Source organism: Sphingopyxis sp. GW821-FHT02C12 (genome assembly GCF_059421785.1).
The window spans coordinates 2,372,103-2,429,294 of record NZ_JBWKVQ010000001.1 but is presented as its reverse complement, the minus strand read 5'-3'; the positions used below and the strand labels follow the sequence as shown (position 1 = coordinate 2,429,294).

The following is a 57,192-nucleotide window of genomic DNA, read 5'->3' as shown; positions in this document are numbered from 1 at the left end:
CAGCGGCGAGGTGCGCGGCACCTGCCAGATTTTCGGACAGGTCGGCCAGCGCTGGCCCTTCTACTCCTATCGCATCGGCACCGACAGCAAGCATAGCGAGCAGCTCGGCCGCACCTTTCATGCACAGGTGCTGATGCTCAGCAACGACCTTAACGGCGCGAGCGAGGTCGGCGGACTGTTCCTCCACCCCGCGGCGCGCGCTGGCGGGCTCGGGCTGCTGCTCGCACGCTCGCGCTATCTGTTCATCGCGCGGCACCGCGCGCGCTTTGGCGACCGCATCCTCGCCGAGTTGCGCGGGGTGATCGACGAGGCGGGCGGATCGCCCTTCTGGGACGGGGTCGCGGGCAAATTCTTCGGGATGAGTTTTCAGGAAGCCGACCAGTTCAACGCGGTCCATGGCAACCAGTTCATCGCCGACCTGATGCCCAAGCATCCGGTCTATATCGCGATGCTGAACGACCATGCCCGCAGCGTCATCGGGGTGCCGCACCCCAGCGGCCGCGCGGCGATGCGGATGCTGGAAAATGAGAATTTCGCCTATGAAAATTACGTCGACATCTTCGACGGCGGCCCGACGATGACCGCGCGCACCGACCAGGTCGCGAGCATCAAGGACGCGCGGCACGGCACGGTGACGGCGGTTGCCGAAGGCGGCGCCGATGCGCTGGTCGCGACCGGGCGGCTCGCCGATTTCCGCTGCTGTTTCGGCAAGGTCGGCGATGGCGACACGCTCGACGGCGCGGCGGCGAAGCTGTTGGGTGTGAGCGAGGGCGACGACATCAGCTGGATCGGGCGTTGATGCTTACCGAAATCAATTTCGACGGGATCATCGGCCCGACGCATAATTATGCGGGGCTGAGCCGCGGCAATATCGCGTCGGCGTCGAACGCCGGCGACGTGTCGCAGCCGCGCGCCGCGGCGCTGCAGGGCATCGACAAGATGCGCCACAATCTGGCGCTCGGCTTGCCGCAAGGCTTCTTCACCCCGCTCGACCGTCCCGATGCGCCATGGCTGGAGGTGCTGGGGACGACGCTCGAGAGTGCCGAGCCGCATCTGCGCGCGCAGGCCTGGTCGGCGTCGTCGATGTGGGCAGCGAACGCCGCGACGGTCTCCCCCGCGCCCGACAGCGACGACGGCAAATGCCATCTGACCGTCGCCAACCTCGTCACCATGCCGCACCGCAGCCACGAGTGGCAGGGCACGCTGAAGCAGCTCAGGGTGGCTTTCGCCGACCCCGCCTTTGCGGTGCACGGCCCCGTCCCCGCCCCCTTCGGCGACGAGGGCGCGGCGAACCATATGCGGCTGTGCGACGGCCACGGCTCTGCCGGGGTCGAGATCTTCGTCTATGGCGTCGGTGGCGGGCGCTATCCGGCGCGCCAGCACCTCGACGCGTCGAAGGCGATCGCGCGGCACCACCGGCTCGATCCCGAACGCACCCTCTTCATCCGCCAGTCGGACACCGCGATCCAGGGCGGCGCCTTCCACAACGACGTCGTCGCGGTGGCGAACGAGCGGGTGCTATTCACCCACGAGACCGCCTTCCACGACCGCGAGGCGGCGCACGCCGAAATCCGGGCCGCCTTCCCCGCGGTCGAGATCGTCGAGGTGCCTGCCGAGGCGGTGAGCCTGCCCGACGCGATCAAATCCTATCTGTTCAACGCCCAGCTCGTTTCACTGCCCGACGGCGGCGGCATGGGGCTCGTCCTGCCGACCGAGGCGCAGGACACCGCATCGGTGTGGAACTGGCTCGAAGCGCATGTCGCGGGCAACGGACCCATCCGCAAGCTGCTGCCGGTCAACGTCCGCCAGTCGATGGCCAATGGCGGTGGCCCCGCGTGCCTGCGGCTGCGCGTCGTCGCCGACCCGGCGACGGTCGATCCGCGCTTCATGGCCGATGCCGGCAAACTCGACCGGATTTCCGAGATCGTGGCCCGGCATTGGCCGGAGGCGATTGCAGCGGCCGATCTCGCTTCGGCGGGTCTGATCGCGGACGTACGCCGTGCGCGCGCGGCGTTGCTGGAGGCGCTGGAGCTGAGCGAGCTGGCCTGAGCTGGCCGGACGGCCGGACAACCCGGGCCGGCACCTGACCCTCGCGGCGCCGTGACGGCATAGGACTCCCGCTTATGCCGGTCCCTTTGAGCGTCTGCTTATGGGCATGATCCGGTCGCGGCCCTAGCCTTTGAGCGGCGGGTCTGCCGTCGTCGAATTGCGCCGCGCGGTGCTCCGCCGTTCCTGTGCGTCGCTGTCGCATACGCGCTCCGGGCCGACAGCGATTCGACCCTTTTGGCCGCCGGTCGGGAGAGATGTCGTGCGTAGATCGCTGATCGTTCTTGGTGGCGCCACGGCGCTGGCGTTTGCCCCCTCCGCTCACGCGAGCGACAAGGGATGGAATGATGCCGGATCGCTCGCGCGCGACGCGCTCGTCGTCGCGGCCTTTGGGGTGCCGGCGGCGCAGGGCGACTGGGACGGCGTCCTGCAAGCCGGGGGAAGCGTCGGCGTGGCCGGGGGCCTGTCCTATGGGCTGAAGGAGGCTTTTCCCGAACGCCGCCCCGACGGCAGCGACAACAAGAGCTTCCCGTCCGGACATACCTCGATTTCCTTCGCCGCGGCGGCGACACTGCAGAATCGCTACGGCTGGAAGGTCGGCGTTCCCGCGCAGCTGGTCGCGGCCTTCGTCGGATTGAGCCGCGTCGAGGCGGAGAAGCATCATGTGCACGACGTACTCGTCGGCGCCGCCATCGGCGAAGCCGCGGGTTTCCTGATCACCCGCAAGGCGAACGACCGCGTCCAGATATTGCCCTGGGGCGGCACCAAAAGCGGCGGTATCGCGATGACGATGCGCTTCTGAAGACCCGCGCCGTCGCGACGCGCTTGCATTCCACCGTCAAAGTCCGACTATGGCGACAATTCGCCGGGGGGCTTTTCGATGCAAGACGATCTGATCGACCGCATCTACGAATGTTCGGTGGTGCCCGAGGCGTGGCCCGCCGTGCTTGACGATGTCGCGGCGCTTGCCGGGTCGACCGGCGGGTTGCTGTTTTCGGCGCGCAAGGCGCTGAACTGGACGGCGTCGGCGCGCGTCGCCGATGCGTTCGACGCCTATGTCCACGACGGCTGGTTCGGCAAATGCAGCCGCCGCGTCTGCCTGATGAGCCAGGAGGCGCCGTCCTTCTTCGTCGAATATGATTTCTGGAGCGAAGAGGAGCTGAGCGCCGATCCGGTATATCGCGACTTTTTTCGCCCGCGCGGGCTCGGCTGGTCGGCGGGGACCGGGCTGCAGCTGCCGACCGGCGACAATATCGTGTTCAGCGTCGAGCGCGCGTTCGACGGCGGACCGATCGAGCCCGAGAATGTCGCGCGGCTGAACGGGCTCCGCCCGCATATCGCGCGCAGCGCGCTGGTCAGCGCGCGATTGCAGCTGAAGCGCGCCGAGGGGGCGACCGAGGCGCTGGCGGCGCTGCGCCTGCCCGCGCTGCTGCTCCACGCGAACGGCGACGTCGCCGAGGCGAGCCCGCTGGCCGAGGACCTCGGCGGCCATCTGGTCTGGGGCGCGATGGGGCGGTTGCGGCTGGCCGACAAACAGGCCGACACGATGCTGGCCGAGGCGCTCGCGGCGCTGGACAGCGATGCCGGCGACCGGGTGCGATCCTTTCCGATTCGCGATTTCGCGGGCGATCCCGAACTGGTCGCGCATGTCGTCCCGGTACGGCGCAGCGCGCACGATGTGTTCGGCGATTCCTATGCGTTGCTGCTGCTGATCCCGGTCGCGTCGGAACGCGCGCCGTCGGCGACGCTGATGAAGTCGCTGTTCGACCTGACCCCGTCCGAGGCCCGCGTCGCGAGGGGCATCGCGGGAGGCGAGACCCCCGAGGCGATCGCCGCCGACGGCGACGTCGCGATCAGCACCGTGCGCACCCAGCTGCGCCGGGTCCTCGAAAAGACCGGCTGTGCGCGGCAGGCCGACCTGGCGTCGCTGCTGGCGCGGATCGGGGCGACGGCGCCGGGCTGAATATTTCGCTCCATCCTCCATATGGAGGATGCGGGGCGGCTCCGGGGTAGCGATAAGGTGCGCAACTGCCGGCCCTTCTGCGACCCTGGGTTGTCAGTCAGCGGCACCCTTGCAGCGATGCGGGGGTGCCGCTTTGCGTTTCGGCGATGCGTTTTGGGACAATCTTTCCCCGCCCTTCCCTCGCTTGTCGGATTAACTTACAGTTTACCATAAGTCCGTCGCGCCGAATCCCCGATTTGCGCCACTGGCACGGCTCTTGCTGGATAGATGGTGATGCTGAAAAAAATCGGACGCCTGTTCGTCATCAAAACCAAGCTCGAGGCTTGCCTCATCATCTACGCGCTCGGGGTCGGGGCGATGGCGCGCGGGATGATCTATCTCCACGAATATCCGGGGTTCGGCGGCAAATTGCTGCTCGCCGCGTGCAGCGGGTCGGTGTTCCTCGCCGGCGCCAAGATTTTCGATTGCCTGCGTTACGAGCGCGCCGAGAAGGCGGCCGCCCCCGCCCACCAGCCGGGCTGAGGTGCGCGCGGACTTTCGCGCGTCACCAAAAGCTGCCAAGGCTGGGGCCATGAGCAGGATCAGCGGCGCCCCCACCCTCAGCATGGAACATGTGTACGGCCTGACGCTGCGCGTCGCGCGCTGGCGCGTCGGCGCGGGCGAGACGCCCTTGCTGTTCCTCAACGGGATCGGCGCCGATATCGCCGCGGCGGCACCGCTGCTGGCGCAGCTTCACGACCGCGAGGTCTGGACGCTCGACATGCCGGGTGTCGGCGGGTCGCCCGACGCGCTGCTGCCTTATGGCGCCCCGACGATGGCCGCGGTCCTGATCGAGATCGCCGATCGCTTCGGTCACAAGACGATCGACATCGCCGGCTTCAGCTGGGGTGGTGCCATGGCGCAGCAGGTCGCGGTGCAATTCCCCGGTCGCATCCGGCGGATGGTACTGATGGCGACGACCCCGGCCGTGTCGGCGCCGGGCATCGGCTGGGCGGCGCTGCTCGACGACGACATGCTGGCGAGCGGGCTCAAGCTGCCGACCGCGACCCCGCTCGGCCTCGCCTATCAGAGCATGGCGATGGCGGGCTGGACGAGCGCGGCGATGCTGCCGACGCTAAAGAGCATCCCGACATTGGTGCTGATGGGCGAGCAGGACGGGGTCGTACCGGCGTGCCACGGCCAGTTGATCGCCGAACTGATCGACGGCGCGCTGCTCGAAGTGGTGCAGGGGTCGCACATGTTCCCCTTTACCCATGCGGCGAAGATCGCCGGACGGATCAGCGACTTTCTGGACGCGCCGGCGGGGCAACAAGCCGCCGCTTGAGGAAATCGGCGATCGCCGCGGCGGTTTCGTCGGGCGCTTCCTCCATCGGCAGATGGCCGATGCCATCGAGCAACACGACCTCCGAACCCGGCAAACGTTCGTGGAAACTCTGCGCCGCGCTCGGATTGATCAGCCGGTCCTCCTTGCCGAACAGGATCAGCGTCGGCGCCTTGATGTCGCCGATCCGGTCCGCCATCGCAGGCTCGCGGTCGAGGGTCGCGCGCAGCGACGTCGCCTCGCGGTTGCCGGGGAAACGCAGCAACTCCCAATAGCGGTCGATCATCGCATCATCGACGATGGCCTGCTTCGACACCGACCCGCGCAGCGATTCCTCGACCAGCGAACGCGGGGTGATCTGGGTCGCGAGCCAGCGTCCCGAACGATATTGCAGGATGCGGAAACCGATGTTCGACGGCGGGCGCTTCTCCCCCGCGCGCAGCGGCATACCGGCGGCGTCGAGCAGCAGCAGCGCGTCGACATGCTCGGGATGACCCAGCGCATAGCGCCAGGCGACCCAACCGCCCATCGAATTGCCGCCGAGGATGAAATGGTCGAGTTCGAGCTTGGCCGCGACGACGTCGACCGCCGCCATCATGCCGCTTGCGCCATAATCCTTGTCGGGGGTGCCGCCGGTCAGGCCGTGTCCGGGCAGGTCGAGGGTGACGATGCGGTAATCGGCGCCGAGGCGCTTCACCAGCGGCTCCCACGTCTGGAGGCTGGCGTTCGATCCGTGGAGCAGGACGATGACCGGACCGTCGCGCTTTCCCTGATCGCGGTAATGGATGGCCTGACCCGCCGGACCGGCGGCGAAGGTCGCGTTGGGACCGCCATATTTGGCGATCATCTCGGCGCGGTCGGTGTCGGGGGTGCGCAGCGCGAGGAAGGCGATGACGATCACGAGCAGCAGCCCGAGCGGAATCAGCACCCGCTTGCGCCGCATCATGTGCCGCCGCGGCGGCGGTGCTTCATAGTCGTCGTCGTCGATCATCGCGGTCCCCCACCCTGACCCACGACGACCCTAGACCCTGTTTCAGGCATATGGAAGCGCGTGACGGAGCCGATTTTGACGCGAGGCGAGGCGCGAGGAGGGAGCGATGGTTTTCCATCGTGACCGAGGAGCAACGACGTCCTCGCGTAAAAATCGGCCCGCCGCCGGAGGCGGTCGTCCAGCGAGCCGCGCTGGGCGCGTCGCGTCGCTGGCACGGGCCCACCGGCCCGCCCTGCGCAACGCTCCTCCCCAGCACAGCTCGCTGGACGATCACGTCGCTCCCATATGCCTGAAACAGGGTCTGGCGCACCGGGGGCCGCCGTCAATGCGCCACGCGGGCGCACCAATCGGCGGCCGGTCCCGATCAGTTGACGCGGGTTACCGCGCCCTTGTGTGCGCCGACGCTCTTGTTGCGCGGGCGGAAGCGGCGCTTGCGCTGGCCTTCGGCGCCCTCGCCCGCCGCACCGTCGCGGCGCGGGCCACGATCGCCGCCGGGCTTGGCGCCGCCGCGACCGCGCATCGCATCCTGGCGCTGGCGGCCCGGATCACGGCCCTGGCTGCCGGTGTCGCGCGGACCCGCGACGGGCTTGGGCAGGTTGCGCACCAGCTCGTTGAAATTCTCGGGCAGCGGCATCGGCTCGGATTTGCTCCGCGTGACGCGCTCGATATCGCGCATATACGGCCGCTCATCGGGGGCGATGAAGCTGATCGCCTTGCCTTCGGCACCGGCGCGCGCGGTGCGGCCGATGCGGTGGACATATTGTTCGGGCACGTTCGGGATCTCGAAGTTGATCACATGGCTGACGCCCGACACGTCGATGCCGCGCGCGGCAATGTCGGTCGCGACGAGCAGCTTGATGTCGCCCGAGCGGAAGGCCTGCAGCGCATGGGTGCGCTGCGACTGGCTCTTGTTGCCATGGATCGCCATCGCCTTGATGCCCGCGCCCGCCAGATGACGCACGACGCGGTCGGCGCCATGCTTGGTGCGGGTGAAGATCAACGCGCGGTCGATATCCTCGCTGGCGACGACCGCGTGGAGCAGCGCCTGCTTTTCCTTCTGTTCGACGAAGGTCGCATATTGGCTGATCTTTTCGACCGTGGTCGCCGCCGGGGTCACCGACACCGTCACCGGATCCTCGAGGAACTGTTCGGCGAGGTGCGCGATTTCCTTGGGCATCGTTGCCGAGAAGAAGAGGTTCTGGCGGCGCGAGGGCAGCAGCTTGGCGACGCGGCGCAGCGAGTGGATGAAGCCCATGTCCATCATCTGGTCGGCTTCGTCGAGCACGAAGATTTCGACATCGTCGAGGCGCAGCGCGCGCTGGTCGATCAGGTCGAGCAGGCGGCCCGGGGTGGCGACGAGGATGTCGACGCCGCCCGACAGGTCACGGATCTGCTTGTTGATCGGCACACCGCCGAACACGGTCGAGACGGTCAGCTTGGTGAAGCGGCCATAGTCACGGCAGCTCTGCGCGATCTGCGCCGCGAGTTCGCGCGTCGGCGCGAGCACGAGCATCCGGCAGCCGCGCGGGGTCGGGCGGTGCGGATAGGTCAAAAGATGGTGGATCGAGGGCAGCGAGAAACCGGCGGTCTTGCCGGTGCCGGTCTGCGCGATGCCGCACAGATCGCGGCCCTTCATCAGCGGCGGGATCGCCTGGACCTGGATCGGGGTGGGAACGGTATAATCCTTGGCGGCAAGCGCACGGTTGATGTCGGCGTGCAGGCCAAAGTCGTTAAAAGTCGTCATAAAATACTCACTATGGGCGACGCGCAGGCGCATCCGTTCGCATCGAACGGACGGCGCACGGGCCGCGGGTTCGAAACGACCCGCGTGAAAGGGTGCCTCTGGGGACAAAGCGCTGGTCCGGCTCGTCCCGCGCCTGAAAACGGGCGGGAAAATCACGCTGCCGGGTGTTGCGGCGGGATATCCCGCCATGCTGCGCTGCACAACATATGGCATGGGTTGCGCGGTTTTGCAAGATAATTGCGTTTCCGTTGTGCAGTGTTCGGGGTCGGCGAGAAAAGAGATTCGCGCAGAGGCGCAGAGAACGCAGAGATTTTGTTCGCGCGGAGACGCGGAGGGGCGGAGAGACGAAGAGGGAAAATTGGCGGCTTTGCCGCCTTTTGCTCTTCTTCCTCTGCGATCTCTGCGCCTCTGCGCGAATATTCTTCTTCGCGCCTCCGCGTGAACCCTATTCCTGCCCTTGTTCTAAACCGCCCCCTTTGGCAGGTTCACCGTCAAAGCTTTGGGGGAAACCGGTTGGCTGAAAAGATCATCGTCATCGACGAAGGCACGACCTCGACCCGCACGATGTTGTTCGCCGCCGACGGCACCCCGCTGGGCAGCGCGCAGCGCGAGTTTCGCCAGCATTATCCCGGACCCGGCCTCGTCGAACATGACGCCGCCGAAATCTGGGAGGCGACGCTCGCCTGTACGCGGGCGATGATCAAGAAAGCGGGCGGCGCCGACCGCATCGCCGCGATCGGCATCACCAACCAGCGCGAAACCATCGTTTTCTGGGACCGCACGACCGGCGAGCCGCTGGCGCCCGCGATCGTGTGGCAGGACCGGCGCACCGCGGCCGATTGCGCGGCGCTGAAGGACGCCGGGCATGAAGCCACCGTACAGGCAAAGACCGGACTGCTGCTCGATCCCTATTTTTCGGGCAGCAAGATCGGCTGGGCGCTCAAAAACTGGCCGCAATTGAAGGACGCCGGCGACCGGCTCGCGGTGGGGACGATCGAATCCTATCTGGTCTTTCGGCTGACCGGCGGGGTGCATGTCAGCGATGCGAGCAACGCGTCGCGCACGCTGTTGATGGACATCAACGGCAGCGGCGGCTGGGACGCGGACTTGTGCGACCTGCTCGGTGTGCCGATGAACCTGCTCCCCGAGATCACCGGATGCACGGCAAGCGTCGGCACCACCGATCCGGCGCTGTTCGGCGGCGCGATTCCGATCTGCGGCATGGCGGGCGACCAACAGGCGGCGACGATCGGCCAGGCATGCCTGTCGCCGGGGCAGACCAAGGCGACCTTCGGCACCGGCGCCTTCATCCTGTCGGCGAGCGGTACGACGCGCCCGCAATCGAACAACCGCCTGCTCGCAACCGTGCTGGTGCAGGAAGGCGATAGACGCAGCTATGCGCTCGAAGGCTCGGTGTTCGTCGCCGGCAGCCTGATCAAATGGCTACGCGACGGACTCGGCCTGCTCGCCAATGCGGGGGAGAGCGAGGGGCTGGCGCGATCGGTCGCCGACAATGGCGGGGTCTATCTGGTCCCTGCCCTCACCGGGCTTGGCGCGCCGCACTGGCGCCCCGACGCGCTCGCCGCGATATCGGGGCTGAACTTTGCAAGCACCAAGGCGCATGTCGCGCGCGCCGCGCTGGAGGCGCAGGCGTATCAGGCGCATGATTTGAAATCGGCCTTCGCCGCCGACGGGGTCGACTGGGCCGACCTCCGCATCGACGGCGGCATGGCGGCGAACGACTGGATGGCGCAGGACCTGGCCGACATGCTCGACCTGACCGTCGAGCGCCCCGATTTCGTCGAGAGCACCGCGCTGGGCGCGGCGATGCTCGCGGCGACCGGCGCGGGGCTTTATCCTGACCTGGCGAGCGCCGCCAAGGCGATGCGCGGCACCGCGACGCGCTTCACCCCGGCACTCGCCGCCGACAAACGCAAAACGCGCCTTGCCGGGTGGCAAAGCGCGCTTGCAAAGGTTCTATCTTAACGTCGCCCCCGCGAAGGCGGGGGCCGCTGTCGATGCAGCGCAAGGTTACCAGCGGCCCCCGCCTTCGCGGGGGCGACGCCTGATCAGCGCTTGAGGGTAAGACCGCCGAAGCGCTTGTTGAACTTGGCGACCTGGCCCGCAGCGTCGAGCATGCGGCCGCTGCCGCCGGTCCACGCCGGGTGCGCGGTGGGGTCGATTTCGAGCGTCATCGTGTCGCCCTCTTTGCCCCAGGTCGAGCGCGTCTGATATTCGGTGCCATCGGTCATCTTGACCGTGATCATGTGGTACGCGGGATGAATGTCTTTTTTCATATCGGGCTCCTGCGCCGCTGGTTACCGACCAGCGGCTGAGTCTGTGCATCCGGGGACGCGAAGCGGCGTCCCCTAACGGCGAACGGGCGATTTGGCAAGGGTGGTCAGTCGGCGGGCGGATCGGCGATCATCGCGGTGAACTGGCATTCGGTCGCAAGGCTGTCGCCAAGCATCGCCCGCCCCTCGAACTTGCAGATGTTGCGCTTCGCCTGAAGGATCGTGACATGAAGGTCGAGCAGGCAACCGGGTTCGACCGGTTTCCGGAACTTCACGCCGTCGATCCCCATGAAATAGACGAGCTTGCCGGTACCGGCGAGGCCGAGCGATTCGATCGCCAGCACGCCGCCGGCCTGCGCCAGCGCCTCGACGATGAGGACGCCGGGCATGATCGGCCGACCGGGAAAATGCCCCTGGAAAAAGGGCTCGTTCATCGTCACCGCCTTGACCGCGTGGATGGAGGTGTCGGGCACCATCGAAACCACCCGGTCGACGAGCAGCATCGGATAACGATGCGGCAGCAGCGCCAGGATCCGGCGGATATCCGCCGGTCCCTTTGCGCCGTCCGTCTTTTCCCCGTCCGCCACGATCTTAGCGGGTGGTCGGCGCAGTGCCGGCCGGGGCCGGCGCGGCCGCACCCGGCTGGGCGGCGCGGGCGGCGTCCATCAGCTGCTGGTTGCGCTGCTGGACAAGCTGGCCCGGCTGGTAACCGGCCGGCACCGCGGTCGAGACGGCGGGCAGGATGCGGTTGAGTTCGGTCACCACCGCTTCGGTGATGTCGACATTGTTTTCGCGCGCGATCACGGCGTCGGGGTTGAGCAGCAGATCGACCTTCTTGGCGGTCATCGCGGCCTTGATCGCCTCGTTCATGCGAACGCTGATCTGGTCCTCGACATAAGCGATGGCGAGGTCGACCGGGGCGCCGATCTGGCTGAGTTCGGTCTGCGCGGCCTGGCGCTTGTCCTGCACCGCCTTGGCGGCGGCCTGCAGCGCGGCCTGGTTCGGCGTCGGCTTTTTCGACTCTTCGCTATATTTGGCGACGAGGACGTTGACTTCGGCCTGCAGCGTCTGGGCGCGCGTGTTCTGATTGTCGATCACGGCCTTGTAGGTCGTTTCGATCTGCCCGCTGGCGGTGGTGAAGGCGGTCGAACGCGCGGCGGCGACGCGGACGTCGGCGACGGCAACGCCCTTGGCCTGTGCGAATGCCGGCGCGGCGATCATGGGCGAAACCGACAGCGTGGCGATCGCCAGTGCCGATGCGACAAGGATTTTCTTCATTAGAATTGGGTTCCTACGTTGAATGAGAAGCGTTTGGTGTCATCACCCTCTTCTTTGCGAAGGGCGTAAGCGAAGTCGATCCGGAAGGGACCGAAAGGAGAGTTCCAGTTGACGCCCGCACCGACCGAGACGCGCGGCATCCAGCTGTCGCCGAAGAAGCGCTCTTCGAACGGCGCAAGGTTGGAGGTCGTACCGGTCGGGCAGAAGACATAGGCGGTGCCGACGGCCCCGCCCTCCGGATTGACATTCGACCCGAAGGTCGGCGGCGCACCGGTCGTGCCGTTGCGACAGAGGTTCTTGGCGAGGCCGTCAGCCGGATCGATGAACGTCGCCAGCGTCGTCAAGGTCGGGCGCTTCACGCCGAACACCGAACCGACGTCGAGGAAGACCGACGGCCGCAGCCCCAGTTCCTTGGCGCCCGTGCCGAGCGGAATATCGACCTCAAGCCGGCCCTGATAATAAGCGCGGCCACCCAGCGCATCGTCGATCTGTCCACGGTTGGTGGTGTCGGTGACCACCTTGGGGTTGGCCGGATCGGTATTGTCGACCGAATAGCGAATGACGCGGGGGCCGACGCCGCGGATGTCGAAACCGCGCATCTGCGGTTCGCCGAGGAAGAAGCGGTCGGTCAGGCGGACCTTGTCGCTGGTCGCGGTCGGCGCGCTGCCGAACGGATAGATATACCCGCCTTCGGCCGAGACATTGAGGATGAAGCGGCTGCCAAGGTTGAAATGCTTCGACGCGTTGGCGCGGGTGCGGACATATTTGACGCTGCCGCCGAGGCCCGCGAAATCCTGGCTGATCGACAGCGACTGGCCGCGCGTCGGGCGAATGCGGTTGTCGCGGTCGTCATAGGCCAGCGTGAAGCCGAGCAGCGAGGTCGTGCGCTTGCCGATCGCGTCGCACAGATACCGGCCCGCAACCAGCGGATCGCACTCGTCGCCGAAATAATAGAGGGTCTTGTCGAGCGTCACATCGTCGAAGTTGAGGCTGTAGCGGCCGAACGCCGACAGATATTCGGTCAGCGGCACACCGACGGTGACCTGCGCGCCGGTCGTGACCTGCTGGAAGGTCGTGCGGCGGTCGTTGTTGATGAAGTTGAACGAGTTCAGGTCGCGGCGATAGACGCTGCCGCCGATCGAGATGTTGCGGTCGAACAGATAGGGTTCGGTGAAGCCCAGTTCGATCGATTTCGAATAGCTCGAATAGTTGACCGACGCCTGCAACTGCTGGCCAAGGCCGCGGAAGTTGCGCTGGCGGATCGAAGCCTGGAGCAGGAAATTCTCGATCGACGAGAAACCCGCCGACAGCGACAATTCGCCGGTCGGCTTTTCCTCGACATTGGTTTCCAGGATGATGCGGTCGGGGGCGCTGCCCTCCTTGCGCTCGATCTCCAGATTTTCCTGGAAATACCCCAGGCTGTTGATGCGGTTTTCGGTGCGCTTGACGCCGAAGCTGTTGAAGGCATCGCCCTCGTTCAGGCGGAATTCGCGGCGAACCACCTTGTCCTGGGTCAGCGTGTTGCCGTTGACGTCGATGCGTTCCACGTAGGTACGCGGGCTTTCGGCGACGTTGAAGCTGATCGCCATCGTCCGCGTTTCGGGATCGCGGCGGAAATCAGGATTGATGTCGGCAAAGGCGTAGCCGAACAGGCCCGCGGTCTCGCTCAGGCTTTCGACCGTGTCCTCGACCAGCTTGGCGTCGTACCAGTCGCCTTCCTTCATCGGCAGCAGCGTCTTCAGCGTTTCCGGACGGAAATCGCGCAATTCGCTTTCGACGTTCACCGGGCCGAATTTATAGCGCTCGCCCTCTTCCACCACATAGGTGATGATGAAGTCCTGCTTGTTGCTCGTCAGCTCGGCGACCGCCGAAATGACGCGGAAATCGGCATAGCCGTTCGACAGATAGAACAGGCGCAGCTTCTGCTGATCATAAGCCAGACGATCGGGGTCATAGCTGGTATTGGACGACAAAATGGTCAGCAGGCCCGATTCCTTAGTCGCCATCTCGCTCTTGAGATCGCCGTCGCTGAATTTCTCGTTGCCGATGATGTTGATCTGGCGGACCTTCGATTTCGGTCCTTCGTTGATTTCGAACACCACATCGACGCGGTTCTGGTCGAGCGACACCATCTTGGGCTCGACGGTCGCGGCGAAGCGGCCCTGGCGCTTGTAGAGTTCGATGATCCGCGCGACGTCGGCGCGGACCTTGGAGCGGGTGAAGATCTGGCGCGGCGAGAGCTTGATCTCGGGCCGGATCTTGTCTTCCTTGAGGCGCTTGTTGCCCTCGAGGATCACGCGGTTGATCACCGGGTTCTCGGCGACCTGGATCGTCAGCGCGCCATTGTCGTCGCTGATCTGGAAATCCTTGAACAATTCGGTCGAGGCCAGGTCTTTCAGCGCCTGGTCGAGCATCGCGCGGTCATAGGTCTGGCCGACGCGCAGGCGCAGGTACGACAGGATCGTCTGCGCCTCCAGCCGCTGGTTGCCGGTGACGGTGATCGAACGGACCGTCGTGGCGGCCGGAACCGCCTCGGTCGAAGGGGCGGGAACGGTCGACGCCGGGACGGTCGGAGGCGGCACCGGTTGCGCGAACGCTGGCCCCGCCAGCATCGTGCCGGCAAGGAGGAGCGTCGTCAGCTGCGTCCGCGCCGAAAATTTGTGTGAAGCCACGCTGTTCATCCCGCAAAAATAACTCAAAAGCGACGAACCCGCTTGCCCACGGGTCGGCGCGCACTCCTGCACCAGTCCGCCTATCCAATCAAGCGCGCGATCCCGTCCCACAGGCCGAATGAGGCCAAATCATTGAAAGTCACGACCAGCATGAGCGTGACGATGGCCGCGAAGCCGAATCGGAACGCCCATTCCTGTGCCGCCGCCGGTGCCGGGCGCCGCCGGATCGCTTCATACGCATAGAAAAGCAGATGTCCGCCATCGAGCATGGGCAATGGCAACAGGTTGATGAACCCCAGATTGATGGACACCAGCGCGATCAGGAAGATGAACGAGTCCGGACCGAGCGTCGCGGCCTCGCCCGACACCTTCGCGATGCCGAGCGGACCGCTCATATCCTTGATCGAGCGGTTGCCGGTGAGGAACTGGATGAGGACGTCGCCGGTCTGGCTGATGATCTGGCCGGTCTGGCGCACCGCCACGACCGGCGCTTCGCTCAGCGGGACGGTCTGAAAAACGCGTTCGCCCCGCTGCTCGATGCCAATGATCGCCATCTTCACATCGTTGCCGAACGAGTCCTTCGCCTTGTACAGCCGCGGCGTCAGACGCAGCGTCCGCTCGGTCCCCGCGCGGTCGAGCCGGACGTCGATCGCCTCGCCCGGCCGGTGCGCGACCGCCATCGTGATATCCATGAAGACCTCGATCGGGCGCCCGTCGATCGACAGGATGCGGTCGCCCGTGCGTATACCCGCGGCTTCGGCGGGCGACCCCGCGACGATGCCGCCGGCGATCGGCGGCGTCGTGGGCGTGCCGACGAACGCCGCGAAGCCGGCGAGGATCAGGATCGCGAACAGGAAATTGGTGACGGGTCCGGCGAGGACGATCAGCGCGCGTTTCCACACCGGCTGGGCGGGAAAGGTGTGCGCGCGTTCGGTGTCGGACAGCTTCTGCCAGTCGGCGTCGGGCTGGCTGACCGCATCGCGATCCCCCGCGAACTGGACATAGCCGCCGAGCGGCAGCCAGCCGATCTTCCAATCGGTCCCACGCTTGTCGGTCCAGCCGAGGATTTTGCGCCCGAAACCGATCGAGAAGGTATCGGACTTCACCCCGCACCAGCGACCGACGATATAATGGCCATATTCGTGAACGAAGACGAGCGGGCCGAGCACCGCGAGGAACGCAACGATATAAAGCCAATATGGCACGTTAGACATGTTCGAACTGATCCACAAAATGCTGCGCGGCGGCGCGGGATGCGGCGTCGACGCTGAATATGTCCTGAAGCGCGGTCGGCGCGGCGGGCGCGGAGGCATCGAGCACGCGCCGCACCGTGTCGACGATCGCCGGGAAGGAGATGCGACCGGCGAGGAAAGCGGCGACCGCCACCTCGTTCGCGGCGTTGAGCTGTGCCGGGCGCGCGCCGCCCTCGGCGATCGCGGCGCGGCACAGCGCGGTCGCGGGGAAACGCGTCTCGTCGGGCGCCTCGAAATCGAGCCGGGCAATGGTCGCAAGATCGAGCGGCGCGCAGGGCGTCGCCATGCGGTCGGGCCAGGCGAGTGCGCTGCTGATCGGGATCCGCATGTCGGGCGAGCCGAGCTGCGCCAGCGTCGAACAGTCGATATATTCGACGAGGCTGTGGATCACCGACTGCGGATGAACGAGGATTTCGATGCGGTCGAGCCCGACCGGGAACAGATGATGCGCCTCGATCAGTTCGAGGCCCTTGTTCATCATCGTCGCCGAATCGACGCTGATCTTGGCGCCCATCGACCAATTGGGATGCGCGACCGCCTGCGCCGGAGTGACGCGCGCCATGTCGGCGGCGCTCATCGTGCGGAACGGCCCGCCGCTCGCGGTCAGGATGATCCGGCGTACCTGGTCGATGCGGCCGCCGGCGAGGCACTGGAAGATCGCATTATGCTCGCTATCGACCGGCAGGATCGGCGCGCCCGACGCGCGCGCGGCGGCGGTCATCAGTTCGCCCGCCGACACCAGGGATTCCTTGTTGGCGAGCGCGACCGGGGTGCCCGCTGCGAGCGCCGCCATCGTCGGGGCGAGTCCCGCGCAGCCGACGATCGCCGCCATCACGAGGTCGGTGGGCGCGGTCGCCGCCGCGACCAGCGCCTCGGCCCCGGCGGCGACTTCGACCCCCGTGCCGGCGAGCGCATCGCGCAGGTCGGTGTAACGTGCCTCGTCGGCGATCACCGCCAGTTCGGGGCGAAACTCCCTCGCGAGCTTCGCCAGCTCGGCGACGTCGCTGTTTGCGGTCAGTACGCCGATGGTCCACGCCTCGCCGTCGCGGCGCACCAGATCGAGGGTCGATTGCCCGACCGATCCCGTCGCGCCGAACAGCGAGAGGCGGCGTGTCATATCAGTGCGCCGTTCGCACGATGATATCGCCGGCAAAGGCCAGCGCGCCAAGGATCAACGCGACCGGCAACAGCCCGTCGACACGGTCGAAGACGCCGCCATGGCCGGGAATCAGCTTGCCCGAATCCTTGACCCCGGCGCGGCGCTTCATCCAGCTCTGGCCGAGGTCGCCGAGTTGCGCGATCAGGCCCATGACGAGGCCGATCCACAGCGGCACCCCGATGATGCCCGCGCGGTCACCGAGCGTTGCGCCCGCGACGAGCGCCGCAATCATACCGCCGAACAGCCCCGACCAGGTCTTCGACGGGCTGATTTTGGGCGCGAGCCGCGCGCCGCCAAAGGCGCGCCCGGCGAAATAGGCGCCGATGTCGGTCGCCCAGACCATCGCGAAAACCCACAGCGCGGCGGTCATGCCGAGCGTGTCGCGGATAAACCATAGCCCGCCGACCGCCCCGATCGTCAGCACGGGGCCGAGGACCATCAAGCCGGTCTTGGCACCAGTGCCCAGCGTCATCGCGCGCACCAGTGCGAACCATTCGACCAACAGCAGCGCTGCCCCGACGAGCAGCAGCAGCGCAAAGGCAATCCCGCCGAACCACAGCGCCGCGCCCGCGATGGCGACCAGGATGACCGCCGACCCCGCGCGTACCATCAGGTCCGATTTCCCTGCCGCCATGCCCTATAATCCCCCGTAACGGCGTTCGCGCCGCGCAAAATGGTCGAGCGCCGCCTGAAGGTCGGCGGGCTTGAAATCCGGCCACAGCCGATCGGTGAAATAGAGTTCGGCATAGGCCGCCTGCCAGAGCAGGAAGTTCGACAGCCGCACCTCGCCCGAGGTGCGGATGAGCAGGTCGAGCGGCGGCATGTCGGCGGTGTCGAGATGCGCCTCGATCGCTTCCGCGGTGATCGCACCGTCGGCGGCTGCGGCGGTCGCGGCCCGCACCAGTTCGTCCTGCGCGCCATAGTTGAGCGCGACCGCAAGCGTCGTGCGCTTGTTGCCCGCGGTGCGGTCGAGCGCATTTTCGATCAGCGCGACGACGTCGGGCGCCAGCGCCCGCCAGTCGCCGATGACCTTGAGCTTCACATCGTTGGCGGCGAATTCGTCGAGGTCGCTGATGATGAAGCGCTTCATCAGCCCCATCAGGTCGGACACCTCGTCCTCGGGGCGCTTCCAGTTTTCCGACGAGAAGGCGTAGAGGGTCAGCGCCTCCAGCCCCATGTCGCCCGCCGCGCGCACGATCGTGCGCACCGCCTCGACCCCCGCACGGTGCCCCGCGACGCGCGGCAGCAGCCGCTTCTTCGCCCAGCGACCATTGCCGTCCATGATGATGGCGACATGGCGCGCGCCGTGGTTCTGAATCGTCACAAAAACCTCAGAACCCGTTTGTGTCGAGCGAAGTCGAGACACGTGAAGTCTGGCGCAAGCGCAGCGTGTCTCGACTTCGCTCGACACGAACGGCAGAGGGGCGCGGCCTCGAAAGCACTAGCCCAGGATTTCCTTTTCCTTGGCACTCGCGGCGGCGTCGAGTTCGGCGATCGTCGCGTCGGTCAGCTTCTGCACCTCGGCTTCGTGGCGCTTGCGCTCGTCCTCGCTGATTTCCTTCTTGTTCTCGTCGGCCTTCAGATTGTCCATGCCGTCGCGGCGGACGTTGCGCACCGCGACGCGGGCCTTTTCGGCATATTGGCCGGCGAGTTTCGACAATTCCTTGCGGCGCTCCTGCGTCATCTCGGGGATCGGCAGGCGCAGCGTCTGGCCGTCGACGATCGGGTTGAGGCCGAGACCCGCCGAACGGATCGCCTTGTCGACCGGGCCGACGTTCGACTTGTCCCACACCTGTACCGACAGCATGCGGGCTTCGGGCGCGCTGACCGAGGCGACCTGGTTGAGCGGCATGTGGCTGCCATAGACTTCGACCGTCACCGGATCGAGCAGCGCGGTGTGCGCACGCCCGGTGCGCAGGCCCGCAAGGTCGCTCTTCAGCGATTCGACCGCGCCGTGCATGCGGCGCTCGAGATCGGCCTTGTCATATTTCGCCATCGTAATTTCCTCTCTTATGCGTGGCCGGCCGCGTCGCTGACGACGGTCGAGACACCCTCGCCCGCCAGCACCCGCGCCAGATTGCCCGGCTCGCGGATGTTGAACACCACGATCGGGATATGATTGTCACGGCACAGCGCCACCGCGCTGGCATCCATCACCTTCAGATTGTCGGCGAGCACCCGGTCGTAACCGAGCGTGTCGTACCGCACCGCGTTCGGATCCTTCTTGGGATCGGCGTTATAGACGCCGTCGACGCTGGTGCCCTTGAGCAGCGCGTCGCACTTCATCTCGGCGGCGCGCAGCGCGGCGCCGCTGTCGGTGGTGAAATAAGGGGCACCGACGCCGGCGGCGAAGATCACGACGCGGCCTTTTTCCATATGGCGTTCGGCGCGGCGGCGGATCACCGGTTCGCACACCTTGTCCATTTCGATCGCCGACTGGACCCGCGTTTCGACGCCGAGTTGCTCGAGCGCGTTCTGCATCGCGAGCGCATTCATCACGGTGGCGAGCATGCCCATATAGTCGGCCTGGGCGCGATCCATGCCCTTGGCGGCGCCCGCCATGCCGCGAAAGATGTTGCCGCCGCCGATGACGAGGCAGATTTCGAGCCCGCGCTCCTTCGCCGCCTTGACCTCGGCGGCCATGCCCGCGACCGTTTCGGGGTCGATGCCGAAGGGGGTCGGTCCCATCAGTGCCTCGCCCGACAGTTTGAGCAAAATGCGTTTCAGGCCGGGCAATGCCATGTCTGGGTGAACCTCTTGTCAGTTATCAATATGCGAATGGCGCGCACCCTAGTCAGAGTGCGCGCCATTGCCAAGCGGACTGCCACGCCGCGGCGCAGCAACCCCACGTTTCTTTTAGACGCCGGCGACCGCCGCGACTTCCGCCGCGAAATCGCTTTCTTCCTTCTCGATGCCTTCGCCGAGCTGGAAGCGCGTGAAGCCCTTGAGCGTGATCGTCGCCCCGACGTCCTTGCCGGCGGCGGCGACTACTTCGGCGACCGGGGTCTTGCCGTCCATCACGAACAGCTGCGACAGCAGCGCATTTTCCTTGCGGAACTTGGCAATGCCGCCGTCGACCATCTTGGCGACGATGTCAGCGGGCTTGCCCGACTGGGCAGCCTTTTCCTCGGCGATCGCGCGTTCGCGGGCGACGAGTTCGGCGTCGAGATCGTCGCCGTTCAGCGCCAGCGGATTGGCGGCGGCGACGTGCATCGCCAGCTGCTTGCCGAGCGGTTCGAGAACGTCGGCACCGGCGGTCGATTCGAGCGCGACCAGCACGCCGATCTTGCCCATGCCGGGCGCGGCGGCGTTGTGGACATAGGCGGTGACGACGCCCGAGTTCACCGACATGATCGCCGAACGGCGCAGCGACTGGTTTTCACCGATCGTCGCGATATTCTGGGTCAGCGCCTCGGTGACGGTGCCGCCGGCCGGATAGGCCGCAGCACCGAGCGCATCGACGTCGGTCAGGTTACCGGCAAGCGCGACCTGGGTCACGTCGCGGACGAAGCCCTGGAACTGCTCGTTCTTGGCGACGAAGTCGGTCTCGCTGTTGACTTCGACCATCGCGCCGCGGGTGCCATCGGTGGCGACGCCGACCAGGCCTTCGGCGGCCACGCGGCCGGCCTTCTTGGCGGCGGCGGCAAGGCCCTTGGTGCGCAGCCAGTCGATCGATGCTTCGATGTCGCCGCCATTTTCGGCCAGCGCTTTCTTGCAATCCATCATGCCGGCGCCGGTACGGTCGCGCAGTTCCTTGACGAGGGAGGCCGTGATCTCAGCCATGGGTGATCCTTTCCTGTGGGGCAAGCCGTCGATCCGGCCTGCATGACGCCCGCGCGCATGACGGGGCGATAAGTCAAAACGATGACCGGGACGGCGTGCGAACCCGAGAGTTCGCCCGCCGTCCCGTCATCCGAGCAAGCGCTTAGGCGTCGCTCTGGCGTTCGGTTTCGGCCGCTGCTTCGGGCGAGACCTGTTCGTCTTCGGTCACCGGAGCGGCAGCATCGGCGGCCGGGGCTTCGTCAGCGACCGGAGCCGTTTCTTCGACGAGCACGGGTTCGGCGACGGGGTTCACTGCGGCGCCAAGGTCTTCGCCGCGATCGGCGCGGGCCTGCTGCCCGCCACGGGTCGCGGCTTGGGCGATCGCATCGCAGTACAGGCGGATGGCGCGTGCGGCGTCATCGTTCGCCGGAACCGGGAAGGCGATGCCGTCGGGCGAGACGTTCGAATCGAGGATCGCGACGACGGGAATGCCAAGGACATTGGCTTCCTTGATCGCCAGCTCTTCCTTGTTCGCGTCGATCACGAACATCACGTCGGGAATGCCGCCCATGTCGCGGATGCCGCCGAGCGACATTTCCAGCTTGTCGCGTTCGCGGGTGCGGTTAAGCACTTCCTTCTTGGTCAGGCCCGAGGTGTCGCCCGAGAGCTGCTCTTCGAGCGTCTTGAGGCGCTTGATCGAGTTCGAGATCGTCTTCCAGTTGGTGAGCATGCCGCCCAGCCAGCGGTGGTTGACGAAATGCTGACCCGAGGCGCGGGCCGCATCGGCGATCGGGCCCTGCGCCTGGCGCTTGGTACCGACGAACAACACCTTGCCACCCGAAGCCGCCGACGAGGCGACGAATTCGAGAGCGCGCGCAAAGAGCGGCACGGTCTGCGACAGGTCGAGAATGTGGATGCCGTTGCGCGCGCCGAAGATATACGGCTTCATGCGCGGGTTCCAACGGTGGGTCTGGTGGCCGAAGTGGGCGCCAGCTTCGATAAGATTCTGCATCGTGACGACAGGGGCCGCCATGGTCTTTCTCCTTCCGGTTGGTCCTCTGGAAAGCAAGAACCGGGTGTCGCAAGCGACGGATCCCGGCACCGGTTTATGTGCGCTTTCCATGTGGAATGGGCGGCCCGTTAGCGGGCTTGCGCGCCGAAAGCAAGGGTCGGCGCGCGCTTTTCGTCGCATCGCGCCATCGCGCCCGCCCCGCGGACGGCCTCGTCCCGGCGACAAAATGACTCCATTCGTCGCAAATACCTTGAGAACAAAACGAGAACATGGAACGAAATGTGCAGCGAAGCCGTCGTTCCGATCATGGTTTCGCACAAAGAAACCGGAAGGACAAGATGATGGTTCAGGTCGCAGCAGCTCTCCTCTTCGCCATTGCCGCCGGGCTCGGCATCACTGTGATCCTTGCGATGCTGAAGAACAACGAATCGGCCATTCTCTCCGCGCTGCTCGGCGAAGGCGCCTTTCCGATCGCGACGGGTCCGGTCACCGGTCCTACAAATGATGCGGTGCCGCTGCGCCGCCGCGCCGAACGCCGCGACGCGCCGCGCCCGGTTCGTGCCGTGCTGACGGCCCGCCCGGTTCTCAGCCGCGCCGCCTGACGCGGGCGTAACTGGCGATACCGAACGGCAGCAGCGCCAGATAAACCGCGCACACCCCGAGCAATGTCAGCCAGGGTGCAGTGACCAGCGCCGCGCCGAACAGGCCCACGCCCGCCAGCGCGAACAGCCGCCACGAGCGGCGCAGGCGAAAGGACGACCAGCCGTAGGTCGGGATTGCCGAGATCATCAGCATCGCAACCCCGAGCGCCCAGGGCATGACCAGATACCATTGGCGGAACAGCTCGTCACCCGTCACCAGCCACAGATAGACCGGCACAAAGGACAGCCCGGCCCCGGCCGGCGCCGGGATACCGGTCATGAAACCCGCCGATTTGTGCGGCTGGAAATCGGCATCCATGCGCGAGTTGAAACGTGCGAGGCGCAGTGCACAGCACACCGCGAGCGCGAGCGCCGCGGTCCAGCCGAATTTCGGCGCATCGGTGAGCGACCACAGGAAGAGGATCATCGCCGGCGCGACGCCGAAGGCGATCACGTCGGACAGCGAATCGAGCTCGGCCCCGAACTTGCTCTGCGCGCGGAGCAACCGGGCGATACGGCCGTCCATGCCGTCGAGCACCCCGGCAAAGATCACCGCGCCGATCGCATATTCGAATTGCCCGCCGATCGCGAACCGCACCCCGGTCAGCCCGAAACAGAGCGCCAGCACGGTGATCGCGTTGGGCGGAAAGGCGCGCAGGCTGATGCCGCCGATGCGACGGCCGGCAGCGTCCGCGGGAATCTCCTCGCCCGCCGCCATATTATTGGCCGATGCCGTCGAGGAGGTCCGCGGTGCCGATCCGCGCAACGACGGTTTCGCCCGCCAGCGTGCGCTGGCCGAGCAGGACCTGCGGCGTCGTGCCCGCGGGCAAATAGACGTCGACGCGGCTGCCGAACCGGATCAATCCGACGCGCTGGCCGGTCGATACATCCTGCCCCATGCTGACGAAGGGCAGGATACGCCGCGCGACGAGACCCGCGATCTGGGTGAAGCCGATACGCACCCCGTCGGCACGTTCGACAACGAAATGCTGGCGTTCATTCTCCTCGCTCGCCTTGTCGAGGTCGGCGTTGAGGAATTTTCCAGGGATATAGACGATCTTGCGCAGCGTCCCCGCGATCGGGGTGCGATTGATGTGGACGTCGAAAACGCTCATGAAGATCGAGACGCGCAGCATCGGCGCGTCGCCGATGCCGTCGGCGCCCGCGATCTCGGGCGGCGGCGCGACTTCGGCGATCTGGGTGACCAGCCCGTCGGCGGGCGCGATCACCACATCGCTGCCGGTCGGGGTGACGCGCACCGGGTCGCGAAAGAAAGCCGCGACCCAGGCGGTGATGCCGAGCATCAGCCAGCCGGCGATTTCCCAGCCGAGCAACCAGAAACACAGGGTGACGATGGCGGCGATCAGGACGAATTTCCGTCCCTCGGGATGGATCGACGGCCAATGCCATTTGATACCGCCACCGGGGCGGTTGGAGGATATGGATGAGGACATGGCGGTCTTTCTAGGGGGCAGGTCTCGCATAGACAATGCATAAGGTCCGCTGATGGTGTCGTCGGGGCGCCAATTCACGGACCACGGGGCAGTTGAACAATCGCGCGGCTTTGCTTAAGGCCCCTGCAACTCGACTCCCCGCAGGAAAAGGCACGCATATGGGCAAGATCAAGGTAGTGAACCCGGTCGTCGAACTCGACGGCGACGAAATGACCCGGATCATCTGGCAATGGATCCGCGAGCGCCTGATCCTTCCCTATCTCGACATCGACCTGCATTATTACGACCTCAGCGTCGAAATGCGCGACGAGACCAACGACAAGATCACCGTCGATGCCGCCAATGCGATCGCCAAATATGGCGTCGGCATCAAATGCGCGACGATCACCCCCGACGAAGCGCGCGTCGAGGAATTCAAGCTGAAGAAGATGTGGAAGTCGCCGAACGGCACGATCCGCAACATCCTGGGCGGCGTCGTCTTCCGCGAACCGATCGTGATGAAGAATGTCCCGCGCCTGGTTCCCGGCTGGACCGACCCGATCGTCGTCGGCCGCCATGCGTTCGGCGACCAGTATAAGGCAACCGACTTCCGCGTCCCCGGCCCCGGCAAGCTGCGCCTGGTGTTCGAAGGCGAGGATGGCACGCTGATCGACGAGGAAGTGTTCCAGTTCCCGTCGGCGGGCGTCGCGATGGGGATGTACAACCTCGACGATTCGATCCGCGACTTTGCACGCGCCAGCCTCAACTATGGCCTCGCGCGCGGCTGGCCGGTGTACCTCTCGACCAAGAACACGATCCTCAAAGCCTATGACGGCCGTTTTAAGGACCTGTTCGAAGAGGTGTTCAACGCCGAGTTCAAGACCCAGTTCGACGCCGCCGGCATCGTCTACGAACATCGCCTGATCGACGACATGGTCGCCTCGGCACTCAAATGGTCGGGCAAGTTCGTGTGGGCGTGCAAGAATTACGACGGCGACGTCCAGTCGGACACCGTCGCGCAGGGCTTCGGATCGCTCGGGCTGATGACCAGCGTGCTGATGACCCCCGACGGCCAGACCGTCGAATCCGAAGCGGCGCACGGCACCGTCACCCGCCATTACCGCATGCACCAGCAGGGCAAGGCGACCTCGACCAACCCGATCGCCTCGATCTTCGCCTGGACCGGCGGGCTCAAGCATCGCGGCAAGCTCGACAACACCCCCGAAGTGGTCCAGTTCGCCGAGACGCTGGAACGCGTCTGCGTCGACACGGTCGAGAGCGGCAAGATGACCAAGGATCTGGCGCTGCTGATCGGTCCCGACCAGAACTGGCTGACCACCGAAGGCTTCTTCGAAGCCGTCGTCGAAAATCTCGAAAAGGCGATGGCCGCCTGAGGCTCGGGCAATCGCCGGCAAAGTTTGGCGATTTGATTGACATAGGCGACTAGCCAAGGGGGGCCGGCCTGCATAAGGTCGGCCCCTATGGTATCGGAGACCGAAACATCGGCCATCGGCAACGCGCTGGTGGTCCTCGGCGCCGCAGGCGTCGTCATCCCCGCCTTCGCGCGGTTCCGGATTTCGCCGGTGATCGGCTTCATCCTCGTCGGGCTGCTGGTGGGTCCGTCGGGCCTCGGCGCGCTCGCCACCGACTATCCCTGGCTCGAACATGTCACCATCGCCTCGACCGAGGATATCGCACTGTTCGGCGAGCTGGGCATCATCCTGCTGCTCTTCTCGATCGGGCTCGAACTGTCGTTCCGGCGACTGTGGCAGCTTCGCAAGCTGGTGTTCGGCATCGGCGCTGCCGAATTGTTCGTCGCGGGCGCGATCCTCGGCACCGCGCTGCTGTTCATCGGCAATCATTCGACCGCCGCCGCCTACGGTCTCGGCATCGCCCTCGCCCTCTCCTCCACCGCGCTGGTGCTGCCGATCGCGGGCACCAAATCGGCGGTCGGCCGCGCCTCCTTTTCGATGCTGTTGTTCGAAGATCTGGCGCTGGTGCCGATCATCTTCATCCTCGCCGCGCTCTCCCCGACCGCATCGGGGGACAGCGCCGAACTGCTGCTCACGACCCTGTGGCAGGGCGCCGCCGTCATCGCGGCGCTGGCGATCGGTGGCTGGTTCCTCCTGCCGCGGATCTTCGCGCAGGCGGCGCGCGCCAAGGACCCCGAACTTTTCCTGGCCGCCAGCCTGCTCGTCGTCATCGTTGCGGCGCTGGCAACCGCGGCGGTCGGCCTGTCACCGATCGTCGGCGCGCTGCTCGCGGGCCTGATGATCGCCGAAACCGAATATCATGAAGAGGTCGAAGCGATCACCGCGCCCTTCAAGGGGCTGGCGCTCGGGGTCTTCCTGATCAGCGTCGGCATGGGGCTCAACCTCAAGACGATCGCCGCGCAATGGCCCGAACTGGTCGCCGCGGTGGTGGGCGTCGTGGTGGTCAAGGCGGTCGTCACCGCTGCGCTGCTGCGCTTTTCGGGCGCCGCGCGACGCGGCACTGCGGCCGAGGTCGGCCTGCTGATGGCCAGCCCCTCCGAAACCACGCTGATCGTGCTCGCCACCGCGTTGCAGGCCCAGCTCATCAGCCGCGACACCGCCGAATTCTGGCAGATCGTCACCGCGATCGGACTGACGATCACGCCGCTGCTGGCGCGTATCGGCCACGACATGGCGCGGCGGATCGAGATGCGCAGCGGCGACGCCCAGGCCGAAGACACGCCCGAAGGCCGCACGGTCGTCGTCGGCTTCGGCCGCGTCGGCCGCACCGTCGCCGAATTGCTGCGCGAACATGACCGGCCCTATGTCGCGGTCGACGCCGACATCGATACCGTCGCAGCGGCGCGGCGCGACGGCTTCATCGTTCGCTTCGCCGACGTCGCGCGCCCCGGAAGCCTCGACAAGCTGGGAATCGAGACCGCCAACGCCATCGTGCTGACCATGGACGATCCGGTGCAGCAACTGCGCATGACGCGCCAGCTGAAACAGAAATATCCCGACCTTCCGGTGATCAGCCGCGCGCGCGACGCCAATCATGCGGCGGCGCTCTACAAGGCAGGCGCCAATGACGCGGTGCCCGAAACGCTCGAAAGCTCGCTGCAACTCGCCGAAGCGGTGCTGATCGACCTCGGCGTCGCGATGGGGCCGGTGATCGCCTCGATCCACGACGTGCGCGCCAAGATGCGGCGCGACATCATGACCAAGGGCGACCTCGACCAGGAACCGCGGATCCGTAAGCTGCGGCCGCGCCCCGCCGCCCGCGCCGACGACACCGCTTAAGGCCGGCTTAGCGCCCGCCCGCGGCCGCGGCGGCCGGGGCATTGAGCGCCGACGCCTCGGCCAGCGTCATTCCCGTCGGCAGGATCGCCAGCGACCATTGCTTGTCGGGCGCCAGATAGAGCCGTGCGAGCCGCTGGACATCGGCGGCGGTGACCGCGCCGATATCCTCTTCCATCGACAGCGCCGCCGCAGCGACGCGCGGGTCGGTTGTCGCGCCCTCCAGCAGGTACATCCAAAAGACGTTGCCGGTCGACGCGCGCGCCACCTGCTCGCGGATCGGGCCGGCGTTGCGCGCCAGTTCGTCCGCGGTCACCGGATTGGCGGCAAGGTCGGCGGCGATGTCCCTGGCGATCGCATAGAAACGGTCGATATCCTTCGGCGCCAGCAGGCTGCCGACGAGCAGATAGCCGCCGCTGTCGAAACCGGTCGGCCAATGGCTGTCGACGACCGGACCATAGCTCGCCCCCTGTTCGGCGCGCAGCCGGTCGAACAGGCGGTCGTTGAAGATCGCCGCGAGCACCTCGAGCGTGCGCGTATCGCGCGGTGCGCCCAGGCCGCCGCTGGTCGGCCAGGCGGTCATCGCCGCCGCCTGCCCCTTGTCGCCGCGATGATAGGCGAGCGCGGGCTCCGCGAGATGCTTAGCGAAGGCGACCTGCTGACCGCCGGGAGGCAGGATCGGCTTGCGCGGCGCGAGCGCACCGAGCGTTTCGGACAGGATCTTGCGGTAGTCGATCGCCGACAGGTCGCCGAAAATCTGGACCTCGATCGGCCCGCTCGCGAGCCGCGGCTCCCAGAAGGCGCGGAAAGCGGCGGGCGTCAGTGCCTCGATTGCCGCCTTATCGGGCGGCGACCAGCGCTTGTCGTCGGCGGCGAGCCAGCCACGCAGATTGCGGTCGAGCACCGCGTTGGGCGTCGCGTCGTTAAGGTCGTATCCGGTCAGGAAACCGATGCGCAGCCGTTCGACCGGCGCGGCGTCCCAGCGCGGAGTCGCGAGCTTACCGACGATCAGCCGCAGCTGGTCGTCGAGATCGTCGGGCTTGGTTTCCGCCGACAGTTCGAACGCATCGTCGTCGATCGCGAAATTGAGCTGGATCTGGCGGCCGTTGGTCAGCGCGTCGATCTCATTCTGTCCCCACGGACCGATACCGCTGGCGATCAGCGCATAGTCGCCGGTCCACAGCAGGTTCGGCTCGTTCGCCGCGACGCTGCGGTTGCCGGTGCCGAACCGGACGTTGACGCGCACCTTGCCGGGTTCGACCTTGTTGTCCGAGATCAGCGCCGTGACGCCATTGCCGAGTTCGATCCGTTCGGCGCGCAGCCCGAGCAGCCGCTCGGTCTTGACGATCGGAGTCGGCGTACCGAGCGGAGGCAATTGCTTGAAATTGACGTCGGCGGCGGTCAGCCGGTCGTCGCGGATCGCCGCGGGCGCCTTCAATGCGGCGAGCAGCGCGGGCTGGCCGCCGGGGATGGCGGTCGGGGTGGTCAGGACGACACGCGTCGCGGGACCCGAGAAGATCGCCTTGCTGATGTCGAGCATCACCTTCGGAGTTGCCGAGGCGCGGATCGCGGCGAACATGTCGACCTGTCCCTGCGGGCTGGTCACCGTCTCGCCGATGTCGACGGCACGCACCATGTCGTCGGCGAGCCGAGCGCCGGGTTCGTTGCGCGCGTTCTGCAATTCCTTGACGAGGAACGCCTGAATCTCGTTCGCTTCGCGGTCGATGTCGGCCTGCGACGGCGGGTTCTGGGTCGCATCGGCGATGACGCCGCGGACATCGGCGAGCGCCGCCTTCCAGTCGCCGAGCGGCACGATCTGCGCCAGCGTCACATCGGCGCTGCGGCTGACATATTGTTGTTCGGCGGTCGCGACGAGGTAACTGCCGCCCGCGCGCGCGCGGTTTTCGAGCCGCCGGTTGACCAGCGCGATGGCGAGGAACTCGAGGTAGAGCCGCCGGGTGTTCTCGACCGTGTCGATCCGCTTGATCCATGGCCGGACCATCGCAAGGGTCAGCGCCGGGGGCTGGTTCACCTCGACGATCTGCAGCGCCGCGGGCGCTTTGGGGTCGGGTTTGCCGAAATCGGGCTGTTTCGGCATCGGCCCGCCGGCTTTCCAGTCGCCATAATATTTGGCGATCAGCCGTGCGAATTCGGCGGGGTCGCCGTCACCGACCATCACCACCACCGCGCGGTCGGGGCGGTACCAGCGATCGTGGAAGGCCTTGACGGTGCTCGCGCGTGCCGCAGCAAGCGAGTCATAGGTGCCGATCGGCGAGCGGTCGCCGAGCAGTTGGCCGGCGAACAGATGCGCGTTGGTCGCATCGGCGATCCGCTTTTGCGGCCCGTCCGATTCGCGCAGTTCGGACTGCACGACACCGCGCTCGGCGGCGACCGCAGTGTCGGAAATCAGCGGTTCGCGGACCATGCCGGCGAGCAGTTTCATGCTTTCGTCGAGCGTCGCCGGAGTCGCGCTGGGCAGGTCGAGTTGATAGGCGGTCTGCGTCGGCGTCGTCTGGGCATTGGAATCGCTGCCGAAGCTCACCCCGAAGCGCTGCCAAATGCGCTTGGCCTCGCCGTCGGGAATATGTTCGGAGCCGCGGAAGGTCAGATGTTCGAGAAGATGCGCAAACCCGCGCTCCTGCTCGGTTTCGAACATCGAGCCGACGTCCATGCGGACGCGGATCGACACCTGCCCCGGGGGCACGCCATTGTTGCGCACCGCATAGCGCACGCCGTTGGGCAGCGTGCCGAACTGCCACGCGGTGTCGCGCGGGATGTCGCTGCCTTCGTACAGCCAGCTGTCGGGCTGGGCCTGCGCGGTCGGCGCGCCGCCTTGGGCCAATGCGACGGGCGGCGCGCCAAGCAATGCCAGCGCGGCGCAGGCGGACATCAGGGAACGGGCGAAGCGGGCGGAGGCCGGCGCTGACAGATCGGACATTGCCCCACCTTATCGCGTCCGAACATTGCTCGCCACTGAACTGTCGCGATGCTTGCCCTCTTCGTCGCATCGGCTTAGCCCATGGCGATGACCATGGAGGCCGCCTCGCCGTTGATCGCGCTCGTCGAAATGACAAGCGGTATCGATCCCGACGCCAATCTGGCGACGATGGACCGCGCGCTGGCCGCCGCCGCGACGGCGGGCGCGGTCATGGCCTTTTTCCCCGAAATGTCGGTGCTGCTCGACCGCGACCGCGCCCGGTCGGCGGGACATGTAGCGCGCGAGGCCGACAGTCCCTGGTTGCCCGCGCTCCAGGCGATGGCCCGCCGCCACGGGCTGTGGATTCATACCGGATCGATGCCGTTCCTGAGCGACGACGGCAGCCGCCGCGTCAATCGCAGCCATGTCATCGCCGCCGACGGTACGATCGCCGCCGCCTATGACAAGATCCACATGTTCGACGTCGCACTGCCCTCAGGCGAAAGCTGGAGCGAATCGTCGAGCTATGCCGGCGGCGAATCGCTGGTCGTCGTCGAGACGCCGGTGGGCATGCTGGGCCTGAGCATCTGCTACGACCTGCGCTTCCCCGAACTGTACCGCGCGCTGGTCGAGCGCGGCGCGAGCCTGATCGCGATCCCCGCCGCCTTCACCGTCTCGACCGGCGCGGCACATTGGCACGTCCTGCTCCGCGCGCGCGCGATCGAGACCGGGTGCCATGTCGTCGCGGCGGCGCAGGCCGGCACGCATGCGGACGGGCGATCGACCTATGGCCATAGCCTGGCGGTCGGGCCGTGGGGTGAATTGCTCGGCGAAAGCATGGCGACCGGGCGGCCCGCCGCAGACTTCCAGATCGTCGTCGCGCCGATCGATCCCGCGACGACCGACAGCGCCCGCCAGTCGATCCCGCTCGCGCGTTCGCGTGCCAATCGCCGCCCCGCGCTCTGACCCCGCCTAATCCGGCGCGTTTCGCCTGCCGGTACTTCAGACGCACAAAAGGCCCCGAGCGAAACTCGGAGCCCCTTGAAGCTTGAACGACTAGGCCGAATTACGGGCTGGTCGGGGTATCGCTGTTGTTGCCGGCTGCAATCACAACGCCGCCGATGATGGCGAGCAGTGCGAGGAGGGCGATGATCCAGCTGCTGCCTTCAAGTTCGCTCTGGCCGTCGACGGCCGAAACGGCGCTGACGTCGTCAAACGACACCGACGAAATGGCGGGTGCAGCCGAAGCCGCCACCGGTGCTGCAATCATCGAAGTCGCGGCGAGGGAGATCGCTGCTTTCTTGAGGAAGTTCATCGTTTTCTCCATCCACTGGAATTTTGATCTTCTCGAATCGAGCCTGAGAATCACATCCCGAACTCGTTTCCGCCTCGCCCTTCTATGCATCGCTGCCAGATATTGCAAGGCGTTTTGCCGTACTGCAGCATTTCTTATGAATCTGCTAAATAGAGAAAAAGTTGTCCAAAAGGCCCAGCCTACCCGCGACGCACCCGTTCGAAGGGTTCGCTGGTCACGGGATAGCCCAGATGTCCGGGGATGCAGAGGTGCGACTCCCCTTCGCGTTCCTCGATCCATGGCGTCACCAATTCGACCGGATGAGCGGCAGCATGAGCCGAAAATGCGGCGAAATCATCGGCCTGCGCCAGCTTTTCGAGATTGCGGCGAGTCGGGAAGATGATCGACACCTCACCGCGATCGGCCATCGCCAGCGTTTCGCGCGCGCCGGCCCAGAAAATATGGCTGTGTTCGGCCTCCTCGACGGTCAGTTCATGACCGTGCGCGGGCGCCTCGACCGCAAAGAAGCGGGTGTCGAAGGTACGCGCTTCCTTGAAATTGGGGCACCAGCGCGCGAAGGGCACCAGCGCATCGAGCGCGAGTCGGTCGCCGCGTTCGTCGAGGATTTCGGAAAGCAGCCGTTCGGCGAGCAGCGCCTGCCGTACCGCGGGAACATCCGCGTCGGCCAGCGCGGGCCAGCCCACCGCGAGTCCCGTTTCCTCGAGCGTTTCGCGCAAGGCCGCAACGCGACCGGCACCATCGGCGTCGCTGTCGCCATAGCCGTGGCGGCTAGCGACGAGATAGTCGTCGGGGTCGATCCGGCCGCCGGGAAACACCACCGCACCCGCCGCGAAGGCCATATTCGCCGCACGCTTGACCATCAATATTTCGTCGGGGCCGCCGTCATCGGACGGCCGCATGATGACGAGGGTGGCCGCGGGAATCGCGCCGTCGGGCAGTTTGTTTGCATCGCTCATTATCACCGGCGATAATCCTCTCGATCCTTGTTGTCATCCGGCATTGCCCACGCCGGGGGCTGCGTGCAAGATGGCAATCGCCCGGCGCCTTGCGTCGGCGGCGGGAGAAAGGCCGATGGGCATCGTCGAGATACTGGGCGTCGCAGGCAGCCTCAGCCTGCTCGCGGGCTGGCGGCTCTACCTCACCATCCTTGCCACCGGGGTCGCGATGCATTTCGGCTGGCTGCCGCTGCCCGATCACCTCCAGTCGCTGCAGATCCTGGCGAACCCCTGGGTGCTCGGGGTCGCAGCGATCGGCACCATCGCCGAATTCCTCGCCGACAAGATCGCATGGGTCGATTCGATCTGGGACGGCGTCCACAGCTTCATCCGTCCGCTCGGCGGGGCGCTGCTCGCGCTGGCGCTCGTCGACAGTTCGGATCCGGCATGGCAGGTTGTCGCCTTCCTGCTCGGCGGCGGCGGCGCGCTGCTCAGCCACGGCGCCAAGGCGACGACGCGCGCGGTGGTCAACGTCAGCCCCGAACCGTTCAGCAATGTTGCGGTGTCGACCGGGGAGGATGTCGCGACCGGCGGACTGCTCGCGCTCGCCATCGCCTATCCGCCGATCGCGATCGTCATCGCGGTGCTGATGTTCGTCGCGGCGGTGATCGTGATCATCGCGCTGCGCCGCCTGCTCCGCAACATCAAGGCGACGCTGAAGCGAACGCTGGGCGATGAACCGACGGACGAATTACCGCCCGCCTGATCAGGCGGGCAGCAGCGCCTTCAGCGGTGTCTCGACATCGGCAAGCTGCTCAGCCGTCGCCTGCAGGCCTGCGGTGACCAGCATCCGACCCTGGACATAATCCTTCGTCGCGTTGACGCAGTCGAGCGCGATCACCCTGCCCTGACGCAGATAGACGACCGAGAAGCTGCGGCTGGCGATATCGCCGCGCAGCACCGTCTGGTCGTGGCCCGTCGACAGGCCCGCGGTCTGGAGCTTCAAATCATATTGGTTCGACCAGAACCAGGGGATCGCGTGATAGCGCGCCTCGTCGCCGCAGATGCCCTTGGCGACGACATTGGCCTGGTCGTTGGCATTCTGCACCGATTCCAGCCGGATGACCGCACCCTCGGCAAAGTCGTTCTCATGCGCGGCGCAGTCGCCGATCGCGTAGATATCGGGCAGACTGGTCTTGCAGTGATGGTCGACGAGCACGCCGTTGCCGCCCGCCGCGCCCGCCGCGATCAGCGGTTCGACCGCGGGAACGATGCCGATGCCGACGATCACGAGATCGGCGGCGATGACCTCGCCGGAGCCGAGCCGCACGCCCGTCGCGTGGGCATCGCCCTCGATCGCCGCGACCTGCACACCAAGGCGAAGATCGACGCCATGGTCGCGATGTTCCTTTTCATAGAAGCGCGACAGATCCTCACCCGCGACGCGCGCCAGTACCCGGTCGAGCGCTTCGAGCAGGATGACCGGCTTGCCCGCCTTGCGCAGCACCGCCGCGGCTTCGAGCCCGATGTAGCCGCCGCCGATGACGACGATCTGCTTCGCGGTTTCGGACGCCGCCTTCATCGCGTCGGCGTCGGCGCGGGTGCGTACCCCCTGCACGCCCGGCAGGTCGCCGCCGGGGATCGGCAGCATCCGGGGACTGCCGCCGGTCGCCCAGACGAGCTTGCCATAGCCGATCGTCTCGCCGCCGTCGGTGGTGACGCTGTGCGCCACCGGATCGACCGACACGACGCGCTTGTTCAGCAGCATCGCGACCTCGCGTTCGTCCCAATATTTGGCGGGACGGATCTGGATGCGTTCGAATTCCTTTTCGCCGGCGAAATATTCCTTCGACAGCGGCGGGCGTTCATAAGGGAGTTCGGGCTCGTCGCCGATGATCGCGATGCTGCCTTCGAACTTCTGCGTGCGCAGCGCCACCGCGACCTGCGCGCCGCCATGCCCCGCCCCCACGATCACCACGTCGAACCGCATCGCCAAATCTCTCCCGCATAGGTTTATGCGAGAATGTCCCTTGCACGCAGGGCGGGGCGAGGCAAGCGGCGGCGAGGCCAAGGCGGAATAGAAATTCTTGGGGTCCCGGTGCCGCTAGGGCAAGCGGACATAATTCTCGAACCAGGGCGCCATACGGCGGCACGCCTCCTCGATCTCGGCGGTCGACACCGCGAAGCTCAATCGCATGAAGCGCGATCCGTCGACCGGATCGAAATCGACACCCGGCGCCGTCGCGACGGCGGTGTCGACCAGCAATTGCCGGCAGAAAGCAATGCTGTCGTCGGTCAGATGCCCGATGTCGGCATAGATGTAGAAAGCGCCGTCGGGAGGCGCGATGCGCCGCAGCCCCATTGCGGGCAGCCGGTCGAGCAGCAACGCGCGGTTGCGCCGGTAGGTGGCGAGATGCCCCTCGAGTTCGTCGCGCTCGTCGAAGGCGACGAGCCCCGCGTGCTGAGCGAGGCTGGGCGGCGTCAGGAACAGATTGCCCATCCGCGCGCGCGCCGCGTCGATCTGGTCGGTCGGCACCACCAGCCAGCCGAGCCGCCAGCCCGCCATGCTGTAATATTTGGAGAAGCTGTTGACGATGAAGGCGTCCGGCGCCTCGCACAGCATCGACGGCACCGGCCCGACATAGGACAAGCCGTGATAGATTTCGTCGGAGATGATGCGGATATTACGCCGCCGGCACACCTCGGCGATCGCGGCCATTTCCGCTGCCTCGATCACCGTGCCGGTCGGATTGGCGGGACTGGCGACGATCAGTCCCTCGGGCGCCGGATCGAGCGCCTCGACCGCGGCGGCGGTCAGCTGAAAACGCTCTGCCTCGCCGCAGCCGATCTCGACCGGCACCATATGCAGCGCGCGCAGCGTGTTGCGATAGGCGACATAGCCCGGCCGGGCGAGCGCGACGCAGGCGCCGGGCGCGAAGGCGCAGGTCAGCGCGAGGACGAAAGCGGGCGAGGCACCGCAAGTCAGGATCACCTGCTCGGCATCGACCGCGACGCCGTGCGTCTCCTGATAATAGCGCGCAATGCGTGTCTTGAGTGCCGGGCTTTCCCAATAGCCCATGCCGTCCTGCGCCAGCACCTCCTGCGCGCGCGCCACCGCGGCGACGGGCGCGCCGGTCGAGGGCTGGCCGAACTCCATATGGATCACCGGATCGCCCGCCGCCGCCATCTCGTGCGCGAGGCGGCTGATCGAAATGGCGTAGAAGGGATCGACGGTAGCGGTCATGTTGGGCCTGCTATGCGGTTCGGTCGCCGGTTGCTAGCCCCTTGGGACCGTGAACCGGCGGCCTTTGGTGGGCGAGCTTTTCCTCGAGATAGCCCGTGCCCCGGCGAAGGCCGGGGTCCAGGGCGGCCGGAAGCCGCCGTCACACTATCACGCTCTGGGCCCCGGCCTTCGCCGGGGATCAGGCTGGATATTTCCGGCCTTTCCTCATTTCCCCTGCGCCGCCAGAACGCGCAATATATTGCCGCTCCACATCTTTTCGATATCGGCGTCCGAATAGCCCGCGGCCTTCAGCCGTTCGGTCACCTTGGGCAGCGCGGAGATGTCCTCAATGCCCGGCAGTCCGCCACCGCCATCCCAGTCGGCGCCGAAGCAGATATGGTCGACGCCGCCGACTTCGATCGCGCGTAGGACCATCGTCATATAGGCCTCGAAATCGGCCGCCCACATCTGTTCGCTCTTGTCGAGCTCGCGCCAGCGGCGGGTGAGGTCGGCCTGCTCGGCGGGCGACAATTCGCCGACCCTCTCGTAAAGGCCGAACAGTTCGGCGCGCGCGGGCGTCATGTTCATTTCGGACAGGAAGATCGTCGAGAGGCACATCGCCCCGCCCTTCGCCGCGAGCGCCTTCAGCCGCGCCTCGTCGAGGTTGCGCGGGTGGTCATGCGCCGAGCGCAGGCTCGAGTGCGAGAGCAGGATCGGATATTTCGACAGCGCCAATATCTGGTCAAAGGTGGCGTCCGACGAATGACTGGCGTCGATGACGACGCCAAGGCGGTTCATTTCCGCGACCCATTTTTTGCCGAGCGGGCTGAGGCCGTTCCAGCGCGGCTTGTCGGTGGCGCTGTCGGCGAACTGGTTGTTCTTCGAATGCACCGGCCCCGCGAGCCGCACCCCCTTTTTGTAGAATTCATCGAGCAATGTCAGGTCTTCGCCGAGCGGATAGCTGTTCTCCATCGACTTGAAGGCGATCAGCTTGCCCGCCTTGTCGAGCCGGCGCGCATCGACGGCGGTCAGCGCGGGGCTGATCGCGTCGGCGTGTTTGGCGATCGTTGCGTCGATCAGGTCGGATCGCTTGCGCGCAAAGGCGAGCGCATCGGCATAGCCCTTGGCATCGAGCGCCCCCTGGTCGGTGTAGATGGCGAAAAAGCCGCCATCGAGATTGCCGTCCTTCATGCGCGGGATGTCGAGTTGCGACAGGTCGGTCGCGAGGCTGTGGCGGTCGGCGAAGCTCCACTCCGCCCGATCGAAATGGAGCGGGGTGTCGAGATGGGTGTCGAGCACGAGCATCCGGCTGTGCAGCGGCCGCTCATCGGTCGCGCCCTTTTCCTTGGTCGCCGTGCAGCCCGCCAGCGCGGTGGCGGTCATCAACAGAACAAGGCGCTTCACTTCGCCCCCTCCACCGGCTTCAGGTCGAGATCGTGATAATCCCAGCTGAAGTCGGCGATCTTGCTCACCGCCTTCATCGTCACGCCCGTCACCTTGCCGTCAGCGTCGAGCGCGAAGGTGACGTATGCGGGCTCGATCGCGGGGTCGTCATATTCGGTGACGAAGCTGTCATACTGCCAATGCTTGAGCCGCCCGATCATGCGCGGGGTCGAGGTGAAGTCGATCGTCAGCCCCTTGGCCGTATTCGCGACGACGATGTCGCCATACCAGGGATCGCGATACCGCCCCGCGTAGCGTGCCGGGTCGAGCGACGGGCCGACCTTCGCGGGCGTCGCCTGCGTCTGTTTCAAATATTCGACGCCGCCCGCGAGCCGCTCCTTGTACCAATCCTGCCATTTGGTGGTCCAGCCATAGTCGGGCTGGTCGAGATAATGATCGATCAGCTTGAAGGTCAGCCCGAGCAGCATCCCGCTTTCCTCGCTGTTCATCATGATCGCGAAGCCGACATTCTTGTCGGGGATCATCACGACGCGGGTGATCGAGCCGAAGACGCCGCCGCTATGCTGGACGATGCGGTGGCCGCGATAATCCTGCACCTGCCAGCCGAGCGCATAAGCCTGCTGCATCGGCTGCGCGGGTTTGAGCGCCGCGGGCAGTTCGGTGATCGGCATCGGCGTCACCGGCTTCCACATCTCGGCGGCCTGCGCCGCGCTGAACAGCGCTTTGCCGTTCGGCAACGCGCCGTGCGCGAGCTGGATCTTGAGCCACGCCGCCATGTCGTCTGCGCTCATGGCAAGGCCGCCGGCGGGCGCGCCGTTGCGACCGAGTTCGTCGCGCTCGTCGAGCGCCTGCTGGTCGCCCAACCCGCGCAGCGGCCCGTTCAGCCGCGCGTGCGGCCACGACCGGTTCGCGATGCGGAAGCGATCCTCGCTGTCGCTGGTCGCATTCTTCATGCCGCCGGGGCGCAGCACGCGGTCGCGCATGAAGGCTTCCCAGGTCTGCCCGCTGACCTCCTCGATCAGCTGGCCGGCGACGGCATAGAGGATATTGTCATAGGCATAAGCCGAACGGAAACTGGTCTGCGGCTTGAGATAGGCGACGCGCTCAACCGTCTGCTTGCGCGTGAGGTTGGTGCGCGGGACGAACATCAAATCGCCCTGCCCCAGCCCCAGCCCGCTGCGGTGGACGAGCAGGTCGCGGATCGTGATCTCGCGCGTCACCCACGCGTCGTACATGCGGAACCACGGCATATGCTTGATCACCGGGTCGTCCCACGCGATCTTGCCTTCGTCGACGAGGATCGCGAGCGCGGCGGCGGTCATCGCCTTGCCGGTCGATCCGGTCTGGAAAATCGTCTGGCCATCGACCTGCCCGCGCTCGCCGAGTTTGCGCTCGCCCCAGCCGCGCGACAGCGTCGTCTTGCCATCCTCGACGATCGCGATCGACACGCCGGTGGCGCCGATCTCCTTGCGCAGCGCCTCGACGCTTTCGGCGATATCCTTGGGCGGTTCTGCCCAGGCCGGCATCGCGGCGGTGGCGAGCAACGCAAAGGCCAATAAACGGACGTGTTTCATGACACGGTCTCCATGGGGGGAATGGGGGAAGGACGTAGCAGGCGCCAGACGCCGATGGTCAGCAACGGCGCGACAAAGACGGCGAGGAACAGCCATGCGAGGAAGCGGTAGCCGCTGGCGATCAGGTCGACGAGGCCGATGCGCCCCGCGACGAAGATGCAGCCGGCGAGGATCACCGCACCGATGATCGCACGCGCACCGGGGGTCAGCGGCGCACGCCCACGGCTCTCGACCGCGCCCGAGATACGCTCGTTGATCGCATGCACCGCGCCCGCGCCGCTTTCGAACAGCGCGGCGAAGATCATCACCTGGAAAATCACATGGAACCCCGGCACCGTCATCTGCCGCAGCAGGAAATCCGACGGCAAGGTCTCGGCGCCGATCGCGGGATAAAAGGCCATCATCGCGACGAAGAAGAGGATCGCGGGCAGCATCGACAGCGGCCCCGCGATGATCCCGGCCAGCACCGCGTCGCGCTGGCTGGTCAAATGGCGCAGCACCGGCAGGATCACCACCGCGCCGACGATATTGTAACTCGCGTAAGTGAGCCCGCCCGCCATCCAGTTTCCCGACGGCGGCGGCGCGTTGGCAAACCCCTGCCCGATCAGCCCACCGAAACTGGCGAGCGCGATGACGAGGAACAGGCCGTAGACGGTGTAGAGCAGGATCGAGACATATTTGAACATCTGCTCGACGACACCCGTGCCCCATGCGACCACCGCGGTGATCGACACGCCGAGCAGCAGCGACCCCAGCCATTCGGGCCAACCAAAGGTCGCGGCGCCGATCGCCCCCGCCGCCGCGCCGAACACCGCGAGAATCAGGATGACGAAGATCAGATAGGCAATCTCGAACGCGATCCAGCCGGGACCGAGAAGCCCCTGGAAGAAGGCGCGATAGTCATAGGCGCCTAGCTTGCGCGCGAGCGCGAAGGTCACCGCCGCGACGAGGCTCCAGATCAAGGTCGCGAGCAGCATCGCGGCCAGTCCGCCCCACGGCCCAGCGGGCACAAAATATTCGGCGAGCTCGCGCCCGGTGGCATAGCCGCCGCCGATGATCACCGCCTTCAACGCAAAACCCGGGAGCAGGAAGCGCTGGAACCAGCTCGACGTCCCGGCTGGTTCGGCGGCGCTCATGCGAGGCAGCTGTCCACGAGCGCGGCGAAGGCCGCGCCGCCGCGGATGGGATCGGCGACCGGCAGCCCGAGCCGCCGGCTTTCGGCCGCCATCAAGGCTTCGGCCGCATCGGTCCCCAGGCTCGAGGTGTTGAGGCTGATCCCGCCGCAGCGGATCGCCGGATTGGTGCGGCTACCCAGCCGGATCGTCAGGTCGATGACCTCCTCGACCGTCGGCAGCGCAAAGCTTTCCATGCCGAGGATCACCGTGCGCGACGGATCGTGGCAGACGACGAACACATCGGGCTGGCTGCCGTGGAGCAGGCCGAGCGACACTGCGGCATAGGCCGGATTGAAGATCGACCCCTGCCCCTCGATCAGGTCCCAATGGTCGGCGGGCGCATCGGGGCTGAGGATTTCAGCGGCGCCTGCTTCGAAGTCCGACACCACCGCATCCATCGGAATGCCGCCGCCGGCGATCATGATGCCGGTCTGGCCGGTCGCGCGGAAATCGGCGTCGAGCCCACGGTCGACAAAGACGCGGTGCAGCGCGAGCGCAGTGTATTTCTTACCGAGCGCGCAATCGGTGCCGACGGTGAGCAGCCTTTTGCCCGTCCGCTTGCGCCCGGTGCCGATCGGGATGTCCGACGGCGGCGTGCGCACATCGATCAGCCGCTGGCCGGTGCGGCGCGCCGCCTCGGCCAGCGCGGGCACGTTCGCCAGCCGGACGTGCAGCCCGCTGATGATGTCGAGCCCCGCCTCCATCGCGTCGATCAGGATCGCGACCCAGCTTTCGCCGATCACCCCGCCCTGGTTGGCGACCCCGATCACCAGCGACCGCGCGCCCGCCGCCCTGGCCGCTGCGGGGTCGAGCCGCGGCAGGCCGGTGGTGACGGTGCAACCGGCGGCCGAAAATTCGCCGACGCAGCGGTCCGCCGCCCAGTCGGCGAGTCCGAAGGCGGTCTTGGCAAAGCTCGCCTCGGTGGTGTCGCCGAGGAACAGCAGATAGGGCTGCGGCAGGGTCAATCGGTCGGACAGGCGTCCGGTAGGGGCGTTCATCTGGTTCACTCCGGTCGCGTCAGAAAGACAGGTCGAGCGCGACGCCGATCGTGCGCGGCTGCAGCGGCGAAATGGCGAGGAAGCTGGGCCGGTTGAGTCCGTCGGCCATCGTCGATCGCGCCATCTCCCCCTTGTTGTCGAGCAGGTTACGCGCATAGGCGCGCAGCGTCCAATGGTCGCTGAAGGTCAGCGACGCATTGAGATCGACCGACGTATAGGGTTTGGCGAGCGCGGTCAGCGGATCGCTCTCCACCAGCGAAAAGCGGTTTCCGGCATGGCGGACGCCGGCACCGAAGCTGCCCTTGGTGCCGCCGCCGAGCTCGAATTCATAATCGGCGCGCAGCGCGCCGCTGAACTTCGGCACCGCCGGCAGGCGATCGCCGTCGACGCCGCTGATTTCGGGGACATCCTCGCTGAGCGTCGCGTCGGTATAGCTGCCCGTCGCGGTGATCGTCAGGCCCGGGGCGGGGCGCAGCAACATCGAACCTTCGATGCCCTTGCTGGTCGCCTTGCCGCCATTCGCGCCGCCCGACACGCCGCCAAAGGCGCGCACGACCTGGATGTCGGTCCAGTCCATCCAGAAGAGCGCGACGTCGACCGACACCAGGCGGTCGACGAAATCGGCCTTCAGCCCGAGCTCGTAATTCTTCATCCGGTCGGCATCGACCGTCGGCGGCACATTGGGCACGATGACGTTCGGGCCGCCCGGGCGATAGCCGGTGGCGACGCGGGCATAGAGCATCGCATCGTCGTTGATGTGGAATTGCGGGCTGATCGAGTAAGTGAAGACATTCTCCGCCGATTCACCCGGATCGTTCGCCTGTGGCACGATCGCGCCCGAGCTGATCTGGCGGAAAGTCTGTTCGTTGCGTGCCCAGCGCAGGCCACCGGTAATCTCGAACCGGTCGGAGAAGCGGAAGGTCGCGTTGGCAAAGGCGGCATATTCCTTGTACGTCGCGGGCAGGCCGACGATGGCGAGCGGATCGAGCGGCGCGATCGGGTTGCCGGCCATGTCGAACGACCGGACGAGCTGGGAATTGCTGGTCGTTTCATCGGTGAAGAAGCCGCCGATCAGCCATTCGAAGCGCCCGCCACCCGGCGAGGCGAGACGCAGTTCCTGCGTCCATTTTTCCAGCCCGAGATCGAGGTAGAAGGGCGTGATGCCGGGCGCGATCGCGCCACCGGTGAGCAGCGGGAACAGCACGCCAAAGGCATAGCTCGCATCCTGGACCTGTCGGCTCTGCGTCTTGCTATAGGTCGTCGCCGAGGTCAGCGACGCGGCGCCGAAATCATAGTCGAGCGTGGCCGAATAATAGTCGAGGTCGATGTCGTAGGATTCGGGGACATAATTGTTGAACGAACGCCCGTCGCCGAGCCGGTTGCCGGCGAGGTCGGCAGCGTAAAGGCCGTTGCCGTCCGAATCGAGCGACTGCCAGATGCCCGCGAGCTTGACGCTGAATTCGGGAGTCGGTTGCCACAATAGCGCGACGCGGCCGCCGCGCTGTTCATAGTCGTTCTGATCCTTGAGCGCGGCATTGTTGACGCTGTCGACCCAGCCCGGCGTCTTGCGCCAGGCGAAGCTCGCCGACATCGCGAGCCGGTCGGTGACGATCGGGACATTGACCATCGCCTGCGCTCCCCAGCCGAGTCCGTCGCCGCCCTTGATCGCGAAACCCTCGACCCCGGCGCGCACCTTGAACGCGCTGGTGTCGGGCTGGACGGTGACATATTTGACCAGCCCGCCGATCGAGCTGGCGCCATAGAGCGTACCCTGCGGCCCCTTGAGCACTTCGATACGCTGGAGGTCATAGGGCATCAGGTCGATGGTGAACGCCCCCGCGCGGTTGTAGATCGCGCTCGATCCGACCGGCGCCTCGTCGAGATAGATGCCGACCGTCTGCGCCGAGTTGAGCGGTGCGACCCCGCGCAGCGTGATCGTGGTCTGGCCCGGCGTGCCGCTGTTCGACACCTGCATGCCAGGGACGAAGCCCGCATAATCGACGAGCGACGCCGCGCCCTGCTCCTGCAGCGCCTCGCCATCGACGACGCTGATCGAGATCGGCACGTCCTGGACATTCTGGACGCGCTTCTGCGCGGTGACGACGATTTCGCCCTCGACGGCAACCGCTCCGGCTTCCTGCGCCGCTGCCGGCATCGCGGCCATCAGTGCGGCCATGCTTCCTGCTATAAAGAGACCCTGTTTCATCGTCTTACCCCCAGACTTGCGCGAGCAGGCGGCGGAAATTGCCCCCCAGCACCGCGGTGATGTTTTCGTTGGAATAGCCCCGGCGGATCAGTTCCTCGGTCAGGTCGAAGACCTTGAGCGGATGGTCGAAGCCGTCGATGTCGATCTTGTCGCGAAAGCCGTAGCTCGCCTTATAGCCCTGCTTGAGCAGCGCATATTCGTCCGGCGCCATATCGTCATAGCCGTTGAGATCGGCGTCCGAGCCGATGCCGACATGCTCGATGCCGGTCAGCTTCGCGACATGATCGATATGGTCGGCCATATCTCCGACAGTGGTCGGGTCGGTGCTGCGCACGAACATCCGCACCCCGGTGATGCCCATCACGCCGCCCTTCGCCGCGAGCGCCTTGATCGCGGCGTCGGTCTTGACGCGCGGGTGGTCGACCAGCGCGCGGGCGTTGCTGTGGGTGATCGCGATCGGACCCTTGGCGATGTCGATCGCGTCGAGCGTCGTCTTGTCGCCGCAATGCGAGACATCGATCAGCATCTTCGTCTTTTCCATCTCGGCGATGATCGCGGCACCATAGTCGCTGACCCCGCCATCGACGCGCTCGGTGCTGCCCGACCCGATCATGTTCTGGCTGTTATAGGTAAGCTGCGCGCAGCGCAGACCGAGGCGGCGAAAGGTCGCGACGTCCTCGATCTTTTCGAACTGCTCGGCGTTCTGGATGCCCATGATGACGGCGCATTTCCGGTCGACCTTGGCACGGTCGAGGTCGTCCACGGTGTCGACGAGGGTGAAGACATGGCTGTTGCGCCCGGCAAAGCCCTGCCAGCCGGCGAGGAACTCGAGTCCCTGCGCGCGGGCGTCGGGGCCGCCGAGGCCATAGGCGTTGTGGAAACCAGTGATGCCGCTCGCCCGGAACTCCGCTGCCTCCGCATCGGTCAGCCGATGCGCGACATAGTCGGGCGACATGGTGATCTTGAGCGGGGCAAGCATGTCGATGACGAGCGACGACGCGACCAGGTCGACGGCGCGGCGCGAATAGCTGCGCCCCGGCGCGGCGGCAAAGGCGAAGGCGCTCCGGCCGATCATCGGCGCGGACAAAGCGGTGCCCACCGCGCCGGCGACGAGTGCGCGGCGCGTCAGCGGGAATGACGTCTTCATTCCACCCTCCAACTCACGAAATTTACAATTTCAAGACTATTGTCCTAATCAGAGAATTGTCAACCCAAATAGGACATCTTCACCGTCTAACCCCAAATTTCTTCCGGACAATGGATCCGCCCGCCCGCGTAACGCACCCCCGGATCGCGATCGGTCGCGAGGAAGGTCGGGCCGTCGAGATCGACGATGTCGCACAGCTGGCCAAGGACGAACGACGGCGCCATCGACAGGCTGCTGCCCATCATATTGCCGACCATCACGTCGAGACCGAGCAGCTTTGCCTGCCGCGCGATCGCCAGCCCCTCGGTCAGCCCGCCGCATTTATCGAGCTTGATGTTCACCACATCGAAGCGGCCGACGAGCGACGCGGTATCGGCGAGCGTCACCGCGCTCTCGTCGGCGACGAAAGGCAGCGGCCGCTTCAATCCGTCGAGATCGGCTTCACGCCCGCGCGCAAGCGGCTGTTCAAGCTGCGCGACGCCATTCGCAACCAGAACCGGCAGCAACTCGCGCAGCGGCACGATGCTATAGCCCTGGTTGGCGTCGACCCCGATCCAGGCGTCGGGCCGCGCGGCGCGGATCGCTTCAACGCGCGCGATGTCCTCGCCGAGATCGCCGGTCAGCTTGACCTTGACCGGCGCATCCGGATCGAGCGCCAGCGCGGCGCGCGCCATCGTCCCCGGCGCGTCGGCACCGAGCGTCAGCGTCGAAAGCAGCGGCTGCGGCGCCGCCAGCCCGGCGAGGTCCCACACCGGTCTGCCCGCCTGTTTCGCCTCGAGCTCCCAGAAGGCGCAGTCGATCGCGTTGCGCGCCCCGCCCGCGGGGAGCAGCTCCTGCAATTGCTCACGGGTTACCCCGGCCTCGATCGCCCCGCGGACGCGCTGCGCCTCGCCCAGCATATGGTCGATGTCGTCGGCGAGATAATAGACCCCCGCCCCCTCGCCGCGCCCGCTGTGTGTGCCATCCGAAATTTCGGCGACAAGCAGCGCGGTCTCGGTGAAGACATGCCCCGAAATGCGGAACGGCTGGTGATAGGGAAAGCGCTCGACCCGAAGGTCGAGCGCCAGTTTCTGCTTGCCCATCGTCGCCATCAATACACCATGTTGAAGCCATAGAGGTGGAAGGCGAGCGTGACCCACACCAGTGGAAGCGCCGCCAGCACGAGCAGCACCGCGCCGAGCTTCATCGTCCAGCGACGCTTGCCTTTGATGCTCTGTCCCAGATGCCACACCGCGGTGACCAGCAGCCCGAAGGTCGCGAGCGGCGTCAGGATACGCAGCAGGTGGATCAGCCAGTCGAGCGGTCCGCCGATGCTGCCGATATCAGCCGAGAAGGCCATGATCAGCCCGATCCAGCCCGCGAGCGCCGCGAGCACCAGCCAGGCGAAGAGCCGCGACAGGCGGTAGGCGCGGCGCGCCTTCCCCTCGAGCGCGAAGTCGGCCTTGAAACTGCGCCGGACCAGCGCGCGCACCGGCCAGGCGAGCGCGGCGAGCAGGACGATGCCCAGCGCGAAGATCAGCGCCGGGTTGAGCCAGGCGGCGTTGGTACCGGCCGGCGCGGGTTCGAACACCATGAACGGCGAGCCGGCATCGACGCTCCACCGCGTCACGCGGCCGTCCTTGACTTCGGCGGCGAGCCGTTCACCGGTGCCGGTGTCGCGCCACACGAACGGCTCGACCTCGACCCAGTCGCGCGCACCGGCGCCAAGGCCGTCGAGCGCCGGCAGGGTGATCTTGCCATCCTCGGTCAGGCCGATCGTCGCCTGTCCGAGCAGCCCGAACAGGCTCATGAAATTGGTGAAGCTGCCGCGGCTGCTTTCGTAATTTCCGACCATCATCTGCGCGTGCGCGGCGGCGGTCTTTGCGTCGACCGTTCCCGGCTTTTCGGTGCCGGGCAGGTAGCGGTCGGCGAATTTGTGGAACAAAGCGCTGCGCACCGCACCCGCGTCGCCCGCCTTACCGGGGCTGTTCATCGAGATATAGACGCCGATGTCGGCATCGGGGAACAGCCACAGATAGGAGTGGAACCAGACGGTGTCGCCGCCATGCGCGATCGCGCGGTGGCCGTTGACCCATTGTTCGTAGAAACCGAGCGCCATGCTGTTGAGCGGGCCGACGCCGGGCGCCTTATAATCGTGCATCATCTTCGCGGTTTCGGGCTTGAGCAGCCCGGCGCCGTCGTTGAGGTGCGCGATCATGAACTTTCCCATGTCGGCGCCTGACGCCGACAAGCTGCCGGCCGGCGCGGGGATCACCATTTCGAACGGCTGCGCCTTGCCGGTCACGTCGGGATAACCCCTCGACATGTGCGGCGCGAGGCTGGCGGGAAGCGGCTGGCGGAACGACGCGTGCGTCATGCCGAGCGGCGCGAAGATATGCTTTTCGACATAGGAGTCGAAATCCTCGCCGCTCTCCCGCTCGACGATATAGCCCGCGAGCGCGGTCGCGTAATTGGAGTAAGCCGGCGTCGTGCCCGGCGCAAAGACGCGGTCGGGCAGCGCCAGCGGCATCTGCTTCTTCAGCGTCATGACCGCCTTGGGATCGCTGCTGATCAGGTAACGCACCGATTCCTGGAAACCCGCGGTGTGCGTCATGATGTTGCGCAGCGTGATCGGCTTGCCCTGATAGGGCGGAATCTTGAAATCGAGATAGGCGTTAACGTCCTTGTCGAGGTCGAGCTTGCCCGCCTCGACCTGCTGCATCACCGCGGTCCAGGTGAACAGCTTCGACACCGAGCCGGGACGGAACAAGGTGGTTTCGGGCAGCACCGGCGCGCGTTTGGCGACGTCGGCGAAGCCATAACCCTTTTCCAGCACGACCTGGCCGTCCTTGACCACGACGACGACCGCACCGGGAATGCGCGCGCGTTCGATCGCATAGGGGAGATAGCCGTCGAGCCAGGCTTCGAGGTCGGCGCGATCAAGCGTCACCGGCGCGGCAGTAGCTTTTACGACCGACGTCGCGGGCGCCGCGACCTTCTTGGCGGGTGGCGCGACCGCCGGCCCCTGCGCCATCAACGGCACCGCCGCGAGCGCGGCCAGTCCGATCATCAGCTTGCGAACGAAACGCATCGCGACCTCCCTTTTGCTGGCGCCCTCACTTAACCTTGCAGCGAGCCGCGCGACCCCTTACCAAGGGACCAACAACTGTTAGCCCAATAGGGACATAATGATCCTGATTAGAAAATTGTCAAACGGCTTGTGGCAACGCTGATGGCGAACCGGACAAAGCCCCCCACGCTGGGCGAGGTGATGCGCGGCATAAGGTCGCGAAATCGCTGGACGCTCAAGGAGATGAGCGCCCAGTCGGGCATCCCCGTATCGACGCTGTCGAAGGTCGAGCACGACCGGCTGACGCTCAGCTATGACAAGCTCCAGCAGCTCAGCCAGCGGCTGAACATGCGGATGTCCGACCTGTTCGCCGAGGATTCGGAGGACGCGTCGCCGCGCCCGACCGGCCGCCGCAGCGTCGGCACGATCGACAATGCGGTGCGCGTCACCACCGACAATTACGACTATCACTACCTTTGCACCGACCTGCGCCAGAAACGCATGATCCCGATCCTGACGCGTATCCGCGCGCACAGCGCGACCGAATTCGGCGAACTGGTCCACCATCAGGGCGAGGAATTCATCTATGTCCTCGAGGGCCGGATGGCGGTGCACACCGAATATTACGACCCGGTGGTGCTCGAAGTCGGCCAGGGCATCTATCTCGATTCGTCGATGGGCCACGCCTATGTCGTCGCCGAGGGATGCGAGGAGGCACTCGTCCTCGGCGTCTGCTCGAGCGCCGACGACGGGCTGATGGATTCGCTGATGAGCCTCCACGGCGAAGGCGAAGGCGGTCTTTGAGCGACCCTGAACGTCCCACGTCCATAGGCGCGGCACGCGGCCGCCGCGCACGCAAAACGAAGGGAAGAGCGACAAACCGATGAGTGCGCCCCCCAAAACGAGGCTCACGGTCGCGGCGGAGGAGGAGATGGCAATCCGCGCCGCGGTTCGCGCCGCCGACCTTTCCCTGCTCGGCGCCAGATATCATCTGGCGGACGCGCGCCATATCGAGGGCCTGATCGCGCTGCTGTCCGATCCCGCCGTCTCCGATCCGATCTATGATCTGCCAAGACCATTCACCCATGATGTCCTATCGGCGTGGATCTCCGATGCGCGCGACAGGCAGGCGCGCGGCGAAGCGATATTGGCGGTCTCGGTGGACGAGGATGGGGACGTCGCCGGATATTCCTATTTCACCGTCTGGCCCGAGCGCTCGGCAGCCGAACTCGCCGGGGCGCAGCGCGCCGATGGACAAGGCCAGGGCCGCGGAAAAACAGGCGCAGCGCGCAGTTTCGGCTGGATGTTCGAGCATCTTGGCGTGCGGTTGATCGGCCTCACCGCGGCCATGGACAATCTGCGGTCGGCACGCGTCATCGAGGCCGCCGGATTCCTGTCGCAGGGCGAAAGACGGAGCGTCCGACCCGACGGATCGATACGCGTGTCACGCTATTGGGAACTCGCGCGCGAACAATGGCGAAGCCGCGGGCAAACCGGCGCTTGACCCGGCGCGGCTGACGGCTTCGAGGAGGTCGGCGGCTCGGTTATCACACGACAACGGGATTCGGGGGATCGGCATGACGGGACGGGACACGCGGACGCGAGGCGGTTTGCTGGCCTCCAGCCGCACACGGCCGGCGATCGCGGCGACGATCGCGGTCGGCGGCTTGCTCGCCATGGGGTGGTATATCGTCAGCGACCGGCAGGAGCCGCAGGCCGCAGCGCCGCTCACGACCGACACCGTCGTCACGGCGCCTGCGGTCCTCACCGGCGGCACGTTCAAGCTTCCCGACGGCAGCGGCGTCACGCTGACCGACGGCGCAATTCTGGAAAACAAGTTCGACGACCTGCAACGCCGCGTCCTTCTCTTCGGCGGTCATGCCCGCTTCGACGTCGCGCACGACGCCGCACGCCCCTTCATCGTCCTCGGTGCCGGTTCGAGAACCACCGCGCTTGGTACGATCTTCGAGGTCGACCTTCGCCGCAGCCGCCCGCGCGTGTCGCTGATCGAGGGGGTGATCGAGGTCGCCTCGCGCAATTCCGACCGCAGCGTCCGCCTGCGGCCGGGCGAGACCGCCGAGGTCGTCACCTCCGACGTCCGGATCCTGCCTTCGATGCGGTCCGCGGCCGGCCCGGTCGCGATCGACGCCGACAGGATGCCGCTCGGCGATGTCGTCGCCCGCGCCAATACCGTGAACGCCGTGAAAATCCGTCTCACCGAACCCGCGCTCGAAGCGATCGAGGTCAGTGGCCGTTTCGATCTTGCCGACCCCGCCGCGCTGGCGCGTGCACTCGCCGCGAAACTCGATCTCGGGGTCGAGATACGCGCCGACGCGATCATCATCGGACCCGCACCCAAAAAACCGGGGAGATAAAAGGCCCCCGCCACTTTCCGCGCGACCTGTCGGGCCGCCCATTCTTCGATCGATCGCTCGGGTTGCGGCTGCAATCGGTGGCCATGACCGCTTGAATATTGGCGGTCGGTCAGGACCGGCAAAACCGCCCGATGCGGTCCAACCAGATTCTGCGCGACGATGCTTGTCTTCGCCCCGACGCGCTGATAGAGGCGCCCATCGTTGCCGCTTTAGCTCAGTTGGTAGAGCACATCATTCGTAATGATGGGGTCACAGGTTCGAGTCCTGTAAGCGGCACCATCGACCCCATAATTCTATGACTCACACCGGAACGCCTCCTCGGACGACCCATAATCGCGACGTCCTTCCGGAGCACTGAAAGCATGCGGTTCCCGCCATGCTTGGACATAGACAGTCGGATAACCCCTGCAAGTCACGCGCCGCTCGAACCGGTTCGATGGGCCATGCGCCAAGATCAGCGCTATTGGCGGTGGAATCGCCCCCCCTCCCCGCCGGAAGACCATTTTGCGCGAAGGATTTGTACGCGAAGGAACGGGTCCGACGTGCGGTTTCCTATTCCCGCTCGCGTCGATCCTCTCGGTCAGGGCCAGCACATCGGCAGGCCCATCCCCCAAGAAAAGCCGGAAGTTGGCGGGTATGGCTCGGCGGAAATATTAGCCCGTTCGGGTGGGCAACAGATATGTGCACATCGCGTTCATCCCTAGTACATTTGTACCAGACGATTGCGAAAATCGCTCATTTTCCGTTATTTTCCAGGGCTTTCGAAGCCCTGGAGCAATGGTGCCCAGAAGAGGACTCGAACCTCCACGACCTTGCGATCGCCAGCACCTGAAGCTGGTGCGTCTACCAATTCCGCCATCTGGGCACGGGGTAGGAGCGGGCGCTTAGCGGCGCGGCACGCGCCTTGTCAACCGCGCTGCCACCGGCTCGCTGCATTTTATCGAAAAGTGGCGCTTTCCGGTGCCGCCGTCCCGCTCTCCCCTTGCCCGCACCATCGCTTCGCGGCATGGGGAGCCAGACGGCGGACGGCGCCGCGACAGAATCATCACGGGCTCATGCGATGCGAAATCTCGACGGACAATTGATCACGGTGCTCGGCGGCGGCGGCTTCATCGGCCGCTATGTCGTCCAGAAACTGCTCGCGCGCGGCGCGCGGGTGCGCATCGCCGAGCGTGAGCCGCGCAAGGCGGTGTTCCTGAAACCGCTCGGCGGGCTCGGTCAAACGCAGTTTGTTGCTGCCGACGTTCGCGACGCCGCCAGCGTGGCGCGCGCGACCCAGGGCAGCGACGCGGTGATCAACCTCGTTGGCAGCTTCGACGACATGGCTGCGGTCCATGCTGAAGGCACCGGCCATATCGCGAAGGCGGCCGCAGCCGCCGGCATCGCGGCGCTGGTCCATGTCTCGGCGATCGGCGCCGACCGCGACGCCGCCTCGGCCTATGGCCGCAGCAAGGGCGATGGCGAGGCGCTGGTCCGCGCCGCCTTCCCCGCCGCGGCGATCCTGCGTCCCTCGATCGTCTTCGGCCGCGAGGACCGCTTCATCAATCGCTTCGCGGGGATGATCCGCATGCTGCCGGTCGTCCCGGTGATCGCGCCGGGTGCGAAGTTCCAGCCGGTCCATGTCGCCGACGTCGCCGACGCGGTGGTCGCGGCGCTCGACGCGGGCGCGGCGGGCCGGACGTTCGAGCTTGGCGGGCCGCAGGTGCTGACGATGGCCGAATTGCAGCGCTGGATCGCCGAAGCGACGGCGCGCAGCCCGCTGTTCGTCGAGGTGCCCGACGCCGTCGCCGCGGCGCTCGCCAGCGGTTTCGGCTGGGCGCCGGGCGCGCCGATCACCAAGGACCAATGGCTGATGCTGCAGCACGACAATGTCGTCGCCGCGGACGCGGCGGGGCTTGGCGACCTTGGCATCGTGCCGGCGTCGCTCGCCTCGGTCGCCGACGGCTGGCTGGTGCAATATCGCCGCAACGGTCGCTTCGCCGAACTCGCCGCACGCTAACCCCTTGCCCGCGCGCCCTCTGGCGCCAATCGCAAAAGCTGTTACTCTGAGCCGGGGTCGCTTCTGCTTTGCGGGGGTGTACGATGAAATATGGGGGGATGGCCGCGCTGCTGACGGCGGCGCTGATTCTGGCTGGCTGCGACAATACGCCGGCCGATTTGCATGGATTGCCGAAGGATGCCGCCGAGCGCGCGACCTTATGCGGTCGTTCGGCGCTGGCCTATGCCGCGGCGGGCAGCGGCAAGGGAGCCGCCGAGGAAAAAAGGCGACAGGAGTTGCTGCAAACCATCGTCGACAAGACGGGTTTCTTCAGCGCCACCGGCCTCGACGATGAAAAGGGCAAGGCGCTGCTCGGCGATATCCAGGACACGCTGAAGGGCGGCAACTGGCTGGGCACGCTCAACCAGTGCAAGGCGGCCTATGCGCTCGGCGACCCCGAGCCGCTACCGAAATTGCCGACCGAGCCGAAGGAAAAGCCCGCGGCCTGCGCCGCGGTCGCGGTCGCCGCGGCGTTCGGCGACGGATCGAGCGACCTCGCGGCGCTCCAGAAAAACGTCCTGATGAACCCGCAATCCTCCTATTTCCTGATCGCCGCGGCGAACCAGGACGGCGGCATGGCGGCGGCGCAGAATGCGATGGCGGGCAAGGTCGAATGGGCGATCGCGTCGGGCGCGGTCGGGCCGCTGACCGACGCCTGCGTCAAGGAATATCCCAAGGCCGCCGCGACCACCGCAGTGACGCTGCCCGCCGACGAAGGCCAGGCGGTCGCCGCGTGCGGCTTCAACGCCGGGCTGCTCGGTACGCTGGAGGGCGAGGAAGGCGCGATGGCGAAGGCCGTCACCAAGAAACTGCAGGACGGCGGCATGATGCCCGACCTCGCGCTCGCCGGCAGCCCGAAGAAGCTGCTCGAACAGGCGCTCGACCTCGGCCCGCCGGCCAATGTGCTGAAAGCCTGCGGCGCGCGGTTCAAATAGCGACTGGCCAAGCCGCACGGCTGTCCTTAGGGCAGAGACAGGACGGGGGCGTCCGACATCGGTCGGGCGCCCCCGCCTTGTTTCAGAGCCATCGTCGCAGGACCCCATGAACGAAATCATCACCGCCATCATCCTCGGCATCGTCGAGGGGCTGACCGAATTCCTGCCGGTATCGTCGACCGGGCATTTGATCCTCGCGACCGAATTGCTCGGTTATAACGCGTCGCGCTGGGCGATCTTCAACATCGCGATCCAGCCCGGCGCGATCCTCGCGATCGTCGTGCTCTACCGGAAATTATTCTGGGAGATGTTCACCGGTTTCTTTCGCCGCGATCCGGTGGCGATCGCCTTCGTGCGCAACCTGGCGCTTGCCTTCGTCCCCGCGGTCGCGCTCGGCCTCGCGCTCGGCGACTATATCGAAGTGCTGCTCGAAAATGCGGTGGTCGTCGCCTGGGCACTGATTATCGGCGGCTTCGCGATCCTGCTCGTCGAACGTTATGCCAAGCCGAAGGAGAGCGGCGGGGTCGCCAATCTGTCGGTGCGCCAGTCGGTGCTGATCGGCCTCGTCCAGTGCATCGCGATGATCCCCGGGGTCAGCCGCTCGGGCGCGACGATCCTCGGTGCGATGTCGCTCGGCGTCGATCGCAAGACCGCCGCCGAGTTCAGTTTCTTCCTTGCGCTGCCGACGCTCACCGGCGCGACGGCACTGCAATTGTTCAAGCATCGCGACGCGATCACGACGAACGACCTCGGCCTGATCGGGGTCGGCGCCTTTGTCTCGTTCATCGTCGCTTGGGTGGTGATCAAGGCGTTCCTCGCGGTGGTGACGCGCTATGGCTTCACCCCCTTCGCCTGGTACCGAATCATCGTCGGCGCCGCCGCGCTGGTTTGGCTGACCGTGAGGTAGGGCCGGACCGGACCTTTTAATGTAAGATAGTTGCGCGGGAGACTTTCTTCTGCTCGACAAGTTCGATATTTAGGTCAGCAATGCTTCCCTATCGTGCATTTCTTGCGTGACATGGGGCATTTGACGATGCAATCGCCCCGCAACGAAGGGGAAATTGCATGGCTGCCGATCGCATGCTCCAGTTTGTGGGGCGTGAACAATCCTATCCCGACAAGCGCTCGGCCGAAGAGCGCGCGCGGGATTTCCGCGAAATCGCCGAGCGCTATGCCGCGCCCGACGCCGATGCGCAGGCCGCGCGCTGTTCGCAGTGCGGGGTGCCCTATTGCTCGGTGCATTGCCCGCTGCACAACCATATCCCCGACTGGCTGCGCCTGACCGCCGAGGGGCGGCTGCGCGAGGCCTATGAACTCAGCAACGCGACCTCGACGATGCCCGAGATCTGCGGCCGCATCTGCCCGCAGGACCGGTTGTGCGAAGGCAATTGCGTCATCGAATTTTCGGGCCATGGCGCGGTGACGATCGGCAGCGTCGAGAAATATATCACCGACACCGCCTGGGCCGAGGGTTGGGTCGAACCCGTGCATCCCGGCAAGCCCACCGGCCAGTCGGTCGGCATCGTCGGCGCCGGCCCCGCGGGCCTCACCGCCGCCGAATATCTGCGCGTCGCGGGGCACGAGGTTCATGTTTATGACCGCCACGATCGCGCCGGCGGACTGCTGACCTATGGCATCCCGGGCTTCAAGCTCGAAAAGGATGTCGTGATGCGCCGCATCGAGCGGCTCGAAGCCGGCGGCATCCATTTCCATCTGGGGTTCGAGGTCGGCGCCGACGCGACGCTCGACGAACTGCGCCGGAAACATGACGCGATCCTGATCGCCACCGGGGTCTACAAGGCGCGCGAGATCGCGGTCCCCGGCAACGAAGCCGCGGGCGTCATCGCCGCGCTCGACTATCTCGTCGCCTCGAACCGCAAGGGCTTCGGCGACGCGGTTCCCGCGTTCGACGACGGCAGCCTGAATGCGCAGGGCAAGCATGTCGTCGTCATCGGTGGCGGCGACACCGCGATGGATTGCGTCCGCACCGCGGTGCGTCAGGGCGCGAAGTCGGTCAAATGCCTCTATCGCCGCGACCGCGAGAATATGCCGGGGTCGCAGCGCGAGGTCGCCAATGCCGAGGAGGAAGGCGTCGAGTTCGTCTGGCTCTCGGCCCCCGAAAGCTTCGCCGCCGACAAGGCGGTCAAAGAGGTCGCGGTCGCGGGCATGCGCCTCGGCGCCCCCGACGCCAGCGGTCGCCGCAGCCCCGAGGCCGATCCCGGCCGCCGGTTCGACATCCCCGCCGACATGGTGATCAAGGCGCTCGGCTTCGATCCCGAGGAACTGCCGCATCTGTTCGGCGCGCCCGACCTCAGCGTCACCCGCTGGGGCACTTTGCGCGTCGATCATCAGACGATGATGACCAGCCTGCCCGGCGTTTTCGCCGCCGGCGACATCGTGCGCGGCGCCAGCCTCGTCGTCTGGGGCATCCGCGACGGCCGCGATGTCAGCGACCAGATGGCGAAATGGTTGAAAGTCCGCGCGGAAAGCGAAATGAAGGCGGCATGACCATCAGGGGAAGGAATCACATTATGTCGACCTGGAAATCCATGCTGCTCGCCGGCACGATCGCTTTTGCGCCGCTGACCGCCCACGCCGCCGCGCCCAAGGAAGCGCCGGCCGCCGAAGTGATCGCGGTCGACGTGCCGGCCGATGATTATGTCGATCCCTCCTCGCCCGAAGGCCTCGCGCAGACCAAGGCCAAGATGCAGAAGGAAATGGATCAGGCCATCGCAATGGTCGAAAAGATCTTCGGCACCGACAAATTGCCGCCGATCGCTCCCGCGCAGCTGGCCATCGCCCAAAAGACGACGGGTGCGCTCGTTCCGACGGGCAGCCTCGAAAAGATGATGGACAATCTTTACGGCAAACTGTTCCGCGGCCTGATGGGCGAGCTTGGCGGCATGTCCGACATCATGCTGTCGTACAAGACCGGCGTGGAAGCCGACAAGATTTCGGCGCTCGACGACGTGACCAAGGAAAAGATCGCCGACATCTTCGACCCGAACCGCAAGGCGCGCGAAGAGCAGATCATGACCAACGTCAAGCCGCTGATCAGCGAAGTGCTCCGCGACCTCGAAGTCCCGATGCGCGAAGGCATGGCGAACGCCTTTGCCCGCAAGTTCAGCGCCGACCAGTTGAACCAGATGAACGCCTTTTTCGCGACCCCGGCGGGCAGCGCCTATGCCAGCGAATGGATGGCGCTTCAGGCCGACCCCGAAATCATCCTCGCCATCATCAAATCGGTGCCGCCGATGGCGAACAAGTGGATCGACCGTGCTCCCGAACTGGAAGGCAAGTTCAAGGACCTGCCGAAAGAGCGGCAGATGGCCGACCTCAGCGACGCCGACCTCACCAGGCTGGCCGGGCTGATGAAGGTCGATGTCCAGACGCTCAAGGACCAGCGTGACCTTTACAAATCGGTCGACGATGCGGCGATGGAGGCGACCGATGCCGCGGCCTATGACGACACTGCCGTCGAGGCCGCTGCCGATGCCGCCGCTGCGGCGGTCGACGCCGCGGGCGACTTCGACGCCGGCTACGACCGCAGCAACTGGTCCGACGCCGATCGCGAAAAGGTCGAGGCGCTCGAAACTGCGGTCAGCGAAGCGACCTCGGCCGCCTATGAAGCCGAGGCCGCCGCCGCTGCCAACGCCCGCAAGAAGCTCGGCCTGCCCGACACCGCCGAATAGGCGCCACAAAACAAGACACCGTCAGGACTGCATGATGACCCACTATCCCACTCCCGAACATGCCCGGCTCGAAGCCGAGGGCATGTACCGCCCCGACATGGAATCCGACGCCTGCGGCGTCGGCATGGTCGCCGCGACCGACGGCAAGGCCTCGCGCCGCGTCGTCGAGGCGGCGATCGAGGCGCTGCGGGCGGTGTGGCATCGCGGCGCGGTCGATGCCGATGGCAAGACGGGCGACGGCGCGGGCATCCACGTCGACCTGCCGGTGCGTTTCTTCGACGATGCGATCGCCGCGTCGGGGCACAAGGCGCTGCCCAATCGGCTCGCGGTCGGGATGATCTTCCTGCCGCGCACCGACCTCGATGCGCAGGAACATTGCCGCACCATCGTCGAATCCGAGATCATCGACGCAGGCTACACCATCTATGGCTGGCGCCAGGTGCCGGTCGACGTGTCGGTGATCGGCGACAAGGCGCAGCGCACGCGGCCCGAGATCGAGCAGATCATGATCGCCGGGCCGCTTCCCGACGCGCAGTCGCTCGCCGAGTTCGAAAAGCGCCTCTACCTCGTCCGCCGCCGGATCGAGAAAAAGGTCGTCGCGGCGCAGATCGCCGATTTCTACATCTGCAGCCTGTCGGCGCGTTCGATCATCTACAAGGGGCTGTTCCTCGCCGAGAGCCTCGCCGATTTCTATCCCGACCTGACGAACAAATTGTTCGAAAGCCGGGTGGCGATCTTCCACCAGCGCTATTCGACCAACACCTTCCCGCAATGGTGGCTGGCCCAGCCCTTCCGCTGCCTCGCCCACAATGGCGAGATCAACACGATCCGCGGCAACAAGAACTGGATGAAGAGCCACGAGATCAAGATGGCGAGCCTCGCCTTCGGCGAGCATTCGGAAGACATCAAACCGGTCATCCCCGCGGGGGCGTCGGACACCGCCGCGCTCGACGCGGTGTTCGAGGCTTTGTGCCGCGCCGGCCGCGACGCGCCGACGACCAAGCTGATCCTCGTCCCCGAAGCCTGGGGTGACGATGCCGAGGTGCCCGATACCCACCGCGCGATGTACTCCTATCTCGCCAGCGTGATGGAGCCGTGGGACGGCCCCGCCGCGCTCGCGATGACCGACGGCCGCTGGGCGGTCGCCGGCATGGACCGCAACGCGCTGCGCCCGCTGCGCTACACGCTCACCGTCGACAATCTGCTCGTCGTCGGCTCCGAAAGCGGGATGGTGCTGCTGCCCGAGGCGAGCATCCGCAAGAAGGGCCGCCTCGGCCCCGGCCAGATGATCGCGGTCGATCTCGACGAAGGCACGCTCTACGAAGACCGGGCGATCAAGGACAAGATCGCCGGCGCGCACGACTATGCGTC

The 57,192-nt window shown here is 66.2% G+C and carries 50 protein-coding genes and 2 tRNA genes (2 of these 52 running past the window's edge); 22 read left to right on the top strand and 30 right to left on the bottom strand.

Annotated elements, in window-relative coordinates; all coding sequences use genetic code 11:
- The 6 genes from AC07U1_RS11655 to AC07U1_RS11630 all read left to right on the top strand — a co-directional run.
- On the top strand, positions 1–799 hold the 3' portion of the coding sequence (locus tag AC07U1_RS11655) for an arginine N-succinyltransferase (RefSeq protein ID WP_492739126.1). It extends 203 nt beyond the left edge of the window; 799 of the gene's 1,002 nt are visible here — the last part of the coding sequence; the start codon falls outside the window, past its left edge; its stop codon occupies positions 797–799.
- The gene (locus AC07U1_RS11650) at positions 796–2,049 is read left to right on the top strand and encodes an N-succinylarginine dihydrolase (protein WP_495176408.1); all 1,254 of its coding nucleotides are present in this window, start codon (positions 796–798) and stop codon (positions 2,047–2,049) included. The genes AC07U1_RS11655 and AC07U1_RS11650 overlap by 4 nt, the downstream gene beginning before the upstream one ends.
- Positions 2,050–2,308: 259 nt before the next feature.
- Positions 2,309–2,848 (top strand): phosphatase PAP2 family protein, encoded by a 540-nt coding sequence (locus tag AC07U1_RS11645; protein ID WP_495176409.1) that lies wholly within the window; start codon positions 2,309–2,311, stop codon positions 2,846–2,848.
- Between the two features lie 78 nt (positions 2,849–2,926).
- Positions 2,927–4,009: a helix-turn-helix transcriptional regulator gene (locus AC07U1_RS11640; protein WP_495176410.1), complete on the top strand. Its 1,083-nt coding sequence runs from the start codon at positions 2,927–2,929 to the stop codon at positions 4,007–4,009.
- A 273-nt stretch (positions 4,010–4,282) separates the two neighbouring features.
- Complete coding sequence (locus tag AC07U1_RS11635; RefSeq protein WP_495176411.1) at positions 4,283–4,531, top strand: hypothetical protein; 249 nt, start codon at positions 4,283–4,285, stop codon at positions 4,529–4,531.
- Between the two features lie 49 nt (positions 4,532–4,580).
- The gene (locus tag AC07U1_RS11630; protein WP_495176412.1) at positions 4,581–5,333 is read left to right on the top strand and encodes an alpha/beta fold hydrolase; all 753 of its coding nucleotides are present in this window, start codon (positions 4,581–4,583) and stop codon (positions 5,331–5,333) included.
- Here the strand turns inward: AC07U1_RS11630 and AC07U1_RS11625 are convergent.
- Both AC07U1_RS11625 and AC07U1_RS11620 read right to left on the bottom strand, forming a co-directional pair.
- On the bottom strand, positions 5,287–6,321 hold the full coding sequence (locus tag AC07U1_RS11625) for an alpha/beta fold hydrolase (RefSeq protein WP_495176413.1): 1,035 nt from the start codon (positions 6,319–6,321) through the stop codon (positions 5,287–5,289). The genes AC07U1_RS11630 and AC07U1_RS11625 overlap by 47 nt on opposite strands.
- 364 nt (positions 6,322–6,685) lie before the next feature.
- Positions 6,686–8,065, bottom strand: coding sequence for a DEAD/DEAH box helicase (locus AC07U1_RS11620; protein ID WP_056346766.1), 1,380 nt, complete (start codon positions 8,063–8,065; stop codon positions 6,686–6,688).
- Positions 8,066–8,578: 513 nt separating this feature from the next.
- Between AC07U1_RS11620 and AC07U1_RS11615 the strand changes: the two genes are divergently transcribed.
- A complete protein-coding gene (locus AC07U1_RS11615) occupies positions 8,579–10,051 on the top strand; it encodes a glycerol kinase (RefSeq protein WP_495176414.1) in 1,473 nt (490 codons plus the stop codon).
- 83 nt (positions 10,052–10,134) lie between these two features.
- On the opposite strand, the gene rpmE is transcribed toward AC07U1_RS11615, so the two are convergent.
- From rpmE to rpsB, 12 genes are all read right to left on the bottom strand, one after another.
- On the bottom strand, positions 10,135–10,362 hold the full coding sequence (gene rpmE, locus AC07U1_RS11610) for a 50S ribosomal protein L31 (protein WP_187140287.1): 228 nt from the start codon (positions 10,360–10,362) through the stop codon (positions 10,135–10,137).
- A gap of 104 nt (positions 10,363–10,466) precedes the next feature.
- Positions 10,467–10,946, bottom strand: coding sequence for a 3-hydroxyacyl-ACP dehydratase FabZ (gene fabZ, locus AC07U1_RS11605; protein ID WP_187140286.1), 480 nt, complete (start codon positions 10,944–10,946; stop codon positions 10,467–10,469).
- Between the two features lie 4 nt (positions 10,947–10,950).
- Positions 10,951–11,637: an OmpH family outer membrane protein gene (locus AC07U1_RS11600; RefSeq protein ID WP_495176415.1), complete on the bottom strand. Its 687-nt coding sequence runs from the start codon at positions 11,635–11,637 to the stop codon at positions 10,951–10,953.
- Positions 11,637–14,318: an outer membrane protein assembly factor BamA gene (gene bamA, locus AC07U1_RS11595; protein ID WP_495176416.1), complete on the bottom strand. Its 2,682-nt coding sequence runs from the start codon at positions 14,316–14,318 to the stop codon at positions 11,637–11,639. Before bamA ends, AC07U1_RS11600 begins: the two co-directional genes overlap by 1 nt.
- 71 nt (positions 14,319–14,389) lie before the next feature.
- Positions 14,390–15,523, bottom strand: a complete 1,134-nt coding sequence (rseP, locus tag AC07U1_RS11590; RefSeq protein ID WP_495176417.1) for an RIP metalloprotease RseP — start codon at positions 15,521–15,523, stop codon at positions 14,390–14,392.
- Positions 15,516–16,679 carry a 1-deoxy-D-xylulose-5-phosphate reductoisomerase gene (locus AC07U1_RS11585; RefSeq protein ID WP_495176418.1) on the bottom strand — a complete coding sequence of 388 codons (1,164 nt, stop codon included), beginning with the start codon at positions 16,677–16,679 and terminating at the stop codon, positions 15,516–15,518. Before AC07U1_RS11585 ends, rseP begins: the two co-directional genes overlap by 8 nt.
- A 1-nt stretch (position 16,680) precedes the next feature.
- Positions 16,681–17,355, bottom strand: coding sequence for a phosphatidate cytidylyltransferase (locus AC07U1_RS11580; protein WP_056346752.1), 675 nt, complete (start codon positions 17,353–17,355; stop codon positions 16,681–16,683).
- Positions 17,356–17,358: 3 nt separating this feature from the next.
- A complete protein-coding gene (uppS, locus tag AC07U1_RS11575; RefSeq protein ID WP_495176419.1) occupies positions 17,359–18,045 on the bottom strand; it encodes a polyprenyl diphosphate synthase in 687 nt (228 codons plus the stop codon).
- A gap of 117 nt (positions 18,046–18,162) precedes the next feature.
- Positions 18,163–18,717: a ribosome recycling factor gene (gene frr / locus AC07U1_RS11570; RefSeq protein ID WP_187140280.1), complete on the bottom strand. Its 555-nt coding sequence runs from the start codon at positions 18,715–18,717 to the stop codon at positions 18,163–18,165.
- 14 nt (positions 18,718–18,731) lie between these two features.
- Positions 18,732–19,463 (bottom strand): UMP kinase, encoded by a 732-nt coding sequence (pyrH, locus tag AC07U1_RS11565; RefSeq protein WP_056346747.1) that lies wholly within the window; start codon positions 19,461–19,463, stop codon positions 18,732–18,734.
- Between the two features lie 114 nt (positions 19,464–19,577).
- Positions 19,578–20,504: a translation elongation factor Ts gene (gene tsf / locus AC07U1_RS11560; RefSeq protein WP_056346745.1), complete on the bottom strand. Its 927-nt coding sequence runs from the start codon at positions 20,502–20,504 to the stop codon at positions 19,578–19,580.
- A gap of 142 nt (positions 20,505–20,646) precedes the next feature.
- Positions 20,647–21,516 (bottom strand): 30S ribosomal protein S2, encoded by an 870-nt coding sequence (gene rpsB, locus AC07U1_RS11555; protein ID WP_056346744.1) that lies wholly within the window; start codon positions 21,514–21,516, stop codon positions 20,647–20,649.
- 320 nt (positions 21,517–21,836) lie between these two features.
- Here rpsB and AC07U1_RS11550 point away from each other — a divergent pair, with 320 nt between their 5' ends.
- Positions 21,837–22,097, top strand: coding sequence for a hypothetical protein (locus tag AC07U1_RS11550; protein WP_495197701.1), 261 nt, complete (start codon positions 21,837–21,839; stop codon positions 22,095–22,097).
- On the opposite strand, the gene AC07U1_RS11545 is transcribed toward AC07U1_RS11550, so the two are convergent.
- Together AC07U1_RS11545 and AC07U1_RS11540 are read right to left on the bottom strand one after the other, a co-directional pair.
- Positions 22,081–22,854 carry a CDP-alcohol phosphatidyltransferase family protein gene (locus AC07U1_RS11545; RefSeq protein WP_495176421.1) on the bottom strand — a complete coding sequence of 258 codons (774 nt, stop codon included), beginning with the start codon at positions 22,852–22,854 and terminating at the stop codon, positions 22,081–22,083. The two genes, AC07U1_RS11550 and AC07U1_RS11545, sit on opposite strands and share 17 nt — an antisense overlap.
- 1 nt (position 22,855) lies before the next feature.
- Positions 22,856–23,590, bottom strand: a complete 735-nt coding sequence (locus AC07U1_RS11540; protein WP_495176422.1) for a phosphatidylserine decarboxylase — start codon at positions 23,588–23,590, stop codon at positions 22,856–22,858.
- Between the two features lie 158 nt (positions 23,591–23,748).
- Between AC07U1_RS11540 and AC07U1_RS11535 the strand changes: the two genes are divergently transcribed.
- Together AC07U1_RS11535 and AC07U1_RS11530 are read left to right on the top strand one after the other, a co-directional pair.
- On the top strand, positions 23,749–24,963 hold the full coding sequence (locus AC07U1_RS11535) for an NADP-dependent isocitrate dehydrogenase (RefSeq protein ID WP_056346738.1): 1,215 nt from the start codon (positions 23,749–23,751) through the stop codon (positions 24,961–24,963).
- Between the two features lie 87 nt (positions 24,964–25,050).
- Positions 25,051–26,841 (top strand): cation:proton antiporter domain-containing protein, encoded by a 1,791-nt coding sequence (locus AC07U1_RS11530; RefSeq protein ID WP_056346736.1) that lies wholly within the window; start codon positions 25,051–25,053, stop codon positions 26,839–26,841.
- Positions 26,842–26,848: 7 nt separating this feature from the next.
- On the opposite strand, the gene AC07U1_RS11525 is transcribed toward AC07U1_RS11530, so the two are convergent.
- Positions 26,849–29,776, bottom strand: coding sequence for a M16 family metallopeptidase (locus AC07U1_RS11525; protein WP_495176423.1), 2,928 nt, complete (start codon positions 29,774–29,776; stop codon positions 26,849–26,851).
- 87 nt (positions 29,777–29,863) lie between these two features.
- Here AC07U1_RS11525 and AC07U1_RS11520 point away from each other — a divergent pair, with 87 nt between their 5' ends.
- Positions 29,864–30,721: a carbon-nitrogen hydrolase family protein gene (locus AC07U1_RS11520; protein ID WP_495197700.1), complete on the top strand. Its 858-nt coding sequence runs from the start codon at positions 29,864–29,866 to the stop codon at positions 30,719–30,721.
- Between the two features lie 100 nt (positions 30,722–30,821).
- Here the strand turns inward: AC07U1_RS11520 and AC07U1_RS11515 are convergent, their stop codons facing one another.
- A complete protein-coding gene (locus AC07U1_RS11515; protein WP_156377663.1) occupies positions 30,822–31,070 on the bottom strand; it encodes a hypothetical protein in 249 nt (82 codons plus the stop codon).
- 179 nt (positions 31,071–31,249) lie between these two features.
- The gene (locus tag AC07U1_RS11510) at positions 31,250–32,026 is read right to left on the bottom strand and encodes an NUDIX hydrolase (RefSeq protein WP_056346731.1); all 777 of its coding nucleotides are present in this window, start codon (positions 32,024–32,026) and stop codon (positions 31,250–31,252) included.
- A gap of 115 nt (positions 32,027–32,141) precedes the next feature.
- On the opposite strand from AC07U1_RS11510, the gene AC07U1_RS11505 reads away from it, so the two are divergent.
- Positions 32,142–32,771 (top strand): DUF4126 domain-containing protein, encoded by a 630-nt coding sequence (locus AC07U1_RS11505; protein ID WP_495176425.1) that lies wholly within the window; start codon positions 32,142–32,144, stop codon positions 32,769–32,771.
- Here AC07U1_RS11505 and AC07U1_RS11500 read toward each other — a convergent pair whose 3' ends face one another.
- From AC07U1_RS11500 to AC07U1_RS11455, 10 genes are all read right to left on the bottom strand, one after another.
- Positions 32,772–33,995, bottom strand: a complete 1,224-nt coding sequence (locus AC07U1_RS11500; RefSeq protein WP_495176426.1) for an NAD(P)/FAD-dependent oxidoreductase — start codon at positions 33,993–33,995, stop codon at positions 32,772–32,774.
- Between the two features lie 114 nt (positions 33,996–34,109).
- Complete coding sequence (locus AC07U1_RS11495) at positions 34,110–35,249, bottom strand: aminotransferase class I/II-fold pyridoxal phosphate-dependent enzyme (protein WP_495176427.1); 1,140 nt, start codon at positions 35,247–35,249, stop codon at positions 34,110–34,112.
- Between the two features lie 204 nt (positions 35,250–35,453).
- Positions 35,454–36,632 carry a dipeptidase gene (locus tag AC07U1_RS11490; protein ID WP_495176428.1) on the bottom strand — a complete coding sequence of 393 codons (1,179 nt, stop codon included), beginning with the start codon at positions 36,630–36,632 and terminating at the stop codon, positions 35,454–35,456.
- Positions 36,629–38,206 carry a serine hydrolase gene (locus AC07U1_RS11485; protein WP_495176429.1) on the bottom strand — a complete coding sequence of 526 codons (1,578 nt, stop codon included), beginning with the start codon at positions 38,204–38,206 and terminating at the stop codon, positions 36,629–36,631. Before AC07U1_RS11485 ends, AC07U1_RS11490 begins: the two co-directional genes overlap by 4 nt.
- Positions 38,203–39,342 (bottom strand): YkvI family membrane protein, encoded by a 1,140-nt coding sequence (locus AC07U1_RS11480; RefSeq protein WP_495176430.1) that lies wholly within the window; start codon positions 39,340–39,342, stop codon positions 38,203–38,205. Before AC07U1_RS11480 ends, AC07U1_RS11485 begins: the two co-directional genes overlap by 4 nt.
- Complete coding sequence (locus tag AC07U1_RS11475; protein ID WP_495176431.1) at positions 39,339–40,379, bottom strand: N-acetyltransferase DgcN family protein; 1,041 nt, start codon at positions 40,377–40,379, stop codon at positions 39,339–39,341. The genes AC07U1_RS11480 and AC07U1_RS11475 overlap by 4 nt, the downstream gene beginning before the upstream one ends.
- 19 nt (positions 40,380–40,398) lie before the next feature.
- The gene (locus AC07U1_RS11470) at positions 40,399–42,555 is read right to left on the bottom strand and encodes a TonB-dependent receptor (RefSeq protein WP_495176432.1); all 2,157 of its coding nucleotides are present in this window, start codon (positions 42,553–42,555) and stop codon (positions 40,399–40,401) included.
- Between the two features lie 34 nt (positions 42,556–42,589).
- Positions 42,590–43,732: a dipeptidase gene (locus tag AC07U1_RS11465; RefSeq protein ID WP_495176433.1), complete on the bottom strand. Its 1,143-nt coding sequence runs from the start codon at positions 43,730–43,732 to the stop codon at positions 42,590–42,592.
- Between the two features lie 86 nt (positions 43,733–43,818).
- Positions 43,819–44,823 (bottom strand): dipeptide epimerase, encoded by a 1,005-nt coding sequence (locus tag AC07U1_RS11460; protein ID WP_495176434.1) that lies wholly within the window; start codon positions 44,821–44,823, stop codon positions 43,819–43,821.
- Complete coding sequence (locus AC07U1_RS11455; protein ID WP_495176435.1) at positions 44,823–46,802, bottom strand: serine hydrolase domain-containing protein; 1,980 nt, start codon at positions 46,800–46,802, stop codon at positions 44,823–44,825. Before AC07U1_RS11455 ends, AC07U1_RS11460 begins: the two co-directional genes overlap by 1 nt.
- A gap of 141 nt (positions 46,803–46,943) precedes the next feature.
- On the opposite strand from AC07U1_RS11455, the gene AC07U1_RS11450 reads away from it, so the two are divergent.
- The 4 genes from AC07U1_RS11450 to AC07U1_RS11435 all read left to right on the top strand — a co-directional run bounded on the left by AC07U1_RS11450 (position 46,944) and on the right by AC07U1_RS11435 (position 49,435).
- Positions 46,944–47,585: a helix-turn-helix domain-containing protein gene (locus AC07U1_RS11450; RefSeq protein WP_187140263.1), complete on the top strand. Its 642-nt coding sequence runs from the start codon at positions 46,944–46,946 to the stop codon at positions 47,583–47,585.
- Between the two features lie 127 nt (positions 47,586–47,712).
- A complete protein-coding gene (locus AC07U1_RS11445) occupies positions 47,713–48,285 on the top strand; it encodes a GNAT family N-acetyltransferase (protein WP_495176436.1) in 573 nt (190 codons plus the stop codon).
- A gap of 73 nt (positions 48,286–48,358) precedes the next feature.
- The gene (locus AC07U1_RS11440; RefSeq protein ID WP_495176437.1) at positions 48,359–49,156 is read left to right on the top strand and encodes a FecR family protein; all 798 of its coding nucleotides are present in this window, start codon (positions 48,359–48,361) and stop codon (positions 49,154–49,156) included.
- Positions 49,157–49,359: 203 nt separating this feature from the next.
- Positions 49,360–49,435: transfer RNA gene (locus tag AC07U1_RS11435), tRNA-Thr, on the top strand.
- A 499-nt stretch (positions 49,436–49,934) separates the two neighbouring features.
- Here the strand turns inward: AC07U1_RS11435 and AC07U1_RS11430 are convergent.
- Positions 49,935–50,021: transfer RNA gene (locus AC07U1_RS11430), tRNA-Leu, on the bottom strand.
- A gap of 195 nt (positions 50,022–50,216) precedes the next feature.
- Between AC07U1_RS11430 and AC07U1_RS11425 the strand changes: the two genes are divergently transcribed.
- From AC07U1_RS11425 to gltB, 6 genes are all read left to right on the top strand, one after another.
- On the top strand, positions 50,217–51,155 hold the full coding sequence (locus AC07U1_RS11425; RefSeq protein ID WP_495176438.1) for a complex I NDUFA9 subunit family protein: 939 nt from the start codon (positions 50,217–50,219) through the stop codon (positions 51,153–51,155).
- 83 nt (positions 51,156–51,238) lie between these two features.
- On the top strand, positions 51,239–52,129 hold the full coding sequence (locus tag AC07U1_RS11420; RefSeq protein ID WP_495176439.1) for a hypothetical protein: 891 nt from the start codon (positions 51,239–51,241) through the stop codon (positions 52,127–52,129).
- 106 nt (positions 52,130–52,235) lie between these two features.
- Positions 52,236–53,036: an undecaprenyl-diphosphate phosphatase gene (locus AC07U1_RS11415; protein ID WP_495176440.1), complete on the top strand. Its 801-nt coding sequence runs from the start codon at positions 52,236–52,238 to the stop codon at positions 53,034–53,036.
- Between the two features lie 158 nt (positions 53,037–53,194).
- Positions 53,195–54,637: an NAD(P)-dependent oxidoreductase gene (locus AC07U1_RS11410; protein ID WP_495176441.1), complete on the top strand. Its 1,443-nt coding sequence runs from the start codon at positions 53,195–53,197 to the stop codon at positions 54,635–54,637.
- 23 nt (positions 54,638–54,660) lie between these two features.
- A complete protein-coding gene (locus AC07U1_RS11405) occupies positions 54,661–55,821 on the top strand; it encodes a DUF2059 domain-containing protein (protein WP_492740356.1) in 1,161 nt (386 codons plus the stop codon).
- A gap of 31 nt (positions 55,822–55,852) precedes the next feature.
- Positions 55,853–57,192, top strand: the 5' portion of a protein-coding gene (gene gltB / locus AC07U1_RS11400; protein ID WP_495176442.1) for a glutamate synthase large subunit. 3,190 nt of this gene lie beyond the right edge of the window; the window shows 1,340 of its 4,530 coding nt (coding positions 1–1,340); the start codon lies at positions 55,853–55,855; the stop codon falls past the right edge of the window.

Excerpts from the sequence above, each read along its gene's own strand:
- AC07U1_RS11640 (WP_495176410.1), top strand. The coding sequence starts at position 2,927 with ATGCAAGACGATCTGATCGACCGCATCTACGAATGTTCGGTGGTGCCC.
- AC07U1_RS11635 (WP_495176411.1), top strand. The coding sequence starts at position 4,283 with ATGCTGAAAAAAATCGGACGCCTGTTCGTCATCAAAACCAAGCTCGAG.
- AC07U1_RS11630 (WP_495176412.1), top strand. The coding sequence starts at position 4,581 with ATGAGCAGGATCAGCGGCGCCCCCACCCTCAGCATGGAACATGTGTAC.
- AC07U1_RS11625 (WP_495176413.1), bottom strand. The coding sequence starts at position 6,321 with ATGATCGACGACGACGACTATGAAGCACCGCCGCCGCGGCGGCACATG.
- AC07U1_RS11620 (WP_056346766.1), bottom strand. The coding sequence starts at position 8,065 with ATGACGACTTTTAACGACTTTGGCCTGCACGCCGACATCAACCGTGCG.
- rpmE (WP_187140287.1), bottom strand. The coding sequence starts at position 10,362 with ATGAAAAAAGACATTCATCCCGCGTACCACATGATCACGGTCAAGATG.
- AC07U1_RS11600 (WP_495176415.1), bottom strand. The coding sequence starts at position 11,637 with ATGAAGAAAATCCTTGTCGCATCGGCACTGGCGATCGCCACGCTGTCG.
- bamA (WP_495176416.1), bottom strand. The coding sequence starts at position 14,318 with ATGAACAGCGTGGCTTCACACAAATTTTCGGCGCGGACGCAGCTGACG.
- rseP (WP_495176417.1), bottom strand. The coding sequence starts at position 15,523 with ATGTCTAACGTGCCATATTGGCTTTATATCGTTGCGTTCCTCGCGGTG.
- AC07U1_RS11585 (WP_495176418.1), bottom strand. The coding sequence starts at position 16,679 with ATGACACGCCGCCTCTCGCTGTTCGGCGCGACGGGATCGGTCGGGCAA.
- AC07U1_RS11580 (WP_056346752.1), bottom strand. The coding sequence starts at position 17,355 with ATGGCGGCAGGGAAATCGGACCTGATGGTACGCGCGGGGTCGGCGGTC.
- frr (WP_187140280.1), bottom strand. The coding sequence starts at position 18,717 with ATGGCGAAATATGACAAGGCCGATCTCGAGCGCCGCATGCACGGCGCG.
- pyrH (WP_056346747.1), bottom strand. The coding sequence starts at position 19,463 with ATGGCATTGCCCGGCCTGAAACGCATTTTGCTCAAACTGTCGGGCGAG.
- tsf (WP_056346745.1), bottom strand. The coding sequence starts at position 20,504 with ATGGCTGAGATCACGGCCTCCCTCGTCAAGGAACTGCGCGACCGTACC.
- rpsB (WP_056346744.1), bottom strand. The coding sequence starts at position 21,516 with ATGGCGGCCCCTGTCGTCACGATGCAGAATCTTATCGAAGCTGGCGCC.
- AC07U1_RS11550 (WP_495197701.1), top strand. The coding sequence starts at position 21,837 with ATGGTTCAGGTCGCAGCAGCTCTCCTCTTCGCCATTGCCGCCGGGCTC.
- AC07U1_RS11545 (WP_495176421.1), bottom strand. The coding sequence starts at position 22,854 with ATGGCGGCGGGCGAGGAGATTCCCGCGGACGCTGCCGGCCGTCGCATC.
- AC07U1_RS11540 (WP_495176422.1), bottom strand. The coding sequence starts at position 23,590 with ATGTCCTCATCCATATCCTCCAACCGCCCCGGTGGCGGTATCAAATGG.
- AC07U1_RS11535 (WP_056346738.1), top strand. The coding sequence starts at position 23,749 with ATGGGCAAGATCAAGGTAGTGAACCCGGTCGTCGAACTCGACGGCGAC.
- AC07U1_RS11530 (WP_056346736.1), top strand. The coding sequence starts at position 25,051 with ATGGTATCGGAGACCGAAACATCGGCCATCGGCAACGCGCTGGTGGTC.
- AC07U1_RS11525 (WP_495176423.1), bottom strand. The coding sequence starts at position 29,776 with ATGTCCGATCTGTCAGCGCCGGCCTCCGCCCGCTTCGCCCGTTCCCTG.
- AC07U1_RS11520 (WP_495197700.1), top strand. The coding sequence starts at position 29,864 with ATGACCATGGAGGCCGCCTCGCCGTTGATCGCGCTCGTCGAAATGACA.
- AC07U1_RS11515 (WP_156377663.1), bottom strand. The coding sequence starts at position 31,070 with ATGAACTTCCTCAAGAAAGCAGCGATCTCCCTCGCCGCGACTTCGATG.
- AC07U1_RS11510 (WP_056346731.1), bottom strand. The coding sequence starts at position 32,026 with ATGAGCGATGCAAACAAACTGCCCGACGGCGCGATTCCCGCGGCCACC.
- AC07U1_RS11505 (WP_495176425.1), top strand. The coding sequence starts at position 32,142 with ATGGGCATCGTCGAGATACTGGGCGTCGCAGGCAGCCTCAGCCTGCTC.
- AC07U1_RS11500 (WP_495176426.1), bottom strand. The coding sequence starts at position 33,995 with ATGCGGTTCGACGTGGTGATCGTGGGGGCGGGGCATGGCGGCGCGCAG.
- AC07U1_RS11495 (WP_495176427.1), bottom strand. The coding sequence starts at position 35,249 with ATGACCGCTACCGTCGATCCCTTCTACGCCATTTCGATCAGCCGCCTC.
- AC07U1_RS11485 (WP_495176429.1), bottom strand. The coding sequence starts at position 38,206 with ATGAAACACGTCCGTTTATTGGCCTTTGCGTTGCTCGCCACCGCCGCG.
- AC07U1_RS11480 (WP_495176430.1), bottom strand. The coding sequence starts at position 39,342 with ATGAGCGCCGCCGAACCAGCCGGGACGTCGAGCTGGTTCCAGCGCTTC.
- AC07U1_RS11475 (WP_495176431.1), bottom strand. The coding sequence starts at position 40,379 with ATGAACGCCCCTACCGGACGCCTGTCCGACCGATTGACCCTGCCGCAG.
- AC07U1_RS11470 (WP_495176432.1), bottom strand. The coding sequence starts at position 42,555 with ATGGCCGCACTGATGGCCGCGATGCCGGCAGCGGCGCAGGAAGCCGGA.
- AC07U1_RS11465 (WP_495176433.1), bottom strand. The coding sequence starts at position 43,732 with ATGAAGACGTCATTCCCGCTGACGCGCCGCGCACTCGTCGCCGGCGCG.
- AC07U1_RS11460 (WP_495176434.1), bottom strand. The coding sequence starts at position 44,823 with ATGGCGACGATGGGCAAGCAGAAACTGGCGCTCGACCTTCGGGTCGAG.
- AC07U1_RS11455 (WP_495176435.1), bottom strand. The coding sequence starts at position 46,802 with ATGCGTTTCGTTCGCAAGCTGATGATCGGACTGGCCGCGCTCGCGGCG.
- AC07U1_RS11450 (WP_187140263.1), top strand. The coding sequence starts at position 46,944 with ATGGCGAACCGGACAAAGCCCCCCACGCTGGGCGAGGTGATGCGCGGC.
- AC07U1_RS11445 (WP_495176436.1), top strand. The coding sequence starts at position 47,713 with ATGGCAATCCGCGCCGCGGTTCGCGCCGCCGACCTTTCCCTGCTCGGC.
- AC07U1_RS11440 (WP_495176437.1), top strand. The coding sequence starts at position 48,359 with ATGACGGGACGGGACACGCGGACGCGAGGCGGTTTGCTGGCCTCCAGC.
- AC07U1_RS11425 (WP_495176438.1), top strand. The coding sequence starts at position 50,217 with ATGCGAAATCTCGACGGACAATTGATCACGGTGCTCGGCGGCGGCGGC.
- AC07U1_RS11420 (WP_495176439.1), top strand. The coding sequence starts at position 51,239 with ATGAAATATGGGGGGATGGCCGCGCTGCTGACGGCGGCGCTGATTCTG.
- AC07U1_RS11415 (WP_495176440.1), top strand. The coding sequence starts at position 52,236 with ATGAACGAAATCATCACCGCCATCATCCTCGGCATCGTCGAGGGGCTG.
- AC07U1_RS11410 (WP_495176441.1), top strand. The coding sequence starts at position 53,195 with ATGGCTGCCGATCGCATGCTCCAGTTTGTGGGGCGTGAACAATCCTAT.
- AC07U1_RS11405 (WP_492740356.1), top strand. The coding sequence starts at position 54,661 with ATGTCGACCTGGAAATCCATGCTGCTCGCCGGCACGATCGCTTTTGCG.